General features: G+C 69.3%; 47 protein-coding genes and 1 pseudogene (2 of these 48 running past the window's edge). 12 read left to right on the forward strand and 36 right to left on the reverse strand.

The window, feature by feature from the left end; translation table 11 throughout:
- From ACIRA5_RS00500 to ACIRA5_RS00520, 5 genes are all read right to left on the reverse strand, one after another.
- A protein-coding gene (locus ACIRA5_RS00500) for an ATP-binding cassette domain-containing protein (protein WP_403685926.1) crosses the window boundary here: on the reverse strand, positions 1 to 1177 show its 5' portion. 935 nt of this gene lie to the left of the window's left edge; 1177 of the gene's 2112 nt are visible here — the first part of the coding sequence; it begins with the start codon at positions 1175 to 1177; the stop codon falls past the left edge of the window.
- Positions 1174 to 1848 carry an MFS transporter gene (locus tag ACIRA5_RS00505; protein WP_403685927.1) on the reverse strand — a complete coding sequence of 225 codons (675 nt, stop codon included), beginning with the start codon at positions 1846 to 1848 and terminating at the stop codon, positions 1174 to 1176. Before ACIRA5_RS00505 ends, ACIRA5_RS00500 begins: the two co-directional genes overlap by 4 nt.
- Positions 1776 to 2399 carry an MFS transporter gene (locus ACIRA5_RS00510; protein ID WP_403685928.1) on the reverse strand — a complete coding sequence of 208 codons (624 nt, stop codon included), beginning with the start codon at positions 2397 to 2399 and terminating at the stop codon, positions 1776 to 1778. The genes ACIRA5_RS00505 and ACIRA5_RS00510 overlap by 73 nt, the downstream gene beginning before the upstream one ends.
- A 154-nt stretch (positions 2400 to 2553) precedes the next feature.
- Positions 2554 to 3003 carry an NUDIX domain-containing protein gene (locus ACIRA5_RS00515; protein ID WP_403685930.1) on the reverse strand — a complete coding sequence of 150 codons (450 nt, stop codon included), beginning with the start codon at positions 3001 to 3003 and terminating at the stop codon, positions 2554 to 2556.
- An 11-nt stretch (positions 3004 to 3014) separates the two neighbouring features.
- The gene (locus ACIRA5_RS00520; RefSeq protein ID WP_403685931.1) at positions 3015 to 3905 is read right to left on the reverse strand and encodes a phosphotransferase; all 891 of its coding nucleotides are present in this window, start codon (positions 3903 to 3905) and stop codon (positions 3015 to 3017) included.
- A gap of 432 nt (positions 3906 to 4337) precedes the next feature.
- Here ACIRA5_RS00520 and ACIRA5_RS00525 point away from each other — a divergent pair, with 432 nt between their 5' ends.
- From ACIRA5_RS00525 to ACIRA5_RS00535, 3 genes are all read left to right on the forward strand, one after another.
- On the forward strand, positions 4338 to 5027 hold the full coding sequence (locus tag ACIRA5_RS00525; RefSeq protein WP_403685933.1) for a DUF402 domain-containing protein: 690 nt from the start codon (positions 4338 to 4340) through the stop codon (positions 5025 to 5027).
- Positions 5028 to 5242: 215 nt separating this feature from the next.
- Positions 5243 to 6010 (forward strand): tyrosine-protein phosphatase, encoded by a 768-nt coding sequence (locus ACIRA5_RS00530; protein WP_403685934.1) that lies wholly within the window; start codon positions 5243 to 5245, stop codon positions 6008 to 6010.
- A 393-nt stretch (positions 6011 to 6403) separates the two neighbouring features.
- Positions 6404 to 7141 carry a phosphotransferase family protein gene (locus ACIRA5_RS00535; protein WP_403685935.1) on the forward strand — a complete coding sequence of 246 codons (738 nt, stop codon included), beginning with the start codon at positions 6404 to 6406 and terminating at the stop codon, positions 7139 to 7141.
- A gap of 15 nt (positions 7142 to 7156) precedes the next feature.
- Here the strand turns inward: ACIRA5_RS00535 and ACIRA5_RS00540 are convergent, their stop codons facing one another.
- From ACIRA5_RS00540 to ACIRA5_RS00580, 9 genes are read right to left on the reverse strand one after another with little or no spacing between them, the layout of a single operon-like run.
- Positions 7157 to 7990 (reverse strand): hypothetical protein, encoded by an 834-nt coding sequence (locus ACIRA5_RS00540; RefSeq protein ID WP_403685937.1) that lies wholly within the window; start codon positions 7988 to 7990, stop codon positions 7157 to 7159.
- A gap of 26 nt (positions 7991 to 8016) precedes the next feature.
- Positions 8017 to 9675 carry an urease subunit alpha gene (locus tag ACIRA5_RS00545; RefSeq protein ID WP_403685938.1) on the reverse strand — a complete coding sequence of 553 codons (1659 nt, stop codon included), beginning with the start codon at positions 9673 to 9675 and terminating at the stop codon, positions 8017 to 8019.
- On the reverse strand, positions 9672 to 10391 hold the full coding sequence (ureA, locus tag ACIRA5_RS00550) for an urease subunit gamma (RefSeq protein WP_403685939.1): 720 nt from the start codon (positions 10389 to 10391) through the stop codon (positions 9672 to 9674). The genes ACIRA5_RS00545 and ureA overlap by 4 nt, the downstream gene beginning before the upstream one ends.
- 24 nt (positions 10392 to 10415) lie before the next feature.
- Positions 10416 to 12002, reverse strand: coding sequence for a B12-binding domain-containing radical SAM protein (locus tag ACIRA5_RS00555; protein WP_403685941.1), 1587 nt, complete (start codon positions 12000 to 12002; stop codon positions 10416 to 10418).
- Between the two features lie 56 nt (positions 12003 to 12058).
- Complete coding sequence (locus ACIRA5_RS00560; RefSeq protein ID WP_403685942.1) at positions 12059 to 13000, reverse strand: phosphotransferase; 942 nt, start codon at positions 12998 to 13000, stop codon at positions 12059 to 12061.
- Complete coding sequence (locus tag ACIRA5_RS00565; RefSeq protein ID WP_403685944.1) at positions 12997 to 14442, reverse strand: condensation domain-containing protein; 1446 nt, start codon at positions 14440 to 14442, stop codon at positions 12997 to 12999. Before ACIRA5_RS00565 ends, ACIRA5_RS00560 begins: the two co-directional genes overlap by 4 nt.
- The gene (locus tag ACIRA5_RS00570; RefSeq protein ID WP_403685946.1) at positions 14439 to 19958 is read right to left on the reverse strand and encodes an amino acid adenylation domain-containing protein; all 5520 of its coding nucleotides are present in this window, start codon (positions 19956 to 19958) and stop codon (positions 14439 to 14441) included. Before ACIRA5_RS00570 ends, ACIRA5_RS00565 begins: the two co-directional genes overlap by 4 nt.
- Positions 19955 to 24199, reverse strand: coding sequence for an amino acid adenylation domain-containing protein (locus ACIRA5_RS00575; protein ID WP_403685947.1), 4245 nt, complete (start codon positions 24197 to 24199; stop codon positions 19955 to 19957). The genes ACIRA5_RS00570 and ACIRA5_RS00575 overlap by 4 nt, the downstream gene beginning before the upstream one ends.
- Positions 24192 to 29024 (reverse strand): FkbM family methyltransferase, encoded by a 4833-nt coding sequence (locus tag ACIRA5_RS00580; protein ID WP_403685949.1) that lies wholly within the window; start codon positions 29022 to 29024, stop codon positions 24192 to 24194. Before ACIRA5_RS00580 ends, ACIRA5_RS00575 begins: the two co-directional genes overlap by 8 nt.
- A 588-nt stretch (positions 29025 to 29612) precedes the next feature.
- Between ACIRA5_RS00580 and ACIRA5_RS00585 the strand changes: the two genes are divergently transcribed.
- Positions 29613 to 30617, forward strand: coding sequence for an XRE family transcriptional regulator (locus ACIRA5_RS00585; protein WP_403685950.1), 1005 nt, complete (start codon positions 29613 to 29615; stop codon positions 30615 to 30617).
- Between the two features lie 134 nt (positions 30618 to 30751).
- Here the strand turns inward: ACIRA5_RS00585 and ACIRA5_RS00590 are convergent, their stop codons facing one another.
- The 4 genes from ACIRA5_RS00590 to ACIRA5_RS00605 form a co-directional block, all read right to left on the reverse strand.
- Positions 30752 to 32986: an AAA family ATPase gene (locus ACIRA5_RS00590; protein WP_403685952.1), complete on the reverse strand. Its 2235-nt coding sequence runs from the start codon at positions 32984 to 32986 to the stop codon at positions 30752 to 30754.
- Entirely contained in the window at positions 32983 to 33651 is a 669-nt protein-coding gene (locus tag ACIRA5_RS00595) for a TetR/AcrR family transcriptional regulator (protein WP_403685953.1), read from the reverse strand. The genes ACIRA5_RS00590 and ACIRA5_RS00595 overlap by 4 nt, the downstream gene beginning before the upstream one ends.
- Before the next feature lie 158 nt (positions 33652 to 33809).
- Positions 33810 to 34847 carry a tetratricopeptide repeat protein gene (locus tag ACIRA5_RS00600; protein ID WP_403685954.1) on the reverse strand — a complete coding sequence of 346 codons (1038 nt, stop codon included), beginning with the start codon at positions 34845 to 34847 and terminating at the stop codon, positions 33810 to 33812.
- Positions 34848 to 34991: 144 nt separating this feature from the next.
- Positions 34992 to 35144, reverse strand: a complete 153-nt coding sequence (locus ACIRA5_RS00605; protein WP_403685955.1) for a hypothetical protein — start codon at positions 35142 to 35144, stop codon at positions 34992 to 34994.
- Positions 35145 to 35162: 18 nt separating this feature from the next.
- Between ACIRA5_RS00605 and ACIRA5_RS00610 the strand changes: the two genes are divergently transcribed.
- Positions 35163 to 35351: a hypothetical protein gene (locus ACIRA5_RS00610; RefSeq protein WP_403685956.1), complete on the forward strand. Its 189-nt coding sequence runs from the start codon at positions 35163 to 35165 to the stop codon at positions 35349 to 35351.
- A 65-nt stretch (positions 35352 to 35416) separates the two neighbouring features.
- On the opposite strand, the gene ACIRA5_RS00615 is transcribed toward ACIRA5_RS00610, so the two are convergent.
- The 13 genes from ACIRA5_RS00615 to ACIRA5_RS00675 form a co-directional block, all read right to left on the reverse strand.
- Positions 35417 to 36100 (reverse strand): hypothetical protein, encoded by a 684-nt coding sequence (locus ACIRA5_RS00615; RefSeq protein ID WP_403685958.1) that lies wholly within the window; start codon positions 36098 to 36100, stop codon positions 35417 to 35419.
- On the reverse strand, positions 36097 to 36606 hold the full coding sequence (locus ACIRA5_RS00620) for a helix-turn-helix transcriptional regulator (protein WP_403685959.1): 510 nt from the start codon (positions 36604 to 36606) through the stop codon (positions 36097 to 36099). The genes ACIRA5_RS00615 and ACIRA5_RS00620 overlap by 4 nt, the downstream gene beginning before the upstream one ends.
- Before the next feature lie 29 nt (positions 36607 to 36635).
- Complete coding sequence (locus ACIRA5_RS00625; RefSeq protein ID WP_403685961.1) at positions 36636 to 38480, reverse strand: glycoside hydrolase family 15 protein; 1845 nt, start codon at positions 38478 to 38480, stop codon at positions 36636 to 36638.
- Between the two features lie 73 nt (positions 38481 to 38553).
- Entirely contained in the window at positions 38554 to 39762 is a 1209-nt protein-coding gene (locus ACIRA5_RS00630; protein ID WP_403685963.1) for an acyl-CoA dehydrogenase family protein, read from the reverse strand.
- A 56-nt stretch (positions 39763 to 39818) separates the two neighbouring features.
- Complete coding sequence (locus tag ACIRA5_RS00635; RefSeq protein WP_403685965.1) at positions 39819 to 40370, reverse strand: GAF domain-containing protein; 552 nt, start codon at positions 40368 to 40370, stop codon at positions 39819 to 39821.
- Entirely contained in the window at positions 40367 to 41002 is a 636-nt protein-coding gene (locus ACIRA5_RS00640) for a GTP-binding protein (protein WP_403685966.1), read from the reverse strand. The genes ACIRA5_RS00635 and ACIRA5_RS00640 overlap by 4 nt, the downstream gene beginning before the upstream one ends.
- Positions 40977 to 41345, reverse strand: a complete 369-nt coding sequence (locus tag ACIRA5_RS00645; RefSeq protein ID WP_403685968.1) for a DUF742 domain-containing protein — start codon at positions 41343 to 41345, stop codon at positions 40977 to 40979. The genes ACIRA5_RS00640 and ACIRA5_RS00645 overlap by 26 nt, the downstream gene beginning before the upstream one ends.
- A 1-nt stretch (position 41346) precedes the next feature.
- Positions 41347 to 41805, reverse strand: coding sequence for a roadblock/LC7 domain-containing protein (locus ACIRA5_RS00650; RefSeq protein ID WP_403685969.1), 459 nt, complete (start codon positions 41803 to 41805; stop codon positions 41347 to 41349).
- A 44-nt stretch (positions 41806 to 41849) separates the two neighbouring features.
- Positions 41850 to 43289 (reverse strand): ATP-binding protein, encoded by a 1440-nt coding sequence (locus ACIRA5_RS00655; RefSeq protein WP_403685971.1) that lies wholly within the window; start codon positions 43287 to 43289, stop codon positions 41850 to 41852.
- Positions 43290 to 43380: 91 nt separating this feature from the next.
- Positions 43381 to 43866, reverse strand: coding sequence for a hypothetical protein (locus tag ACIRA5_RS00660; protein WP_403685973.1), 486 nt, complete (start codon positions 43864 to 43866; stop codon positions 43381 to 43383).
- Between the two features lie 284 nt (positions 43867 to 44150).
- Positions 44151 to 44732 (reverse strand): DUF6302 family protein, encoded by a 582-nt coding sequence (locus ACIRA5_RS00665; protein WP_403685974.1) that lies wholly within the window; start codon positions 44730 to 44732, stop codon positions 44151 to 44153.
- Positions 44621 to 45301: a hypothetical protein gene (locus ACIRA5_RS00670; RefSeq protein WP_403687241.1), complete on the reverse strand. Its 681-nt coding sequence runs from the start codon at positions 45299 to 45301 to the stop codon at positions 44621 to 44623. The genes ACIRA5_RS00665 and ACIRA5_RS00670 overlap by 112 nt, the downstream gene beginning before the upstream one ends.
- Entirely contained in the window at positions 45298 to 45681 is a 384-nt protein-coding gene (locus tag ACIRA5_RS00675) for a DUF5999 family protein (RefSeq protein ID WP_403685976.1), read from the reverse strand. The genes ACIRA5_RS00670 and ACIRA5_RS00675 overlap by 4 nt, the downstream gene beginning before the upstream one ends.
- Positions 45682 to 46697: 1016 nt before the next feature.
- On the opposite strand from ACIRA5_RS00675, the gene ACIRA5_RS00680 reads away from it, so the two are divergent.
- Positions 46698 to 47156 (forward strand): ATP-binding protein, encoded by a 459-nt coding sequence (locus ACIRA5_RS00680; protein WP_403685977.1) that lies wholly within the window; start codon positions 46698 to 46700, stop codon positions 47154 to 47156.
- Entirely contained in the window at positions 47153 to 48232 is a 1080-nt protein-coding gene (locus ACIRA5_RS00685; RefSeq protein ID WP_403685979.1) for an aldo/keto reductase, read from the forward strand. Before ACIRA5_RS00680 ends, ACIRA5_RS00685 begins: the two co-directional genes overlap by 4 nt.
- A 52-nt stretch (positions 48233 to 48284) precedes the next feature.
- On the opposite strand, the gene ACIRA5_RS00690 is transcribed toward ACIRA5_RS00685, so the two are convergent.
- The 5 genes from ACIRA5_RS00690 to ACIRA5_RS00710 are packed head-to-tail and all read right to left on the reverse strand — an operon-like array spanning position 48285 to position 53208.
- Entirely contained in the window at positions 48285 to 49016 is a 732-nt protein-coding gene (locus ACIRA5_RS00690) for a 2'-5' RNA ligase family protein (protein ID WP_403685980.1), read from the reverse strand.
- Positions 49017 to 49033: 17 nt separating this feature from the next.
- Positions 49034 to 50458 (reverse strand): hypothetical protein, encoded by a 1425-nt coding sequence (locus ACIRA5_RS00695; protein WP_403685981.1) that lies wholly within the window; start codon positions 50456 to 50458, stop codon positions 49034 to 49036.
- A 15-nt stretch (positions 50459 to 50473) separates the two neighbouring features.
- Positions 50474 to 50941 carry a PPC domain-containing DNA-binding protein gene (locus ACIRA5_RS00700; protein WP_403685983.1) on the reverse strand — a complete coding sequence of 156 codons (468 nt, stop codon included), beginning with the start codon at positions 50939 to 50941 and terminating at the stop codon, positions 50474 to 50476.
- Positions 50942 to 50968: 27 nt separating this feature from the next.
- The gene (locus ACIRA5_RS00705) at positions 50969 to 51976 is read right to left on the reverse strand and encodes an asparaginase (protein ID WP_403685984.1); all 1008 of its coding nucleotides are present in this window, start codon (positions 51974 to 51976) and stop codon (positions 50969 to 50971) included.
- Between the two features lie 56 nt (positions 51977 to 52032).
- Entirely contained in the window at positions 52033 to 53208 is a 1176-nt protein-coding gene (locus tag ACIRA5_RS00710) for a transcriptional regulator, XRE family protein (protein ID WP_403685985.1), read from the reverse strand.
- A 532-nt stretch (positions 53209 to 53740) separates the two neighbouring features.
- Here ACIRA5_RS00710 and ACIRA5_RS00715 point away from each other — a divergent pair.
- From ACIRA5_RS00715 to ACIRA5_RS00735, 5 genes and pseudogenes are all read left to right on the forward strand, one after another.
- Positions 53741 to 54604 carry a helix-turn-helix domain-containing protein gene (locus ACIRA5_RS00715; RefSeq protein ID WP_403685986.1) on the forward strand — a complete coding sequence of 288 codons (864 nt, stop codon included), beginning with the start codon at positions 53741 to 53743 and terminating at the stop codon, positions 54602 to 54604.
- The gene (locus tag ACIRA5_RS00720; protein ID WP_403685988.1) at positions 54601 to 54837 is read left to right on the forward strand and encodes a DUF397 domain-containing protein; all 237 of its coding nucleotides are present in this window, start codon (positions 54601 to 54603) and stop codon (positions 54835 to 54837) included. Before ACIRA5_RS00715 ends, ACIRA5_RS00720 begins: the two co-directional genes overlap by 4 nt.
- A gap of 56 nt (positions 54838 to 54893) precedes the next feature.
- Positions 54894 to 55691, forward strand: a complete 798-nt coding sequence (locus ACIRA5_RS00725; RefSeq protein WP_403685989.1) for an SAM-dependent methyltransferase — start codon at positions 54894 to 54896, stop codon at positions 55689 to 55691.
- A gap of 151 nt (positions 55692 to 55842) precedes the next feature.
- Positions 55843 to 56097 (forward strand): annotated as a pseudogene (locus ACIRA5_RS00730) (IS5/IS1182 family transposase); the annotation flags it as partial.
- A gap of 409 nt (positions 56098 to 56506) precedes the next feature.
- Positions 56507 to 57671, forward strand: partial view of an ATP-dependent nuclease gene (locus ACIRA5_RS00735; RefSeq protein ID WP_403685990.1) — the 5' portion only. The gene runs 716 nt beyond the window's last position; 1165 of the gene's 1881 nt are visible here — the first part of the coding sequence; the start codon lies at positions 56507 to 56509; its stop codon lies beyond the right edge, outside the window.

The raw sequence follows: 57671 nt of genomic DNA on the forward strand, positions 1-57671 counted from the left end.
TGTGCTGCGGTCGCGGGGGCGTGAGCGTGCCGCGGGCCATGCGCTGGCCGGCTGCCTCGGTGACGAACCGCTCCCAGTCGTCGAGGTAGAGCCCGGTACGCAGCAGGTCCCGGCCGTAGCTGACGAGTCCCTGCAGTCCGGTGGCCGCCGAGCGCAGCGCGAACACCACGGTTCCGGCCGCGGCCGCCGAGATCCGCCCGGTCTCCAGCAACAAGAAGACCGCACCCCACACGAGCGCCGACGCGAGCCCCGTCGCGGCGGCCCCGACCACGGAGATCTTGGCCCGGTCCCACGCAGCGGCGTCGCTGGTGGCCTCCACCCGCTGGGCGCTGTCCCGGTACTTGCCCAGCAGGTACGGCGCCAGGGTGTCGGTGCGGACCTGGTCGGACTGGTTCTTGGCGATCAGATGCCAGCGCAGCATGGTCTTCACCCGCCGGTCCTTGTGGGTGGCGACCACTGCCAGGTAGGTGACGCGCTCCGCGCGGATCGCCGCGATCGCCTGCGGCACCGCAGAAGCGAGCAACAGAGGCAGCAGCAGCGGGTAGAGGCTGGCGATGACCACGCCGGCGGCGACCAGGGTGGCCAGAGAGGCGATGTAGTTCTGGGACTGGCCGATCATGTCCCGGCTGACATCGACGCCGCGCTCGGCGGCATCGAACCGGTCGTTGAACCCGGGGTGGTCGTACGCGGCCTGTTCCGCGTTGGTCGCCGCTTCCAGCATCTTGTACTCCGCCTCGCGGCTGACGCGCGGCGGGAGCCGGTTCGACAGGGCCTGAATGGCGATGCCGAGCAGAGACCGCAGCGCGGCCGTCCCGGCCAGGACGGCCACGGCCGGGATCGCCTCGGGCAGCCGGCGCGTATCGTGCGCCGTCGCGATCAGCACCGAGAGAGCCTCGGTCGTCGCGAACAGACCCAGCGCCCCCAACAGCCCCGAGACGATCTGACAGACCAGAAGGGCGACGACGGCCCGGCGGTCAACCTCCCAGGCCAGCGAGAACGTCCGGCGGATCAGCGAGGGAAGACGCCGGGCCATGGTGCGGCCGGTCAGCAGCTCGGCCAACTCCAAACTGTCCCCGCCAGGGTGGTTGAACGCCAACTCCTCCTCAACAGCGGGCGCCGCCTCCACCTCGTCGGTGTCCTCGCTGTCGTCATGCAGTCGGTCCGCGGTTTCCGTCACGGCCGGTCTCCTTCCGTCTTCAGCGGGGCGCGCTCGCGGGCGGCGGCCGGAACGTCAGCCGGTGGATCGCCATCGGGATCGGTGGCCGCGCCGGGCAGGGCGCGCAGCGAGCGCACCGGGGAGAAGGCCAGGACAGCGGTTGGGACGAGCAGGAGGACCGTGCCGGCGACCAAGGCGCTGCGGACCCCGTACAGGGTGCCGATCGCGCCGGCGAGGGGTGCGGCGAACGGACGGCTCCCACCCGTGAGCCACGTGCTGACCGCCTGCATGCGCCCCTGCAGACGCGCCGTCGTGATCATCTGCCGGATCGATCTTTGGGTCGTGCCGACCGCCGCCGCGCAGAAGAGCTGCACGGCGAGGGCGGCGCCGATGACGAGCTGCCAGGACCGCCCCGGGGACGCGATCAGCAGCGGGATCTGGGTGAGCGGGGTCAGCATCAGCGCGCTGAGCATCATCGGGCCGGGCCCGAACCACCGGGTCATGCGCGGCGCGAGCAGCGCGCCGGCGCAGCTGCCCACGGTGGCGGCCGCCATGACGAGCCCGAACGCCGTCGAGCTGAAGTGCAGCTCACGCAGCAGGTACAGCGCCCACAAAGTGTTCAGCACGGCCAGGGCGAAGCTCGAGGTGGAGTTGGTGAGGGTGAGGGTGCGCAGGGTCGTCTCCGCGAACACGTACCGCACGCCTTCCGCGATCTCCGTGCGCAGCCGGGCACGTCCGGTCCGAGGCGACGGCGGCGGCTCGGTGACGCGGATCCGCGACGTGCACCAGGCGCGACGGCGTAGGAGAGGACGTCCGCGAGGACGGCGCGGGCCGCCCCCAACGCGGAGACCAGCGCGGCGCCGAGGCTGCTGCCGGCCGTGGCGGACAGGGAGAACAGGCCGCCGATGCGGGAGTTGCCCTGCTGCAGCAGCGATCGGTCCAGCAGGGTGGGGAGGTAGGCGATGGCGGCGGCATCGTGGATGACCCCGGCAGTGGCCTGGACGAACGCGACCGCCATCAGCTGCGCGAAGGTCAGCCGGTCGACCGCGGCCGCGAGCGGCAGCGTGAGCAGGACGATCAGGCAGACCAGATCGCCGCCGACCATGAGCGGTCGTTTGGGATGCCGGTCGGCCAGCGCCCCGGCGTGCAGAGCGATGAGCAGGCTGGGCAGGTGCGTCAGGAACGTCAGCGCTGCCACCTCGGCCGGGGAGGCGTTCAGCTCGACCACGGCCAGGTAGGGCACGGCACGGCGCTCACCGACGATCCGGCCACACTGCCCGCCTCACCCGCCACATACAGCAGATAGGGGCGGTGGCGCCACAGAGCCGCGGGCGTCTTGACGGCATGAGGGGGAGTGGAGGCGACAGGAGGGCTCGGGGCTCGATCAGGAGAGGCCGTCACACGGCACCGCCGCTCGCCGGGACGGTGATGTTCCCGTACAGCCGCCCGGCCACGAAGTTTTCCAAGACCGCCCGGGTGCAGGGGTGGCAGTCCGCCGGCGGGTTGCCCGGCTCGATCCACAGGACGGAGTCGTGCTTGTCCGGCTCGGCGTTGTACGGCTCGCCCCGCCAGCGCTGCGCAGTGAACACCACACCGATCACCCGCACCTGGTCGGGATCGCAGTAGTGCACCGTCTGACAGATCTCCAGGTCCTCGACGGCGGCCCGGACGCCGGTCTCCTCGTGCAGCTCGCGCGCCGCGCCCTCATCGAGGAACTCGCCGTTCTCCAGCTTGCCGCCGATCACGGTGACCTGGTTCGAGCAGTAAGCGGACCGATTGTTGTGCCGCACCGCCAGGACCCGCCCGTCGTCACGCTGGAGCAGGACCATGACGATCGCCGGGCTCAAGTGCTACTCACTCACGCGGCCTGCACCTCCAGCCGGGCCAGCGCGGCCCGCCCGCGAGCGACGATCTCGAGGTCGCCGTTCGGGACGCCCCAGGAGATGGCGCTCGCCGCGTCCAGCGCGCACAGGCAGCGCAGCGCCCACTGCTCCCCATCGGCGAGTACGCGGCCGTACCCCTCCAAGAACGCTGTCTGAAGGTCTGGGCGGCCGATCCAGGATCCGCTGGCGAGAGGGACGAGGTCGGCGACCGCGGCGTGCGGACGGGCGCGTTCCAGGTCTACTGCCCCGAACACAGGGGCTGCGAGGGCACCGTCGAGCAGCCAGTTGCGTTCCTGGAAATCGCCGTGGATGAAACCGGTCGGCAGCGGCCCGAGCTGGCCGAGAGCGGAGGCGTGCCACCGTACGGTCCGCCGTTCAGCCGGGCCGATCAGGTCCGCGGCTCCGGCCAAGTGCTTCTCGCAGCCGGCGGCCCGGGCGACCTCGACGGCGGCGTCCGCGTGGTCCTGAGCCGACAGCTCGCCAGCACCGCCGTGGAAGCGCCTCAGCCAACTACCAGCCCGCCGGTGCAGCATGCGCTGCACGGCGGGGGTGAGGGAGAGCGACTTCACCATGCGACCGGGCACCGGGGAGAGCAGCAGGGCCTGCTGGTGCGGGTCGGACGCCAGCAGCAGCGGTGCGGTGCCCGGCTCCATACCGGGCGCCACTTCCCGCAGGGCGCGAGTGTCGCGGCCGAAGGCCGTCGCGCTCGCCGCCAGCTTTGTGAAAACGATCTCGGCGGCACAGGTCAGCTCCCACACGCGGGAGTTGGGGCGGCTGTGGGAGACGTCCCGTTCGAGGTGCACCGGGCCGAGGACAGTCTGGGCCCATTGAAGGAGGGCGGGTGGAATCGGCTTGCCGGCGGTCATGCCCCCCACCTCGGTTCCGGGCGTGACGGATCCGCGGCGAACGCACGGGTGGTGTCCGCACGCTGCACGAGGTGGACACGCTGTTCGAACGCAGGAGGCAGGGGAGGGCGATGCGGCCGTGACCTCCTGTTCGACCACTCGCTCGGGGATCGTCACCCGATCAAGCGATTGCGTGGCGTACGGCGGCGAGTGCATCGTCCGTCCTTCGTCGGGATCACGATCCGGGTGCGGAGGAGAACTCTGGTGGGCCCCACTGACAGCCGACGGCGTGCGAAGACCTGAATCGGACAACTTCCCTCACGCACGCCAGGACGCTCGGCCCGCGCAGCACAAGGCACCCCTGTCGATCGGACGTTCGGCAGGGCAGGAGGACATGGGCGGGACAGTGCTCACGGGTCCGGCCGGACATTGTCGGAAAACAGTTGGAGAGGCATGAACAGCGAGACGGAGGGTGGCGGCGGCATGCGATGCTTCACGCCCGGCCAGACGGTGCAGCGCCGGGACATGTGGCATGACCAGGTCTGGAGCACCCAGGCCTTACGCGTCATCGACGACTCCGCCACCGCCTTGGTCACCGCCATGTGGCCCGGAGCCGAGGTGCGCGTGCCCGACAGCTACGCGCGCTCCCGCCGGTCCGCACACATGGCCGAACGGGGCGACGTGATCCGGCAACTCGCGGCCGGGACGTGGACGCTGACCGACACGTGCTGGCAGGACACGGTGCTTGTGTTGTGGAGGCCGCCGCACACGTACTTCAGCGTCAACGCCTTCTACACAGTCGACGGCGGCGACGGCGGCACTCGCCTACGGAACTGGTACATCAACTTCGAACGGCCAAGTGTCCGTAGAGGCCAGGGGTTTGACACCTTCGACCTGTTCGTCGATCTCGTGGTCGACGCGGACTTGTCCACGTGGAACTGGAAGGACGAAGCTGAGTATGCCCAGGCCCGGCGGCTGGGCATCGTCGACGACAGTGAGCACGCCCAGGTCGATGCCGCCAGGGACCAGGCCCTGGCCTGGGTCACTGAGCGCCGAGGCCCGTTCGCGGAGGCCGGCTGGTGGGCAGCATGGCGCCGTGATTCAACCTGGCCCACACCGACCTTCGCCCGCATTGCACGCTGATTCGCCGCGCGCGGACCGAAGACACCGTTCCGGCCAAGCTCCGCAATGGGCGGTCGAGAGGGGGCGCACAGAATTATCCGGCGTGCGCCCACGTGCTTCAAAAAAGAGCCGGTAACTGGTTTATGAAGCTGGAATGCAATTGACGATCAAACAGCAATCGGAAATGGCGGAACTTCACCGGCGACAGAGGCAATTTCTCTCGCTATTCTTACGGCATGACGCGCCCACACATATCCGAAGAGTCGGCAAGTCACCCACCCCAGAGCCATGCGCTGGACGTACCGAACGTGCGCAACTTCCGGGACGCTGCAATATCCCCGCTGCGAACCGGAAAGCTCTACCGGTCAGGATCTCTGAACCGTCTCACAGAAGAAGGTGCGGAGCGCATCAACCAGCTCGGCATTCGCACCATCTTCGATCTGCGCGGTAATGCGGAGACGGCCGTATGGCCACTCGGCAGTCATGGTGCAGGCGTTGAGCGGGTCTCCCTTCCCGCGCTCCCCGACCGGACAGGCTTGGTGGAGCTCGGCTTCACAGATTTCTCTGGATTCGACGGCAAGGCCTGGCCGGTCGATCCCGCACGGCTGTACCCCTTCATGGCGGTGTACGCCGGCCCGGCGATCGGGCAGCTGGTGCACCGGCTGATCCGCCCGGGCGCCCTGCCCGCGATCATCCAGTGCGCCGTCGGCAAGGACAGGACGGGTCTTGCGGTCGCCGTGATCCAGTCCCTCCTCGGGGCCCCGTGGCCGGACATCGTCGACCACTTCGTCCAGTCGAACACCGAACTGATGCTGACGGCCGGTCCCACCCCCTTCACTGACGAATCAGGGGTCACCCGCTACTCGCACCCCGTGACCGAAGGACTCCTCCGGTCAGCCATGGAAGCGATCGACCACACGCACGGCAGCCTGACCTCCTACATCGAGGCTCACGGAGTCACCTCCGAGGACATGGCTGCGCTCCGCTCGCTCCTGGTGCCCTGACCTGGTCCCTGCTGGCGCGCCCTCGGCGTGATCGCCGAGGGCACCTGTGTTGCGCCCGTTAAGGACGAGGGGCGAATCTGAGCCATCCTCCGCAGAGTCGCGCCAACGGAGACGATGCGCGCGACCAGGAGACTCCTGCTTCATTCGCCCTGGACAAGCCGGGAGGCAGTTCGATCCAGCGTCGTCATCTGTGGTCCGGGAATAGCCAGATTCGATCTTGAAAGCGGCGCGGATTCATCACTCTGCACCCACTTCTGTGATCCCTTCGCCACCGCGGCCTCCGGCTCCGCTAGCATCTCTCGGGTTACAGGACGGGCTCTCGTGCTCCGACGTATAAGAGTGCTGTGTGATGCCCGCGTGGGTTTTGATGATCAATGTGCAGGAGTGGCAGCCATGAGTGATGCGTTGGCCGGTGCGGTTGCCCTTGAAGGCGGTCGAATGGCGGCGGGCGTGGTGCGGGTTGACGACACCGTACGAAAGCCTGCAACGGAATCATCAGAATTCATGGCCCGTCTCCTGAAACTGTTCGAGCAGCAGAGTTTCGACAACGCCCCGAGGTACCTCGGACAGGTCGATGGAAAAGACCTTCTCGGCTTTATCGAGGGGGACGTTCCCGCACGCTTCCAGCCGTGGTCCGATGCCCAGGTGCGAGCCGCAGCGGTTTTGCTGCGGGAGGCGCACGACGCCACCCGCGGAAGTGAACTCGCCGGCCGCTTCGACGTCGTGTGTCACCACGACCCTGGCCCGAATAATTTCGTTTTCCAGGACGAGGTGCCCGCAGCAATCATCGACTGGTCCGAAGCCGCGCCGGGAAGCCGGCTGGAGGACCTCGGATACCTATCCTGGACCTGGACGATTTCGTCGAAGCAGCGCATGCCGCTGGATCGCCAGGCGGAACAGGTCCGGCTCATCGCCGATGCCTATGGCCTGGGTGAGGCCGAGCGGCACGCTCTGGTCGACTGCATCCTCGAGCGCCAGGTACGCAACGTCCGGTTCTGGTCCGAGTTCCTGGCTCAGCCGGAGACGGCGCCTGCCGCTCCCGACGTGCTGAGCGACCGGATCGAGTGGAGCCGGCGGGAGCACGCCTTCACGTACGCCCACCGGGACGTGTTCGACACGGCTCTCGTCTGACGGCGAATGGCCTGGTCAGAGGGGTGAGGCGGACGCTGCGGGATTGCTGGGTGCCGTCGGCAGCCCGAACATGGCTCCCTTGGTGCGGGCGAGTTCGCTGATGTCCCTGGGACTGTTCTCCCGCGTTACGTACGGCGCTACGGGCTGGTCCAGGGGCGGGTTGGCCAGGAACAGCACGGTCATGCGCCGGGGGAGCTGGTGGTTGCGGACCCGGTGGTAGAGCGGGGGGATGTCGTCCCCGGTCATGGCCGTGAGCAGGCTGCCCGGCATCACCAGCAGCCGGTTGTCGTGGACCGGGACGGGCTCCATGGCGTCGCCGACTTCGATCTCCAGGCCGGGGCCGTCGGCGATCGCGAGGGTGAGCAGGTGGCCGTCCTCGTGCCGGTCCTGGAGCAGGTCGCGGTCACTGGGGTGGTACCAGTTGATCTCCAGGTAGGAGTAGTCGCCGAATGGCAGGGCGTGCGGCGGGTGCCCGTAGTGGCCGGACAGGTCGGCGAGGATGGTGGACGTGATTTCGGCGGTGACGGCCCAGTAGTCCCGCAGCGCTTTCAGGAACGGTGCGATGGCCTCGGCGTCGTGGTGCGGGATGGTGGCGGGGTTGTCCGCCCAGTAGGTGAAGCTCTCGTTCATGTCGGGCCGGTCGGGGCTGACGGAGTACTGGCGGCCGTAGGGGCGGAAGCCGTAGTTGAAGTCGGCGCTGCCGTGGGCGCGCTTGGCCGCCTCGTCCAGGGTGAAGAAGCGGGCGGCCTCGTTGCGCAGCGCGGTGAGCGCGGCGGCCGCGTCCGGGGCGAGGTCGACTGTCGCGCGTGCGTCGGCGAGGAGGCTGGCGGCGGGGGTGGTGTGAGGCACGGTGTGCTCCTGTCGGATCAGGTGGTTCAGAGGAAGTAGAGGCGGCTGAGCGGGGTGGCATCGGCGGGCGGGGAGCTGAGCGGGGTGCCGTCGAGGCTGACGCGGCCGGTGGACGCCTCGACGCGGACGTCTGCGGTGCGGTCGTTGCGGAGCATGGTGGGCAGGCTGATGCTGCGGGTGTCCCGGACGGCCACGCGGCGTCGGCGGGTGGGCAGCTGGTCGGTGGCGCTGTCGTGGGCTGCCTGGCTGACGAAGGCCACGGAGAGGTCGGCGGCGGTCTCGCCGAAGGACCCGAACTGCGGTCCGAGTACGAGGGGTTGGCAGCTCTCGGTGGAGGCGTTGGGGTCGCCGGTCACGCCGTACGCGGGATAGCCGGCCTTGAGGACGAGGTGGGGCTTGGCGCCGAAGTAGGAGGGGTCCCACAGGACGATGTCGGCGAGGCGGCCGGTGGTCAGGGCGCCAATCTCGTGGGCCATGCCGTGGGCGAGGGCGGGGTTGATCGTGAGTTTGGCGAGGTAGCGCAGGATGCGCTCGTTGTCGTCCGCGGCGGGCTCGGGGTCGAGTGCTTTCATCTTGGCGGCCACGGCGAAGGTGCGGCGGACGGTTTCGCCGATGCGGCCCATGGCCTGGGAGTCGGAGGAGGTGATGGGGATGACGCCGAGGTCGTGCAGGACGTCTTCTGCGCCCAGGGTGCCGGGGCGGATGCGGTCGGCGGCCAGGCGCAGTGCGTCGGGGTTGGTGGGGTCGAGCCGGTGGACGGTGGCGATCATGCGGAGGTGCTCGTCGGCGGTGTCGCGGGTGTAGGGGAGGCCGGGGTTGGTGGAGGAGCCGATGATGTTGGTGACGCCGGCCAGCTGGAGCACGTTGGGGGCGTGGCCGCCGCCGCACCCTTCGACGTGGAAGGCGTGCAGGGTGCGGCCCGCGATGACGGCGAGGGTGTCGTCGACGTAGAGGGCTTCGTTGAGGGTGTCGCTGTGGAGAGCGACCTGGACGTCGTGTTCGTCGGCGACGGTGAGGGCGGTGTCCAGGGCGCGGGCGTGGGCGCCCATGTCCTCGTGGACCTTGAAGCCGGAGGCGCCGCCTTCGGCGAGGGCCTGGAGGAGTGGGCCGGAGTGGGAGCTGGAGCCGCGGGCGAGCAGGGCGATGTTGACGGGCCAGGCGTCGAAGGCGCGCAGTGCGTGGTGGAGTTCGGTGCGTGTGGTGATGCCGCAGCCCCAGGTCGGGCCGAAGTTCTGGGAGACGACCGTGGTCACGCCGGCGGCCAAGGCAGCGTTGAGGACGCGTGGGGAGACGAGGTGGACGTGGGTGTCGATGATGCCGGGGGTGGCGATCAGTCCTTCGGCGGCGATGACGGTGGTGCCGGTGCCCACGACGACGTCGACCGCGTCGAGGGTGTCGGGGTTGCCGGCTCGCCCGATGGCGTGGATGCGGCCGTCCCGGATGCCGATCGAGGCCTTGCGTACGCCGAGGACGGGGTCGACCAGGACCGCATTGGAGACGACAAGGTCGCAGGTGGCGTCGGTGGGTTCGGCCTTCATATGCATGCCGTCGCGGGCGGTGTTGGCGTAGCCGGTGATGAATTCGTCGCCGGGGCGCTGGGAGTCGGCTTCGATGCGCAGGCGCAGCCCGGTGTCGGCCAGTTGGAGGCGGTCGCCGGTGGTGGGGCCGTGCAGGCGGCTGCTCATGGGGTGCCTTCCTGGGCGGTCGTGGATCCGGTGTCGAGGTAGCCGTCGACGTGCGCGCGCTGGAGCGCGGCTTGGAGCTGGCCGGGGGCGTCCAGCGGGCCGTCGACCAGGCCGGCGAAGCCGATGACGATGCGGTCGCCGCCGATCGGGGTCAGGGTTACGGTGCGGGCGGACTGCGGAGGGAAGACAGTGACCTCACCGACCGCCAGGGCGAGGCGGCGTCCGTAGGCAGCGCTGCGGTCGAAGGCCAAAGCCCGGTTGGCCTCGAAGAAGTGGAAGTGGCTGGTGACGGTGATCGCCACCGGGCCGGTGTTGGTGACCTCGACCTGGACGAGCTCGGGAAGGGTGACTGCTGCCGGCTCGCCCGGCAGGACCGCCCCCGGGATGGCCTGCGCGGCCGCCTCCGTGCCGGGGTCGGGGATCGGGTCGGTGATGACGATGAGCTTGGTGCCGTCGTCGAAGACGGCCTCGACCTGTATCTCGGTCAGGATCTGGGCCACGCCGGGCAGGACGTCGTCGGCGGTGAGGACCCGGCGGGCCGCTGCCGCGGCGTCGGCGAGACGGGCGCCGTCCCGTGCTGCCTCGCAGGCGGCATGGGCGATGAGCGCGGTCGCCTCTGGGACGTTGAGCCGCACGCCGCGGGCCCGGCGCTCACGGGCGAGGAGGGTTGCCAGATACAGCTGTAGCCGGTCGTGTTCTGCCGGGGTCAGACGCATACCTGCTCCTTGAGGACAGAGGGGCTATTCGCCGATGACGACGCCGCACGCCTTGGCGTGCTGGCGGATGGCCGTGCGGGCGTGGGCAAGGTCGTCGAAGTCCAGGTCGGGCATGAGGGCGCGGGCGTAGTCGCGCATGGCGTCCTCGGGCGGTACGACGGCTCGTCCGTTCCAGCGCTGGGCGACCTCATCGAGGAACGGGTCGTCGGCGATGGGCAGGCCCAGGTGTGCGGCTGCGGTGCGGGCTGCTTGGGGTGTAGTGAGGTAGGTGTAGTCGCGGGCGCCCGGCTGTGGGGAGAGGACCTCGACGTCGACGGCGGAGAAGACGCCGGTCGTGGCGCCCTCGCTGATCAGAGCCAGGATGCGTTCCACGTTCTCGTCGAGGAGCTGGCGGGTCATGCCTATGTGTCCGACGACGAAGCCGGCGCGGATGAGCAGCCCGTGCTCGCGGGCGACCGTGATGGCGGTGGAGTTGAGCTGGTACAGGGTCTCGGCTTCGGCGAGGACATCGCGGCGGCGGCCGCCCAGGGGCTTGTTCATCGCTGCGAGCGACAGAGGCGCGCCCGCGTCCATGCCGATCATGATCTGGCGGACGCCGAGACCGGTGAGCAGCGCGGTCCGGCGCGGGTCAGCGATCCCGTCGGCCCGTCCGTAGCCGACGAGCACGGGCCGCTCCTCCTCTGCGAGGGCGGACCACCAGCCGGGCCGGGTGCCGTCCATCGCGGTGAGCAGCTTGGCGAACGTCATGGGCAGTTCGTCCGCGGTCAAGTAGAGGTAGTCGTATCCGGCGGCGAAGGCCGCCTCGAGGACGGCCCAGGCCTCGTGGGGGCCGACATGGTTGCGCCACAGCTGTCCGGCGTGGATGGAACAGAACGTGCAGGCGTCGTTGCCAGCGAATTTCACACAGCCGCGGCCGATTTCCACGGGGACGCCGGCGGTCACCTTCCGGCCGAGGAGTTCGTGCACGCGCGGCGCGATCCGGCCCTGGAAGTTCCCGGTGTACAGGGCCGTGTGCTGGAAGGCGCCGTCGACGTGGCCGTAGTCGAAGCCGGTGAAGACGGGCTCCCGCGAGGGCGGGGTCAGCCGCGGGCCTTCGCTGGTGCGATACACCAGCCCGGGCAGCTTCTCGGGCTCGATGGTCTCCCCGGCGCGCAGGGCGGCGATCAGGCGGGTGAAGGGGCCGACGACTTCGTTGCCGACGAATCCAAAGTCCAGACAGGAGGCGGCGGTCATGCACTCGGACCACAGGGAGCTGAAGTGGTCGTTGCCCGCGACGGTGGTGATGCGCGGGTCGGTGATCTTGGCGTGCTGAGCGATGAGGACCCCCGCCTCGAAGTTGGCGGTGAGCACGCCCACGCAGACCGCGAGGATGTGCTCGGCGTGGTCGGTGATGTAGGCGAGGACCTCGTCCACGGAGATGACCGTGCCGTCGATGTAGACGGGCGAGATCTGCGGGTTCTGCGCTAACGCGCTCACCAGGGACAGCGCCCCCAGGCACAGGAAGTCCGACCAGTCGCTGTGTTCCTCGGGGCGGGTCACGGTGAGCAGCCGGCCGTCGATGACGGTGTTGGAGTTGGGCGGGACGATGACCAGAACTTCAGTACGGGACATGCGGGTTCACCTTCCACAGGCGGTCGAACAGGGTCGGGCGGGGCGGTAAGGCGGAGTCAGGGCCGGTCCATCTGCGGCCACAGTTGCTGGAGTTCGCTGACGGGGCGCACAAGGGCGGTGTGCGTACGGGCAGGGTCTGCGGGCAGACGGCTGGCGCGCTGCCACCGGAAGCGGCGTAGCGACACGAGGACGGCCGCATACCGGGCGCAGTCCATGACGAGGCGCGGATCGAGGGCGTGGTCGCTGCCCGCTGCGTAGCCGCGCAGCAGACGTCGGGCGCGCGGCAGCGAGAATCCGTCAGGGCAGCACAGCCCCAGCAGCGCCATACCTACGTCCATCGCGGGGAAGTCCCGGGAGCCGTCTTCCCAGTCGATGAAGACCACATCCCGGCCGGGTTGCCCGGGCGGGACGATGATGTTGTCCGGGAACAGGTCGGCGTGGACCGCGACCATGGAAGCCGTCTGCCGGGTGACGTAGTCGGACTCGCGCAGCGTCGTACGGGCCCACCGGGCGAAGGCGTCGTCGGGCAACTCGGCCAGGACGGCGGCCTCGTCGGCGCGCAGACGCAGGTGCGGGGGCAGCGCGCAGTCCACGGGGGCGGCGAGGCGATGCACGCGGCCCAGGGCGGCGCCGGCCGCCTCGAGCAGATGCGGCGGCATGACGGTGTACTGACGGCCGTCGATGAAGTCAGCGACGATCACGGGATGCCCGGCCTGCACGCTCACCCAGCCGCCCGCCGTGAGCGGCCTCAGGCGCGGCACCGGGGCGCCCGCAGTACGCAGGTCGTCCAGAAACCGCGCGTAGTGCTCAGCCTCGTGCCGGGTCTTCTTACACAGGACGGTCACCACGACCGTCCCGCCAGGGGTCTCGGCCCGGTAGTGGAGGTTCTCCATGCCACCCGCGAGCGGACGGACTATCGATGGGTACAGACCGTAGCTCTCCAGGAGCGTGACCACGTCGGCGTCGGCCCGTGCCGCGTCGCTGGCGGGAGCGGTCACGGGCCCACCTCCGGCCGAGGATCGGGCTGGAAGGAGGCGATGATCTCGGACAGCGCGTGGTGAGACACCGCGACGCCGCGCAGGGCCCGGTCGAGGTTGTCCAGACAGATGCGGACCCGGGGCGGGCCGAAGGCGGCGCTCTGGCAGGTGAGCGTGCCGACCAGGCCACGGTCTTGTTCTTCAAGGACCCAGCGCTGGTCGATGCTGGTGGGAGCGTCGCGCGGACCAGGACGGTCCAGGTCGAGATCGCGGCAGTCCGCGTCGTCCAGCGTGAGGGAGCCGGTGCGCATCGCGTTGAGCGCGACGGTGACCTGATAAAGGGGTGTGCCGTCGGCGGCCGAGTGGCGGTTCAGGTCGGCCGTGACGTCCTGGATGGGCAGGGCCTGGTGCTCGAGGGCCTCGCGCACCGCGGCGTTCGCGGTGCCCACCAGCTCCGCTGCCGTCTGGCCGGGGTGAAGACCGAGCCGGATCACCGCGGTGTTCACGAAGTACCCGATCAGATGCTCGGCCTCCGGCCGGGCCCGGTTGGAGATCATCATGCCGATGCGGATGTCGGTGGCCGCGCTCTGGTGGTGCAGGACCAAGGCGAGCGCGGCCAGGAAGGGACCGGCCACAGGACCACGCTGATGACCGGTGCGCGCGCTGGCACGCAGAGCGTCGACCACGGCGCGAGGGACACGGACGGGCGCGACGTCGACACGACGCAGCCCGGTGTACGGGGCAGGGTTCCCGTCGGCGAAGGCGAGCCGCGACCGGGGCAGGGCCAGGCGCTGGCGCCAGTAGGCCAGGCCCGCCTCCGCAAAAGGGCTGCGGCGTTCGCGGTGCATGTCCCGGCTCAGGGCAGCGAAGCTGCGCTTCAGGGGCGGCAGTTGGGCGGGCCGACCAGAGCGGGCGGCGTTGTAGAGCGCCGACAGGTCGCGGTAGAGCACGCCGATCGACCAGCCGTCACTGACGAAGTGGTGGATCTGCAGCAGCAGGACGTGCCGCTCCGCGCCGAGCCGAACCAGGTGCGCACGGAACAGGGGGTCGGTGCGCGGGTCGACGTGCGGCGGGGTCTGGGCCGCGAGGACGTCCGGCGTCACCACCGTGCCGGCAGGCAGGGAACTGAGGGTGACCGTGTCGGGCAGGTGGGCGGCGACGAGCTGGACTGCAGTGCCGTTGGGTAGCCGGTGCAGACGGGTGCGCAGGGCGTGCTGTCGTTGAATCAGCGCCGAGACGGCGCACTGGAGGGCATCGTGGTCCAGCGGGCCGTCTATGCGGATAGCGGCGGTGTCGATCGGCCGGAGCCGGGTTTCCTCGCCGAGGGCGGGCCAGCCGCCGTCGGGACGGAGGAATTCGGCGTCGATGAGGCGTTCCTGGCCGGGGGAGAGCGGAGCCGTCTCCACGATCACGGGCGCCGGACCGGGCTGCTGCGGCGCGGGCGGGGCCGCGGGATGGGTCATTCCTGCGCCTGGGATCGAGTGGCGGGGATGCCTCCGAGGAGGGTGTGCAGGAGGACGAGCCGGTCACCGTCGGGCAGTAGCCAGCGCGCCGTGTCGAAGTCGATGCCGTGGACCGGGCAGAGGCCAAGTCCCGCCTCACGGGCTCGCTCGCACAGCAGCTGTCCCATGTAGCCGGCGTTCAGCAGAGCGAGCGGTTCGGCGTCGGCGCCGTACAGGGGCGCGGAGTCGGCGGGATCGGTGACCAGCCACAGGGTGAAGGCCGCGGTCTCGGCCAGGGGACGGTTGACGATGCCGAGATGGAGGGCGGCGGGATCCAGGTCGATGCCCGGTGCGTGGGGCACCAGGTCGTGTGCCTCGGGGTGGTAGGCGTACACCCCGCCCTCCAGGTCCTCCAGGCGTCCGGGCCGGATGTGGATGTAGAGGTGGACGCTGTACAGGCCGCCGGCGGAGGGGTACAGGAATCCGGTGCGGCCGGGAGCTTCGACGCGGCGCAGGCTGTCCAGCAGGTGGCCGAGGGACTGGGCGTTGACCGGCTGGTCTGTGAACTCGCGCGGGGTGAAACGCTGGTGGCGCACGGCCTGGCCGTGCGGGGGCGCGGCGGGAAGGATCCGTCGCGTGGGGGCGGCCGGGTAGGCGGGACGGGCGGCGCGGAAGGCGGCCCGCTCGTCGGGGCCGGTGAGCTGTGTGTACCCGCGCCACGGCGAGGCCGCGGGCGCGTGCCGGTCACCCGCTGGTGCCGGGGCGGCGGTGTCCTGGAGGAGCGTGCGCAGTGTGGGCGTGCGGTAGAACGCCGCGAGGTCTGGGCGGGGCAGGCCTTGTTGCTCCACGGTGTTGGCCAGGCGGATGACGTCGATGCTGGTCAGGCCCATGCTCAGTAGGTCCTCGTCGAGGCCTGCGGGCGCGGGCAGTAGAGCGGTGAGCGCGGCGTGCAGCAGACGAGTCCGGTCTCCGTCTCCGGCTTCGCGGGGGCCGGGTGTGCCTTGGGGAGGGACGAGGGGGAGGGCTTCACGGGTCAGGGCGGCCCGGTCGGTCTTGCCGGTGTCGGTCATGGGGAGCTCGACCCGCGGGGAGAGGGTGGCCGGCAGCATGTGGGCGGGCAGTCGCTGGGCGAGTTCGGCACGCAGTGCGGCCGGGGGTCGGCTGGTGACGACGAAGGCGTGCAGGCGCCGGTCGGTGCGTTCGCCGGTGACCACCACGGCGGCCTGCTCGACGCCGTCGAGCGCGCGCACTGCGGCTTCGACCTCGCGCACCTCTACGCGGTAGCCGCGGATTTTCACCTGGTCGTCACGGCGGCCGAGGAACTCGATGGTGCCGTCGGGTCGTAGCCGTCCCCAGTCGCCCGTCCGGTACAAGCGCCGGCCGGTGCGCCCGTCGAAGACGAAGGCGGCGTCGGTCTGTTCGGGGGCGTTCCAGTAGCCGAGGGCGGTGCCGTGGCCGCTGATGTGGATCTGCCCAGGTGTCCAGGAGGGGCAGGGCAGCAGGTCCTCGTCGAGGACTTCGACCTGCTGGCCGGTCATGGACCGGCCGTAGGGGATGCTGGCCCACTCGGGGGCGACGTCGCGGATCTCGTACAGGACGGACCAGATCGAGCCCTCGGTGGCGCCGCCGAGGCTTACCACCTGGCACCCGCCGGTGTGGTCGCGGAGCCGGTCGGGCAGGTCGAGCGGGATCCAGTCGCCGCTGAGCAGGCACAGCCGCACCGAGTGCAGGACCCCGTCGCGTGGGGGCACGCTCTCCAGCAGCACGCTGGCGAGGGTGGGGACGGAATTCCACACGGTGACCCGCTCGCGACGGACCAGATCGGTCCAGGCCGCCGGGTCGGCGCGCTGCTCGCGGGTGGGTACGACGAGCGTGGCGCCGGCGGCGAGAGCGCCGAACAGGTCGTAGACGGCCAGGTCGAAGGTGAACGGCGAAACGGCCAGCAGGACATCGTCGCTGTTCACGCTGAAGCGGCCGTTGATGTCGAGGACGGTGTTCAGTGCACCGCGGTGGGAGATCATCACGCCCTTGGGCCGGCCGGTCGAGCCGGAGGTGTAGATCACGTAGGCGAGATCGTCGGGCCGTCGCGGCGGCACCATCGTCCCCGCCGGCGGCGTGTCCTCGGTGTGGGCGGGCGGGGCATCGACGACGAGGGCATCCGCGTGGTCGGGCCAGGGGTGGCGGGCGGCCGCGGTGCGGTGGGTGAGCAGCAGGTTGGCGCCGGTCGCGGTGAGCAGCTCCGCGATCCGCTGTTCGGGCCAGGAGGCGTCCAGGGGGACGTACGCGTAGCCAGCCAGGAGCACACCGAGGGCCGCGACGGCCTGCTGCCAGCCCGGATCGCAGACCAGCGCGATCAGTTCGCCCTGCGGCCGGGCGGCCGTGATCCGGTCGGCGACGGCGCGGGCCAGGGAGTGGAGATCGGCGTAGGTGTAGTGCTGGCCGTCGCAGATGAGGGCGGTCCGCTCGGGCTGGGTACGGACCCGGTCCAGGAACGGCTCGTGCAGCAGCTGATCGCCGCCCAGGGCGGTGGGCGCCGTGGCCGGCGGGGCGGGAACGAGGAGGCGGGGGCGCTGCGGCGCGGTGGGGTCCTCCAGCAGGCAGCGCAGCACAGCGGCGTGGTCGTCGAGCATGTCGCGGACGAAATCGTCCGGCAGGGCTCCCTGGACGGAGTCGAGGTTGATGACCAGGCGGCCGGCGGCCTCGTAGGTCTGGTAGTCGAGCAGGACCTGCGGGGTCTGGCCGATGCCGTAGACGAGCTGGCCGGGCAGCGGTGCCGGCGGTGTGCCGGGCAGTTGGAGGTCGAGGGTGCTGGTGAACACGACCGGGGCGCCCGTCGCCGTCCCCGTCATGTCGCGCAGGTCGCGCAGGACCTCCACTCCGCTGTAGGTGGCGTGGTCGAGGTCGGTCCACAGTTGCCGTTGGAGGGCGCGCAGCCGGTCGGCGAACGTTGCGGCGGACAGGTCCACGCTGGTCAGGACGGTGGAGGTGAAGTCCCCGACGATGAGGTTGATCTGGGGGTGGATGGGGGGCCGGTTGTAGACGGTGACGTTGATCAGGAACTGGCGGCTGTTGGTGAAGCGGCGGAGCGTCTCGTTGAGGGCGGCCAGCAGCAGCGCGGACAGTGTGATGCCGTGGGCGGCGGCGACCGCGCGCAGCTGGGCGAGCTCGGAGGGGGAGTAGGTGATCTGTTCGCGCGTGAACCGGGCCGGGGCCTGGGCGTTCCGGTTGAGGACGGGCAGCGGCGGCGGGGCGGGCAGTGCGGTGAGTCGGCCGCGCCAGTAGTCCCCGTCGCGGTCGTAGCGGCTGCTGGCGGTGATGGCCTGCTGGTGGGCTAGGTAGGCGGCGAACGTCGTGTGGAGTTCGGGCAGTTCGGCGGTGGGCTGGTCGTAGAGGGTGCGGGCTTCGCGGTAGAGGATCTGCCAGCTCAGGGCGTCGCCGATGAGCAGGTCGAAGCTGAGGAACAAGCGGGTGGTTCGCTGGTCGGGCAGCAGGGCGGCCTCGATGGTGAACAGCGGCCACACGGTGGTGTCCCGGCGTGGGTGGGACAGCCGCTCACGCATGCGCTGAAGCTCACCGTCGGCGTCGGGCGACTGCCGTAGGTCCCGAGTGCGGATGGCGTACGGGGGTACCTCGGCCAGGGTGCGTTGCTGCCCGTCGGCTGTGATCACGGCGCGCAGCATGGGATGCCGCGCAATCAGCAGCCGCCAGACGGCGGTCAGCCGCTCCATGTCCAGGTCGTGGACGTCGGCTTCGGCGTAGAGGTGGGAGTCGAGGCCGCCGAGGTCGAAGTCGTCGCGGCGCCCGGCCCAGTACGCCTGCTGGATCCTGGTCAGGGCGAACGGTTGGTCGTCCTCTTCACTGATGGCGGGGAGGGCGGGCAGCGGCTGCGGCGGTCCGTCCGGTTCCTGCGCGATGAGCTGGAGGACGTGCCGCGCCAGGGTGGCCGGGGTGGGGGCCTCGAACAGGGTGGTGAGGGTGAGGTCGACGGCGAGGGCGCTGCGCAGGCTGGTGACCAGGCGCAGGGCGAGCAGGGAGTGGCCGCCGGCCTGGAGGAAGTCGGTGTCGGGGCCTGCCGGTTGACCCAGCAGCTCGCTGAAGTGTCCGGCGATGACGTCCACGAGGGGTTCACGTGCGCGCTCGTCGTCGCCGTGGCCGACACCAGCGGCTATGTGTGGCGGGCGCTCGGTGAAGCCGGTAAGGGTGCGCAGCGCGTCGGTGAGGGTGGCGATTGTGGCGTCGCTGGCCGGCGTGATGCGGGCCAGCAGCGTATGCAGCGCCTCGAGCGCGGCGTCCGCCTGGTCGTCGGGCACCTGGGTGCGGTCGTTGACCAGGCGCAGCCGCAGTCCGTCGGTCGGTTCGACGACCAGGGTCAGGGCCTGGCGGGTGCGGCCGCCCTGCGCGCGGATTGCGGCCGTCTCCAGCGTGAGCCGGCCCTCCTCGGCGCCGTCCGGCCCGCTGGCGGGAGGTTCGTAGGGGTAGTTGGCGATGGCGATGACGCTGTCGTACAGCGCCTGCCCCTCGGGCACGTTGGCCCAGGTATACAGCTCGGCGGTGGAGCAGGCGCTGTGCTGATCGGCGTGGGCGAGGTCGGCGTGAACGCGGCTGATCCACGCGCCGACGGGCTCGTTCGGGCCGGGCAGCGTGCGCAGGGGGACGGTCGTGGCCAGCGGGCCCGCGACACGCTCGGCGTCGGGGTAGGCGTGGGTGCGTCCGGAGACGGTCACGCCAACGGCGATGTCGTCTCGGTCGCGGTGGCGGGCGGCGATCAGGCTCCAGCACGCGACCAGGGCGGCCGCCACGGTGATGCCGTGTGCCTGCGTGAACAAGGTGAGGGCCTCGACACTTGGCCCGGTCAAGACGCGCACGTGCTGGCCGAAGCGGTCCTGCTCCGTCCCGGCCGCCGGTGGTTGGGGGGCAAGGGGCGCGAGCGGCGCGTAGCCGTCCAGCTTCTTGGTCCAGTGGGTCTGGGCGCTCTCGCGAGGCTGTTCCGCGAGCCACTCGGCGTACGCGCCGAAGGGCCGCAGACCGGGGGAGGGCGCCGCGCCTGTGTTGTAGCGGTGGAGGAGTTCGGGGACGAGCAGCAGGTGCGCCCAGCCGTCCAGGATGGCGTGGTGGTGGGTCCACACCAGCTGGTGTCGGGTGGGGCCGAGCCTGTGTACGGCCAGCCGGAGCAGCGGAGGCCGGTTGAAGTCGAAGGGCGTGACGAGATGGGCGCGGGTCAGCGCGGTCAGGGCTTCCCGTTGCTGGGGCGCGATCCTGGTGCTGCTGTCGAGGACCTCCACGGTCACCGACGCGTCCTCGAGCACCACTTGGCAGGGGTCGGTGGCAAGGTCCCAGGCGAAGCCGGTGCGCAGGATCTCGTGGTCGGTGACCAGAGCGTCCACCGCGTTCTGCAGCCGGGCGGGATCGAGCCGGCCCGTCAGCTCGAAGACCGTCTGTTCGGTGAATACGGCGGTGCCCGGGCTGGTCAGGGTTCCCAAGACGAAGCCCTGTTGCGCGGGTGTGGCGGGGTGGAGCGCGGCGATGGGAGCCCTCATGATCCCTCATTTCCGAAGGCAGCGGTGATCCGGTCGAGGTCGCTTTGCGGGAGAGTGCTGGGGCCAGGCGGCCCGGGGGCGATCGCGGCATGGCGGGCGAAGGCCTCGGTGAGGCGGTCGAGGGTGGCATCCGGCATCCAGCCGGGACACGCCCGCCACCGAACCTCGAACGCATCGGCCCGGGTGAAGCAGACGACCTCCAGCCCGAACAGCGACACGCCGGCCTCGGTGGGCCGTAGGTCCACCTCACTGCCCGGCGTCAGGTCGCCGAGGTAGTTCAGCGCGACCGGCGGCAGTGGCCCGGCCGGCGGGCCGGACGGGTGCAACTGGCTGTGCAGGGCGGTCGTCAGCGCCGGCGGGTCGGCAAGGACCGTCCGCTGCGCGTGAAGGGGATGGAAGGCGGTGAGCCAGCCGACGGTCGATGCCAGGTCATGTCCGGGCAGGTCGCGGCCGTGGAGTTCCACGCACACGCTGGTCGGGAGGTCGGGGCGGACCTCGGCCAACGCGGCGAGTAGGGCACCCGCCAGCCAGGCGACAGGCCACCGGGGCCCTCTCTGCCGAGTCTCGACGAATGCCTCCAACGCGCGCGGGCCCAGACGGCTGGCTGTCGTGCGCCGCGGCTCGGAAGTCCAGGTACCTGAGGCAAAGACGGGACCAGGGCGCGCGCCCGCCGCAGCCAGCCAGGCCAGGTAGCCGTCGTCGCGCAGGATGCCGGGCGGGGCGGGATGGGCGTAGGCGTGCCACAGCTCCTCGGTGAGGATCTGCAGGGACACCAGATCGGCGACGAGGTGATGGACGACCCAGGCGATGCGCGCGCGGCGCACTCCGTCCTGGATCAGGAGCAGACTGACGAGCGCTCCCGCCGGGCGGAGGCGTTGTCCTTCCTGGTCGAGGCGGACGCGCAGCAGCCTCTCCTGCTCGGCCGGCGTGCGTACGTCGTCGAGCCGAAGCACGCCGAGCGGGACGGGCGAGGGCGCCCGCAGACTCGCGGACCAGCCTGACTCGGTGCGGGTGAAGGCGGAACGCATCGCCGGGTGTGCCCGCACGACGACGGCGAGCGCGGCCTCCAGCCGGGCCGGATCGACCACAGTGTCCGGCGCGTCGTCCAGGTAGCGCAGCGTCCAGTGATCGGCGCCTGCGCGGGCAGTGAGGACGGCGGCCTGGCAGCCGGAGAGCGGAATCGCCCCCTGGGCGGCGGCTGCGCTGGTCTCCGCCGAGCCGGTCGCGGACGCGGCGTGGCAGGCGACCGTGATCTGAGCGAGCGTCCTCTGCTGAAGGACGTCGTGCACGGTGAGCGGCAGGCCTTCGCGCTGGGCCCGGCGCGCGAAGAGCACCGCCTTGAGGGAGTTGCCGCCATCCGCGAAGAAGTTCGCCGCCCCGCTTGCGGGCGGACGGCCCAGGACGTCCTTCCAGAGCCGGGCCAGCAGATCCGCCTCCGGATCGCCGCGGTCAAGCAGTTGGCCGTTCTCGGCCGCGGGGGTCAAGGCTTCAAGGGCTCGGCGGTCGATCTTCCCGCCGGGCTGCATTGGAATCTCGTGCAGGACCAGGTAGCGGTCGGGGCGCCCGTAAAAGGGCAGCTCGTCGGCCGCCAGGGCCTGGGCCCGCTCGACGACGGACGCGGCATCCGCGGACGGTGCAGCGACGAGAAAGGCGGCAAGGAGCGGCGAGTCGTCGTCCTGCGAGGGAGTGGCGAGGACGACGGCCTGCGCGATGTGCGGGTCGCGGGCGAGGGCGGCCTCGATCTCGCCGGGCTCGACGCGGTACCCGTGGATCTTCACCTGCTGGTCGATTCGTTTGAGCATCTCCAGCTGGCCGTCCGGGCGCCGACGGGCCAGATCACCGGTGCGGTAGGCGCGGGCGCCGCCGGACGTGATGAAGCGGGCGGTCGTCTCCTCCGGCCGCTGGTGATAGCCGTCGGTCACCTGGGCGCCGAGAACCACCAGCTCCCCGACGCAACCGGGCAGCACCAGGTCATCGCCGTGCGGTGTGCGCAATTCGATCAGGGTGTTCCACACGGGCTGTCCGATCGGCACGGGATCGGAAACCGCCTCGCCGAGGCGGACGGTGTAGGCGGTGCAGCCGACGGTTGCCTCGGTGGGCCCGTATTCGTTGGTCACCAAGAGGCCCGGGGCGTCCAACTCCTTCAACACCGGACCGGTCAACTGCTCGCCGCCGACGACGAGATGCCGCACGGAGCGTGCCAGCTGCTCGCCGGTCAGCAGCTGGGGCAGCAGGCGCAGCAGACCCGGGGTCACCTTCAATGGGCTGACGTCCCGTAGCCCGGCGAGCACCTGGCCCAGGGCGTGAAGGTTGTTGGACGGTACGAGCGTGACGCACTGCCCGGTCAGCAGCGGCAGGAACAGGCTGGTCACGGTCATATCAGCGGCGATGGAGGAGTGGACCACCGTGCCAGTGCCGCCCGGTGTGTCGTAGCGCTGGCCGGCCCAGCACAGATAGTTCATCAACGCGGCGTGCGTGACGGGCACACCCTTGGGGCGGCCGGTCGACCCCGACGTGTAGATCAGGTAGGCGGTCCCCGCTGTGCGGGAGCCGGAAGGAGCCGTGGCTGACTTCAACGAGGGGGGCGAATCCCGCAGGGTGCGGTCGATGTCCAGAGCGATCAGCCCCTCGACGTTCGCGAGGGCGGGCAGAGCGGCGGTGTCGGCGTCGGTCAGCAGCAGCCGGGGCGCAGCGTCGCGCAGCAAGGCGCGGATACGGCCCGGAGGGAGAGTCGGGTCGAGCGGGACGTAGTGGGCCCCGCACCGCCACACCGCCATCAGCGCGGTCAGCAGCCCCACTCGACGGCACATCAGGACACCAACCCGGTCGCCGATACCGACGCCAGCCGCTGCCAACTGGCCGGCCAGGGCGGTGCTGGCGGTCTGCAGTTGCCGGTAGCTCGCGGTGGTGCGGTCGTCGGCGGCCGCACACGCCTCGGGAGTACGGGCGGCCTGGGCGTCGAACGCGTCCAGCGCCGTCACGGCCGGCACCGGGTGTTCGGGGCCGGTGAGGCGGCTGTCGGAAACCGGCAGATGGGCGATGTCGGAGGTGACCTGGATCGAGGCCGAGGGCTGGGCCATCCGGGCGAGGAGCTGGCCGAGCCAGTCCGCGAGCCGGACGGCCACGTCCGGGCCTGCCACCGCCGTGTCCACGGCTACGTGCAGATCGAGGTCGTGTCCGCGCTGCAGGGACTGCACTTCGACGGCGATGCGGTCGAGCGGGGCGTCCACGACCTCGATCACCGCGTGTCCGCCCGGACCAAGGTCCAGGACTTCCGCAGCGGTGAGGTGGCGGAAGCCGACCGTGAAGGTCTCGTCCGCTCCCGAAGCGGCGAAGAAGTCCCCATAGCCAGCGACGCGGGTTACCAAGTCGGCGGTGTCCCGTACCAGGTCGGCCAGCAACTGATCGCGGGTCTCCGGTACGGCGGGGACCGGCACATAGCGGCCCAGCACGCCGATCGTGTGCGGGAGTTGGCTGGTTGGGCCAGAGACGAACAGGGCGAGCGACCCGTTTTCCTCGGGGGCTACTCGGGAGAGCAGCAGGCGCCATGCGCTCAGCACGACCCCCTCCAGACTGCCGCCTGCAGCGTCGGCCAGAACCCGCAGGCCGCCGAGGGTCGTTCCGTCCAGACGAAGCGGCACGCTCGAGCGGTGCTGCCCTGACGACGTCGGGCGCAGTGCCAGGGCGCGGGCGATGTCGCCAGCATCGAGGGGGAGGTGCTCCTGCCAGTAGGCGCGGCCGGGCAGTCCCCCGGGGTCGGTGAGCAGGTCGGCGAAGAAGGCCTCGACCGTCTCCGGGGCCGGATGAGAAGGGATCGCTTCGCCCGGGGCGCGGTACGCGGCGGCGATGGCCTGCGCGGTGCGCAGCAGACCCGTGCCGTCCACCACGCCCGCAGCCGGACGAAGTTCGAGGTACAGGCCGTCGGAACTGGCCGCGAGGCGGGCGAGCGGCACGGCATCGGGTCGGCCGGCCGCCGGCGTGGTGTGCTGGGCGGTGTGCACCTCCAGGCCGGGCCGGGAGGACTGAAGGCGTTGACGCAGTGAGGTGTGTGCGCCAAGGACCTGTTCGGTGGCCGAGCGCAGGCGTGTGGCGTCGACGTCCCCGCAGATGCGTAGACGCAGTAGGGCGGTGCCGAGCGCGGCGGCGCGCAGATGCTGGGGAGCGGTGGCCGGGCGGCGCGTGCCCTGAATCGACGGATGAATCTCCCATGCGGGGGCCGTGGAGTTGGGGGTATCAGACATCGGAAGCGGCCTCTCGTCCGGTCAGGGCTCGCAGCCGTGCTTGTACGAGTTGCTGGGCATCCGGGGCCGGTGGCCGCAGCACGGCGCGCAGGTGTTCCAGGTGCAGGCCCGGCAAGGTGCACACCGCTGTGACGACTAGGGGGTAGGCCTCGGTGATCCATTCGGCGCTCGCCGGCATCACGGCGTGGGCGTCGCTGCGGAGCAGGCCGCTCGCGCCGCCGGGGTGTTCCTGGAGGTCGAGCATCAGCGGGAAGGGCAGCGGCCACAGGTCCGGGTCGGCCCAGGCGCTCGCGCAGCCGGGCAGGTCAAGAGTGTGTTCCGGGGGCGGTTGGAGGGTGAAGAGATTGTCGAAGAGCCCTCCCACAGACGGCTGGCCTTGAGCGAGCAGCCCGTAGGGCACCTCGGCGTGGTTCAGCGCCTCGCCGCTGGCCGCAAGGGCGGCGGCGAGGTGGCTGCCGATGGTGGCGGACCAGTCGACCTGCAGCGGCACCGGCACCAGGTTGGCGAAGAACCCGACGGTCTCGGCGTACGCCGGATCGGTGCGGTTGGCCACCGGGACGCCGCTGACCACCGTTACGCTGCCGGCCGCGGCAGCCAGCAGCAGCTGGTAGGCGGCGAGGTAGAGGTGGAAGGGGGAGGTGGAGCGTGCCTGTGCCGTCGCACGGACCTGCCGCACCACGTCCAGCCCCAGGGCGAAGCGAAGGTGGCGCAGGTGGACGTTTTGGCCGCTCGCGGTGGACCACGGCTGGGCGGGAACGGCGCCTACCGTGGCCAGGACGTGGGCGATCCTGCGGTCGAACTCGCCCCGCCGGTGGCGGTCGGCCACCGTGCGGCTGTAGTCGGCAAACGGTGCCGACGCCAGGCAGGCGAGCGCGGGCGGATCAGCGTACGCGGCGCTCAGGTCGCGGTGGATCAGATCCATCGACCAGCCGTCGCAGGCGCTGTGGTGCACCATCACTAGCAGCAGGTGATCCTCCGCGTCCAGACGGACCACGGTTGCCCGGATCAGAGTGTCCTGCTCCAGATCGAAGGGAGCGGCGAAGAACTGCCGTGCCATCCGGCCGGCTTCCTCCTCGCGGCGCCCCTGCGACAGCCTGGCCAGGTCGACGACAGCGAGGTCGAAGCCGGCGGGCTGCAAAAGGCGCTGACGGAGAAGTCCGTCGTGTTCGGTCAACGCCGTGCGCAGTGCCTCATGGCGCTGGACGACGATCGTGAAGGCCTCGCGCAGCCGAGCCGTGTCGAGGGGGCCAGTGATGCGGTGCGCGGACGGGATGACCTGGGCATTGCCGCCATGACCGATCGCTTCGGCGGTCCAGATCCGCAGCTGTCCCGGAGACGCTGGCGCCGGAGTACCGTCGTCGGTCGCTCGGTGGAGGTCTTCGGCGGCGGACCCGGTTGGCGAGACCGGGTGCGCCAGACGGGAAGCCTCCCGAACGGTGGGCTGGCGCAGTAGGTCCGCGAGCGCCACATCAAGCCCCTCCTGGCGGAGGCGCGCGCAGATGACCGCCGCGGTGAGCGAGTCGCAGCCCAGCGCAAACAGATCGTCCACCACGCCAATGGGCCGTACGCCCAGAACGTCCTCCCACACGGCGGCGATGTGCCGTTCGGTCGCCGTCTCGGGGGCGATGTAGACAGTGGAAAGCTCCCGCTGCGTGGAAGGGAGATTGGCCGTGGCGGCGGCCTGCCGCGCCGGTGCGGCCGAGACGGGCCAGCGTACCTGCGAAGCTCGCGACTGCACGGGCGCCGGCCCGTCGGCCCGAATCTGCGTGGGGGCCTGCGGAGTGTCGATCAGCTGCCAGTCGAGCTTGGCAAGACCGCTCGAGTCCAGCAACACGTCCTCGCTCGGCGCATCCCCTGCGAAACCCGCGCGGGCAGCATGGACGAAGGCACGCGCGGGCACATTGCGCCCTCCGGTGACCGCCTCCAGCCGGACGCCGGCCAGTCCGGCAGCGACGGCCCGCTGCCCCAGCGCGCGGAGCAGGTACCACTCGACGTTGCGGCCCATGGCCCGGCAGCTGATGAAGAAGTCACCGACCAGCAGCACACCGTCCACGGCGGCGGCCGATGCGAAGCCGACCAAGCCATAGTCACCGAACCGGTCCCGGACCCGGACGGTCACGGTCACTTCGGGGCCGGTGATGAGCTGACGCACGCTGGCGGGTGTGTGGCGGCGCAGGCACACGTTGAACTGGGTCGTTCGGGCGGCCAGTTGAGCGATTCGGTCCGTGTCGCCGGCTGCGGCATCGGCGACATCGATCGCGAGGCCGAGTGCGCGCAGGTACCCGCTGCGGCTGGTGGACCGGGCCGCCACCGCTTTGCGCTCGGCATCCTGGGCGAACCCGCGGACACGGGTGCCGTCCTCCGCAGTGGTGGGAGCGTCCAGCGCCAGTTGCCAGGTGGCCTGCAAGGCCTCCACAAACCTCTGCGGGTCGTCCGGTAACTCCACGACGGTCAGACCGGGGTGGTGATGGGACACCTCCGCCCGCTCGGCCGGGCTGTCGTCGATGAACACCAGGCTCTCCACCGCAAAGCCGAGTTCGTCGGCGATCGTCGCGACCGCGTCGGACTTCGTCCCCCACGAGGCGTGGACACAGGCGAAGTCGTCCAGCGTCAACGGCATGTCCGGGTGCGCGGCAAACACGGCCTCCACGTCGGCGCGGTTGTTACGCGAGCACAGCGCGAGCATCCGCCCTGCCCGGGCCTGCTCGGACACGAACTCCTGCACCAGACGGAACGGGCCGGTGACGTCGACGTCCTCCGGTCCGACCTCGCCGCACACCCCGCCCCAGAGCGTGTTGTCCGCGTCCACGACCACAGCCTTGGCCACCGGGCGATCCCTCGCCGTCATCCGCCGGAGCACCGCCTCCGCCCACACCAGAGCCGAGCCGTCGGCCGGCGGCGCCGCCCACGTCAGACCGCGCGCCTCCGCCTCCCGCCGCACCTGCTCGACGTGCGTCTCCGGCATGCCCGGCGCCACCGTGACAACCACGGGCAGCGGGGACAGCTCCGCCCAGCGCTCCGCCGCCTCGACCTGCCGAACGACCCACGGTGCAGACCCCTGGAACCCGCGCTGCGGTCGCCACGCGTAAAGCATCACGATCTCCGAGCCGACGAACAGTTCGTCCTGCTCCACGAGGGTGTCGAAGCCATGCCCGGATAGCAGGGCGCGCAGCCTCCCCAACCGCCCGGTGATGTCATGGACCTCGACGACCACCTGGTCGATCAACGGCCAGTGCTCCAGGTCAATGCCCGCAAGGACATCCCCTTCGGCCCGCTCCGCATCCACCTTCAGCAGATGGATCCGATCGATCGCCCGGCCGCGGATCCAGTCCGACAGACGCAGCACCGGAACGGTCAGCCGCTGCCGATCCGAGAGCCGGCCATGGAGCTCCGGAGCGAGGGCATCCGCGACGTCCAGGGAGGGGAGAGACGTCGGCGGGAGGCCGTCCGCCCGGTGGCGGGCGTACCCGCGGGCGATCGCCTCGTCGACTACCGGATCCGGGTAGAGCCCGGACTGCAAAGACGACTGCGGGTAGTAGGTGAACGAGCCCTCACCCGCAGTGCACCCGAGCGCCGCCCGCTCCACCTCCGCCCGAATGCCATAGGCGCGCACGTTGGTCTCCAGCGCCTCGGCCGCGGCGGGAACAGGCTCGAACGCATGGATGCGCACATCCGCGGCCTGCGCGGCGGCGTACAGGGTGAACAGGCCGATGTTCGCACCGACATCCACCACCAGGTCGCCATCACGGATCTCGATGCCACCCCGCAGGTAACGGGAGCGCACGACGATCTCGTCGAACAGTTCCCGGGTCTCGTTCGAATGGAGATCGGCGATCGGGGTCCCGTCGGGGAGCTGCCCAGTCAGGCCGACGCCGTCGTCAGTACCCCACGCAGCCACCATGCGTCCCAGGCCCGTGGGGTCCCGCGCCACGACCACGAGGTTGGCGCCCCACGGCTGCAGCAGGCTCGTCGCCGGTCCACGGCCTTGGATGTCCTCCCGTTCTACGCGCCACACGGTGAGAGGCAGGCCGATCTCGCCGCCCCAGACACGCAACGAGTTCTCGAACTCCGCGAACCGGGCCGGGGCGACCACCTGGATCTCGAACGTGGCCTGACGAAAGCCCGACACCAGGTCCCCGAGCGTCGCGTCCGGATCCTCGCACGCGGCGTGTATCAACCTGCTCGCTTGGCTGGCGAGGGTTTCCAGGAGCGCCTCGTCGGCAATGTCCCGACGTGCGTCAAGCCACCACATCACTCCGTCGTCTGTCATCCGAGCGACACAGCGCAGTGGGAGGTCGACTGGGAGTTCTGACCCGATCGCAGCTTCGGGGGCGGCTAGAACGAAACCTGGAGTGGTACTGGTCTCGATCAACTGGCGTAGCTCATCGAGTGCGCCGCCAGCCGTCTCCGCGATGTCCCGACCTTCCCAGCTCCGCAGCAGATGGCCGAGAGTAGCTCGGGGGGCTATCCGGATTCTGGCGAGCTGCAGTGACCCCTGTCCCGAAGCAGCGAAAGCCACGGAAAGGGACTCCACCGAATTGAAGTTGAGCGACAGTACGGTTGCGAACACCGTCCTCAGGAACAGGGCCACGTCGGTCGTCGCCGGTGTGCGGTTGCCAGCGCCAGTGCGGAACGGCCGCGAATCTGTGGCGTTTGCGTGCTCGAGAATGCGCCGTACCGAATCAGGCGAACCGACAAAGTGCGGTCCGGACTCGGCTCGCGCAGGTGGCCCGCCCTGCTGAAGTACCTCAGCCGATTTGGCTGGAACGGGAATAGCGGGCGGCGCGGCGGTGGCGTCCTGGGGGTGATGCGTCAAACCGGTCACGAGGATTTCTCCCGTCGAAACGAGGGATGGCGAACCGTTGCGGGACCTGGTGCTGATAGGGCGGAGCTAGCGGAAGGTTGTCGTTCCTTTGCCGGGAGCTGCTTCGGCTGAGGTCCCGACCGCCGTCGGGCACGCACTAGATCGCTGGGGTGATCGAGTGTCGGGCAAGTGTGCGTGCAGTGAAAGAAGTTGGCGGTAGTCCCGCGGTAGTCCCGGCTGGTTCGTGGCTACGCTCAGCGCAGGCACGGCTGATTGGATGGCGACGTGGCCGAGAAGACGCACCCGCTGACGCAGGCTCGGATCGCGCGCGGGATGACAGGAGTTGATCTCGCCCGAGAAATCCGCGGCGCTGCCGATCGCCGGGGTCTGAGATCGGGCGTGGACAAACAGCGCATCCACAAGTGGGAGACGCAAGGTGTCACGCCCGACGCCGACTCCCAGAGCTACATCGCCGAGGTTCTCGAGGTCCCTGCGGGAGCGGTGGATCCGCGAGCGTGGCCGAATTGGCTGCCGGGAGTCGGCGGCATGGTGATCCCGCTCGATCAGAACAGCCCGGTCCCTGCCCTCCGAGAGGCATTGCGAACGACCATGGAACGCTCCTCCCGTCGTACCTTCCTGACCGCCATCTCCGGTAGTGCCCTGGTGACACTGGCCAGCTCGTGGGCGTCGACCGATACCTGGGCCCTGACGGCGGAGCCGGCGCAGGGCTCCAAAGCGATCGGGGAGGACCTGGTCGCTCTGCTCGAGGAGACCAGCGCACGATTGACCGTCCAGGCAACCGAGCAGCGTCAACACACTGCACCATTGGTTGACGCGCTCCTGACCACGGTCACGGACATTATTGAGGGCAGCCGGTACAACCGGCCGGTCAAACTGCGCCTCCACGCACTCGCCGCGAGTCTGAGCCAGACGGTGGGGTGGCATCGTTTCGACTACGGGTTGCACGCCGAGGCGAGCCAGTACTGGATCGCCGGACTGCACAGCGCCCGTGCCGGAGGCGACCGCGACATGGGCGCGGCTCTGCTCGGCGACCTCGCCTACCAAGCCTCCTGGCGGAATGATCCGCGCACGGCCGCCGGCATCCTCGAACGGGCCCTGTCCGGGACCCGGCACCCGGCTGCCCGGTCCCTGCTCCAGCTCCGGCTCGCACGGGCCCTGGCGGTACGAGGCGAGCGGCGAGCTACCTTGCGCGCCCTCACGGCAGCCGAACACCTTCTCGATGCCTCGTCCGGGGAGCCCGTGCCGACGTGGTGCGCGTGGATGTCCAGCGCCGATTTGGCCGTCGACTCGGGGCAGGCCCTGCTCGATCTGGGCGACACCCGCCGGGCCCATCAGCTCATCCGCGAGGGCCGGAAGTTGTTGCCGCCCAGCCGCGACAAGACCCGTGGCGTCTTCCGCGCCTACGAGGCCCGCAGTCACCTCGACCTGGGAGAGCCCGAACGCGCGGCCGCGGCCGCCCTGGAAGCGCTGCAGGTCGCCCAGCGCATCGGAGCCCCCCGGTGCGTCGAGCTGGTGCAAGGGCTCGTTCCTCGTTTCGAGGCCCACTCCAGCATCGAAGGAGTGCCTGAGCTCATGGACCTCGCAGCTGCGTGACACACACGATGGGCGGTCATGTCCTGCTGCGGCAATGGCTGGACAGCACCGAGGTTGAACGGTGTCTCGGAGCACGCCGACGGCCCGTGCGCGGCGTAAGGCGCGAGGGCGCGGTCGCCGCAGTCCGCAGGTGATCACGAGAGTTCCTGAAGGTGCTGGCGGACGCGGTCCTCATCGCGGCGGCTGACGGCCGAGTAGATGCCAGCGGCCTCTTCGTAGAGGCCGCGTGCCAGGCCCACGTGGCCGCCTTCTCGAAGGGTATGGCCGAGCAGTTCCCGGCTGTGGGCGCGCCAGCGCTCCGATCCCGCAGCGTCGCATTCGGCAACGGCCCGGCGCCCCTCCTCTTCGCCTTCGCCCGTAGCGCCGCCCGCGGCGTGGGCTCGGGCAAGCCACGCGAGCGCCCGGGCGGCGTCGAAGGCGTCCTGGATGTGGAGCAGCGTCGCACGGGCGGTGCTCAGGGTCTCGATCGCCTCGGCAGGGCGGTGGAGTTCGAGCTGGGCCTGGCCGAGGCAGACGTTGGTGATCGCCACAGCCCGCCTGTACGTGAGCCGGTCGGTCTCGGACTCGCTCGTGCGGCCGAGCTCGATGCGCCGCTGGCGGGCCTGGAGCAGGAAGTCCTCTGCCCTGGCCGGATGACCGCCGTGCAGGTTCACGGACCCGAGTTCGTGCAGGGCCTGGGCCTCGGCACGAAGGTCCTGTTCCTCGCGGGCGAGCCGCAGGACGGCCGCGAACGTCTGGGCGGCATCGTCGAACTTGCCGGCACCGCGCAGCCCGACCCCCCACGTGCTGAGCATCTCGACTTCGGCCTCACGGTCCCCGCAGCGGCGCGCGGCCTGAAGACCGAGTTCATGGCTCTCGGACCACAGCTCGTAATCGTGGGACGAGTGGAGCAGCGGCCAGATGGCGTGGGCCAGCTGCCAGGTGGCTCGGTCCAGGCCGGCGGCGGCCGCGGCACGCACCGCGCGCAGCAGGTTGTTCCGCTGTTCGTAGAGCCAGGCCAGAGCAGTGGCGTCATCCGCGAACACGATCAGTTCAGCGGGCGGGTAGACGTTGTCCCGGCGCAAGGGGCGGTGGGTGGGCGTGAGGATCTTCTCGGTGGCGCTCGCGTTCGCCAGGTAGAAGTCCAGGGACCGCTGCAGGAGCTCCTCCGGTTCCCCCAAGGTGGCCTCCAGCGCGGCCAGGACTCGGGCATGGGCTCGGGCAGTGTCGTGGAAGCGGTAGACGCGGCCGCGGGAAGCCGACTCCCGGTGGAGTTCGATGAGGTGCCGCTCGTGCAACTGTTCCAGGATGGTTTCCGCCTCCGAGCACGTCAGACTGCAGGCGGCGGCCGTGAGCGGAACGTCGAAGTCGACTGTGAACACGCTCGCCATGCGCCGGTAGACGGCCGGGGCAGGGGTGCTGAGCGGAAGTGACCAGTACGACTGGTCGAGGGCGTGGTTCACGGCCGCCTCCTGACGGGCGATGGGGGGATGCGATGGATCTGCTGGGACCCTGCTCGGGGCGCCGGAGACCAGTTCGGCGAAGGGCCGGTCCGGATCTGCCGCGAGGTGGGCCACCGTCAGGGCGAGCGCCATGGGTGAGCCGGCGGCGCGGCGAGTGATCTGTTCGGCGGCACCGGCTTCACGGGCTACGCGGTGCTGGCCCAGGCAGCGGGTGAGGTATTGCCGCGCGGCTACGTCGTCGAAGGGATCCAGCCGGTGCGGTACGGCGCCGTCGGGGGCCAGTTCGGCCAGGCGCTCTCGGCTGGTCACGACGACCAGGTGGCCCCTCCTGCCGGGGAGGAGAGCCCGGACCTGGGCGGCGTTGCGGGCGTTGTCGAGGAGGACGATCGCGGGCCGGTCCGGCTGTGTGGCGGTCACCGACCGCCACCAGGCGGCCAGCTCCTCCACGGAGGCGGGCTGCGCACCGGGGCGCAGAGAACGCAGGAACCGGGCGAGGACCTCGCTGGTATGGGCCGGGCCCTCGGGGGCGTAGCCGCGCAGATCCGCGTAGAGCTGACCACCGCCGTACGCGGTCGACACTTGGTGGAGCAGCCGGTTCGCCAGCGTGGTCTTGCCGATGCCGCCGGGCCCGCTGATCACCACTGTGCGCACGGCGTAGTCGGGCAGCTCCCCGATCTGAGTGATCAGAGCGGCGAGGTCGGACTCCCGGTCGGTGAACGTGGCGGGCACCGGCAGCAGTTGCCGCGGGACTGGCGGTGCGGACGGCGATGCCTCGTGGAAATGGACACCGCCGTTGATACTGCTGGCCTGGATGCTCGGACCGTAGAGCGTGCTGTCCGCGAGCCTGTTGTCGGTGACCGGACCCGGCGCGGGCAGCACGTACGGCAGCGGTGCGCTGTCGCCCCCTGCAGGGCGGGCCGCGGTCACAGGTCACCCACCAGGGCTCGCCGACGCCCGGTGTCAGCCTGGCGGTGCAGGGCGTTGCGCACCAGGTCCGTGACCCCGCCGCCGCCCGGGGGCGCCGTGACGCAGGACAGGGCGAGCCGGGCGACGAGTTCGCAGGAGCGGGCCAGCCCGGCCATGTCGGCCGTGGATGCGCCGGGAACGGCCAGGACGGTCACCGCGCGGTCGCGGACCAGGGCCACGAAGTCGGCAGGGGAGGGCAGCGGGCCTTCGGCGCGGCGCTGCACGGGCGACGCGGAGGACGAGGGCACGGCCGCGAGCGTCGGCGCGGGCAGCCCCTCGCTCCACCAGCCGGTGAGCATGGCGTGAACGAGTGGGTTGCGCCATGCCGACGACACCGTCCACTCGCCGACCGCGGCCAGCCGCTCGCTGGCGTCGCCCTGCGTGGCGAGGGCGCGGTCGACGCCCGCGAGATAGGCGTCAACTTCCCGGCGGACCAAGGCTCGCGCGAGCCCCCACTTGCTGCCGAACTCGTTGTACAGCGACTGCCGTGACACCCCGGCCACAGCGGCCACCTCCACCATGGGCACGGCGGACCACGGACGGCGTGCTAGCGCCGTGTAAGCGGCGCTCAGCAGGGACTCCCGCACACCCGCCTGCCCCATCGCCCCGTGCACGGGGCCGGCCATCCGGGTGGAGCGCCCGGCCACGGGCTCGGGGCCCGCAGCCGACGACCGGGCTGGACCGTCGGCGCAGAAACGAGGGGGTACAGTGCCGGTTCCGGTTTCCGGGAGCCGGCGGGCGGCGGCCGCGCGGAGCGTGCCGCTCCTGCGTGACGTCGTTTCCATCATCCTCGGGGGCCCTCTCCGTGAAGGCCGGCGACGTCTGCGGCAGAGGGGCGTGTCAGCAGCCGCGCCAGGCCGGCCGACAGATCGCGGACCCGCTCGGCGTCGGCCGGGCGCATCACCGCATACAGCTGCTCGGCCTGCTGGTAGTAGCCGCGGGCCGTGGCCGTATCGCCCTTGTCGTGGTGCGCGGCACCGAGCAGTTCGAGCGCGCGGGCCCGCCATCGGGTGCTGCCAGCGTCGGCGAGCGAGGCAAGGCCCGTCGTCATCTCACGGATGCCGCCCTCGACGTCTCCGGTACGGACACAGGCGTGTCCTTGGAGGACGAGCGCGCGGGCGGCGTCGAAGGAATCGTCGACCTCCAGCAGGTCGGCGCGTGCCTCGGCGAACGCGTCCATCGCGCGGCGGGGGTCGTCGGCGAGGTCGATCTCACCCAGCACGATGTTCGCCAGGGCGACCCCTCGCGGGTAGCCGCAGGACCGCCACAGGGCGATCGCCCGAGTCAGGAACGGGCGGGCCTGCTCCGGCATGCCGGCGTCGTGGTGACACGAACCCAGGCCAAGCAGCGCCTGGCCCTCGTCCCGAAGATCACCCGCATCGCGCGCCGCGTCACAGACCTCGCCGTACCACCGCAAGGCATCCTTCATCCGCCCCGCCGCGTTCAGGCCGATCGCCCCGGACAGGAGCATCTGCCGTACGGCCGACTCGTTGCCGACGCAGCGCGCGGCGGCGAGGCCGATCTCGTGGGCGGCCGACCACAGTTCGTAGGGGTGCCGGCGAAGGAACCATGGCCAGAAACTGTCGACGAGCTGCCACACCAGCTCGTCCCAGCCGGCCGCCTCCGCCGCGCGCAGCAGCGCCAGGAAGTTGCCCTCGTGCGACTCCAGCCAGGCCAGGGCGCCGGCGTCGTCGTCGAAGGGCGCCGGAACGGCCGGCGGCTCGGTCATCGTCGACAGCCGGAGGATCGCCTGGGCCGTGGTGAGACGGACCTGCGCCTGCGTGGAGATCGTCAGGACCCAGTCACAGAGCCGGCGCAGCACGAGGACGCGGTCGTGCTCCAGATCGTGCTGCAGGGCCAGCGAACGGGCGTGGTCACGGGCGACGGAGACCAGGCGGTAGCGGACGCGGCCCTCGTGCTCCTCGAGCGGTTCCAGGAGCTGCTCGTCGGCCAGGACCTCCAGCTCCTACTCCGCCCGCCCCCACGGCAGCTCGGTGATCGCGGCGGTCATGTCCGCGTTGATCTCGCAGACCGGAAGCAATCCAAGCGAGCGGTAGATGTACCGGGCGTCCTCCTCCAGGTTCTGGTACATCTCGTCGAGTGCAGTGGTGGTGATCATCTGGGCAGGGTCCTCAGGGTGCGTGTGGGTGAGGTCAGCCCTGGTGGCCAGGGCATCGACGGCGGCCGCGGCGGAGTGGTGCGGGCGGGAGGCCCCGCGCGCGCCAGCCAGGACCAACGGCAGCGGAAGCCTGCAGCCTGCTTCGATCAGGAGGACCGCCTCGTCAGCCGCTGCGGCAATCCGGTCGTGGCGCGGGAGGCGGGCTAGGAGCTGGGAGCTAGGCCGCAGCGAGCGAGCGCTGCTTGGGACATCCAGGGTGCCGGTCCAAGTGGTCATCTGCCCGGCCTCGCGGTCACGTTCGAGTCCGCGGTCTGGAGCGGGACCGTGCAGCAGATCAGCGGTTCAAGACGCTGGGCCTTCGCCGGTAGCTGCAACAGGGCCAGCGGCCGGCCAGCCCTCTCCGTGGCGGAGCGGACGAACTGCCAGCCGCACCTGTTCTTGAGATGCTCGAGCAGATGCATGCTGGGCGAGCCAGGGGCCCCGGCCGGAACTTCGCAGCGCGCCCACATCATGCCCAGACGGCTGGCGAAGTCCTGTACCCACAACGTCATCAGGCGCCCGATCAGGTCAGTCCTTCTATCGGGCGCAGTGAAGGCGAGAGAGACGAGCACGCTGGGTTCACTGATCTCGGCGTCCCAGCGCGGGAGGGTCGGTTGGCGGTCCAGCCGCAAACACCCGACGGGGCGCCTGTCCTCGAACAGGGCGGCTGAGTCCACCCACTGCTCTCGGAACAGGGAGGCTGCGTCGCCCGGGTAGGGCGGGGCGAGCCACCGCTGGTCGAGCCACTTCATGCGCTGGTTGACGAGCTCGGCGACGGCGTCGCGATCCTGCTCGGTCAGCAGCGGGCGCATCTCGTAGGGCGGGCGCGGTGCGGCGGTTGGTTCACCCAGTAAGCCTGGCTCGACGGGGGCTTCGAGGGGTGGCTGATGCTCCACCTGCATAGGGGTGCCAGTCATCGTGCCTCTCCGACGGGCTCGCTCTGACCGCTGCGAGTGCCGGTGGTGCCTGGGCCGAGGAGGCCCCACGCGTGACCGAGGCCGATCAGGTGGGTGTCGTTGTCGGCCCCGGCTTTGCCGACCAGCTTCTCGATCAACGGGCGAACGTCGGCGGGCACGGGGACGTTTGCCGCCTTGCCGATGTCCTCGGTTTCCGCGTGTTCAGCGAGTGCTTGCAGGAGCTGCCGCTCGGCGGGGGTGAAATCGGGGACATCGGCGGGTGCCGACGGCGGGTCGACCTGTCCGCTGGCCAGCACGGCGTGCGCGCGGGCGGGCCTGCCGGCCTTGCCGGTGATCTGAAACTTCCGGCCGATGCTGCCGACGTGGCCGGCGAAGGTGCTCTTTCGCATCTTCAGGACCTGGGCGCCCTGGATATTGGAGGCACCGGTGACGAGAACTTTGGCGACCTGCTTCTCGGCGGGGGTGAGCTGGGTGAGCGCGGCTGCGTCCGGGATTTTGACGGGCATGGGAACTTCCTGTTGTGGGCTGAAGAGGATCAGTTAGCGGAGACCGCGGCGAATACGCGCCGGGTCGGGGAGGCGGACTCGGCAGCGTCCAGGCGGAGCGCTGCGAGGATCAGCGCAAAGTGGGAGAACGCCTGTGGGAAGTTGCCAACTTGTCTCTTGGCGTTGCTGTCGTACTCCTCGGCGAGGAGGCCGACGTCGTTGCGCAGGCCCAGGAGTTTTGCGAAGAGGGCGTGAGCGTCCTCGCGGCGGCCGATCAGTGCCAACGCCTCCACCATCCAGAACGAGCAGGCCAGGAAGGTTCCTTCATCTCCGACGAGGCCGTCGACGCCTTCGTCGCTTCCGGCGGTTGGGTAGCGCAGGACGAAGCCCTCCGGGGTGGCGAGCTCGCGTTGGATAGCCTCGACGGTGCCGATGACGCGCTTGTCGGTCGGGGGGAGAAAACCGACCTGGGGAATGAGAAGCAGCGAGGCGTCGAGTTCGATCGAGCCGTACGACTGGGTGAAGGTGTTCCGCTGGGGGTCGTAGCCGCGGGTGCAGACGTCGTGGTGGATGGCGTCCCGGAGTCGGCGCCAGCGTTCGACCGGGCCGGTCGCGTCGCCCGACTCGACGAGTTTGATCACGCGGTCGACGGCGACCCAGGCCATGACCTTGGAATGGACGAAGTGGCGGCGCGGACCGCGGACTTCCCAGATGCCTTCGTCTTCCTCGTGCCAGGAGCGTTCCAAGTAGTTGATCAGCTCGATCTGCAGTTGATGGGCGTCGGCGTCGTGGTCCAGGCCGTACATGTGTCCCAGGTAGAGGGTCTCGATGACTTCGCCGTACACGTCGAGTTGGAGTTGGTGGGCGGCGGCGTTGCCGACTCGGACGGGGCGTGAGTTCTCGTAGCCGGGGAGGTTGAGGACGCCTTCCGTCAGTTCGCGGCGTCCGGTGATGCCGTACATGATCTGGAGCTTGCTCGGGTCGCCGGCGACGGCGCGAAGCAGCCAGCCGCGCCAGGCTCGGGCCTCGTCGAGGTAACCGGTGCGGACGAGGCCCGCGAGGGTGATCGCGGCGTCGCGCAGCCAGGTGTAGCGGTAGTCCCAGTTGCGGCCGCCGCCGAGCTGTTCGGGAAGCGAGGTGGTGGGTGCTGCGACGATGGCGCCGGTGGGGGCGTACGTGAGGGCCTTGAGCGTGATCAGGGACCGCATCACGGCATCGCTGTGGGGGCCCGTGTAGGTGCTGCGAGCGGACCAGTCGGTCCAGAACCGCGTCGCGTCGGCCAGGGCCTGGGGCGGGTCGGGATACGGCGGCGGGTCGAGATGGGAGGGCTGCCAGGTGAGCGCGAATGCGGCCTTCTCGCCCTCCCGGATGGCGAAGTCGGCCCGGGTGGTGTGGTCGTCCTGATCGGTCATTTCGACCGAGCTGTCGATCCAGACCGCGTCAGCTCCGGCTACGGCGAGGTGGCGCGTTGAGCCGAATGTCTGGGGGACGCGTTCGCGGCGGGGATCGACCTGTCCGTAGGAGAAGCGCATGCGTGCCCGCGAAACCATGCGCACCTTGCCGGCCAGGCCCTCGACCATTCTGATCAGCTGCGGATTGCCCGGGGATCCGGCGGGTCGGGGTGGCATGAAGTCGAGAACGCGGACCGTTCCGTCGGAACAGCGCCAGGTAGTCTCCAGCGCGAGTGTGTCGGGCAGGTAGCGGCGGGTCGCGGTGGCCATGGTCCGGGGGCGGATCTGCCACGAGCCGTGCTCCTCGGTTCCCAGCAGGGCGGCGAAGGCGGCGGGGGACTCGAAGGTCGGCAGACACATCCAGTCGGCGCTGCCCTTGTTGCTGATGAGGCAGGAGGTCTGCATGTCGCCCACCAGGGCGTAGTCCTCGATCAAGGTGGTCACGTGAGTCCTTCAACGATGCGGCTGCGAGGGGGCGGAGGCGGCGGGCCCTGGGTGCGGGCCCGCCAGCAGGCGGTCAGGTCAGGGCGACCGGAGCGGGCGACGCAGGCGGCGCGGTTGCCAGGCGCTGGGACCACTGGCCCTTGTCCAGTCCGAGGGCCACCTCGGCGAGGCGTAGGTGCTGGATGTCCGAGGTGCCGGCCGGGGCGAAGATGTGGAAGGCGTCGCGTAGGAAGCGCTCGAGGGGGCGGTCGGTGAAGAGGCCCGCTGCTGCTTCGATCTCCATGGCGGCGCGCGCGGAGTCGATCGCCAGTTCCACGTTGATGACCTTGGCGTTCATCAGCTCGGCGTCACGGGCCGCGCCCGCGTCCAGGAGCTGCGCCGCGTGGTATGCGGCAAGTCGGGAGGTCATCAGGCGGGACTTGATCTGACCGACCTTGATCTTGATGTTCGCCAGATTGTGCAGCGGCTTGCCGTAGCGCTGGCGTTCGGTGGCGAACCGGGTGACTTCGTCCAGGATGGCCTGGTGGATGCCCAGGGCCACGGCGGTGAGATTCGGGCGGCCGTACAGGACGCTGGAGGAGTCGGCCACGTCCCGGCCGTCGCCCTCCTCTCCCAGCCGGTTGCCCACCGGTATGCGGCAGTCGTCGAAGATGAGTTCGCCGAAGCTGAAGCCGTGCAGGCCGAGGGTCTCTCCGTGCGGGGCGAGGGACAGACCGGGCTGGTCGGCTTCGACCAGGAAGGCGGTCAGGCCCTTTGACCCTGGCGCAGTGCGGGCTACGACTCCGTGCACGTGCCCTATGTGGGAGTTGCCAATGTAGATCTTCCGGCCGTTCAGTACATACGAGTCCCCGTCGCGGCGGGCAGTGGCCTCCATGCCCAGGACGTGGCTGCCGCTGTCGGGCTCGGTGACCGCAATCGTGGGCAGCCACGAGCCGTCGGCGAACCGGGGCAACCAGATCTGCTTCTGCTCCTCGCTGCCGAAGTGGATGACCTTGGCGACGCCGAGCTGCGACGCCTGCACCATGGCACCCATCGCGCCGCTGACGCGGGCGAGCTCCTCGATGATGATGGTCTTGGCGAGGTGACCGGCCCCCATACCGCCGTAGGTGGCATCGATCGTGGCGCCGATCCAGCCCTGCGCGGCGATCAGTGACGCGAGCTCGCGCTCGACGTCGCCGTTCCGCTCCATCTCGGGCACGCGCGGAGCGACTTCTGTCTCTGCAAAGACGCGCACCGTTCGGCGAAGCTGCTCGTGCTGCGGTGTCAGATACCAGTCGGACATCGTGGGCTCCCCTCCTGCTCGGTCACGCTCGGTCTGCGGCGGAGCGCGCGCTGTTCCTACTGCGGCGGTTGGTAGCCGGCGCGGCGGTAGAGGAAGGCCATGACCTCGTCCCGGTGCTGCTTGATAAGAGCGAGGGATGCCTGTCCGGTGCTCTGGGGCTGCTCTTCGAGGCCGACGAAGCACACGGTGCCGAGCACGGTGCCCTCGTGGATCAGAGGGGCACCGGCGTAGGTGCGGATGCCGATCTGGTCGACCACCGGGTTACCGGCGAAACGTGGGGATGCGAAGACGTCGGGCAGCACCAGAGGCCTCCCGCGGTCCACGACTTCAGGGCAGAAGCCGTGGTCCAGGGGCATGCTGCGGCCGACGGTTGGCAGGTCGCCGTTGTCAGGGATGTGCAGCCCGACAAACTGCTGCTCCGTGGTGGTGAAGGGGTTGACCATCGCGTAGACGTTCGGGATGCCGGTGGCCAGGGCGAGCCGGGTGGCGAACGCGTCGAGCTCCGGATCGGGTGCATGCAGCCCGAGAGCGTGCTGCGTTTGGGCGATCCGTTCCTGTTCCTCCGTGTGCGGTGTGGTGGGGTGCCGCTGATCGTTGATCGGGGTCATGCGGGGGCTCCGAGGCGGGATGAGTGACGGGATCGGGCTGCAGCGAGGCTGTGTTTGACCAGGGCGATCACCACGTCCATGGAGGACTGGTAGTCGCGGGCGTCGCACTTCAGCACGGGGACGGACGAGGGAAGTTCGAGGGCCTCGCGGACTTCGCTGGTGTCGTAGGAGTAGCCGTCGTCGAACTGGTTGACCGCGACGACGAAGGGTGTTCCCCGTCGTTCGAAGTAGCTGATGGCGGCGAAGGAGTCGTTGAGGCGGCGAGTGTCGGCAAGGACGACGGCTCCGACCGCCCCCTCACAGAGGTCGTGCCAGGTGAACCAGAAACGCTCCTGTCCGGGGGTGCCGAACAGGAACAGCACCATCGGGCGGGGCTCGTCGAAGGTGATGCGGCCGAAGTCCATGGCGACCGTTGTCGTGGACTTGTCGCGTATCCCCTCCAGGTCGTCGGTGCCCTCACTCGCGATCGTCAGCACCTCCTCCGTGAGGAGCGGCTCGATCTCGCTCAGAGAGCCGACGAGGGTCGTCTTGCCGACGCCGAAACCGCCTGCGATGACGATTTTCAGCTCTGCCGTCGGCAGTGGGCCGCCCTGGTAGGGGGCAGCATCAGAGCTTGTTGTGTAGGCCGACAAGGACTGCCTCCAAGAGATCCGTGTCGTTGTGGGCGGCGATTGAACGGGGGGCGGCCACGTCCAGGGCGCCAGCGTCGAGAAGATCGCCGACCAGGACCTTGATGACCTGAGCGGGCTGGTGCAGGAGCGCCGCGATCTCCGCGATGGAGAGCGCTGCGCCGCTGCATCTCAGCCGCACCTGCTCTGCTTCGATGCCGAATTCGCCGGGGCGGGTGGCGGGCCTTGTGCTCAGCAGGGTGGTCAGGTGCAGCGCGTACTTGGTGCGGGTGCGGCCACCGGTGATCGCATAGGGCCGTACGTCGCCTAAGGCGGCTTCGGCCCAAGGCCCCCTGTTCGCAGCCATCTCACTGCCCGGAGTACTTGTTGGTCCGGGCCTCGGTGATCAGGTGCTCGTCGAGGCCCTTGATCAGGGTGGTCATCTGGTATCCCACCAGGCCCGGTTCGGCCGAGGGCAGCGCCAATACGCCCAGGACGGTCCCCACCACGCTGGGGTCCGTGGCGCCGGCGCCGGCGCTCATCACGAACAGCCGTCCGCCGTCGTGCTCGACGACGACCTGGCGCACGCCGCCGGGAGTGTGCTTGAAGATGCCGCGGCCGAGGCTGTACAGCCCGGACATGACCGCGGCCATCTCGTCAGCCTTGTCGACGTCCTTGTCGGTGTGCGCGAGCTTGAGGCCGTCACCGGAGGCCAGGAGCACCCTGACCGTGCCGGGCGCCCGGTTCATGAGACCAGCCAGCAGTCCGTCCAGCGTGGTCTGTCCGGTCGTGGGGGCGTCGTCGGCGGGGAAGGTGTCGGGCTGCATGGGGCACTCCTCTTTCTCGGTGGGGGGCAGTGGATGGCCGGGAGTCAGTTCGCAGGGCCATCGGAGCCGGTGCGGGAGGTGAACTGGGCCATCAGGTCGCTGGTGGGGTGGCCGGACGGCCCTTGTCGCGCGGGGGGTTCCGGGGCGCGGTGCGCGTCGGAGCGCCGTGGAAGTGCAGGCTTCGCCCCGATTCTCGGGTCGGGGCCGGCTTGCGCCGACACCCTCTGGTGGTCGTGTGCCTGGGGCCGGTCCGGCGTAAGGCGCCTCGGCAGCCCGGAGTGCGCACGTCCCGCCACCGGCGCCCGTGGGCTCGGGTCGGCGGGCTGGGAAACCGGGTGTGGCGGGGGCCCGGCTACGCGTCCGGCACCGGGCTGGTCTTCCTTCGGCGCGACGAGCAACTCATCCGGCAGCACGACGATCGCGTGGGTCCCACCCATGACGTTGGGTCGCAGGTGGATATCGATCTTGTGACGTTGGGCAAGCAGGGCGGCGACCAGTAAGCCGATCTGGTTCTCCCTGAGCCGGCCGCGAGGGTCGGCCGATTCCGGGGCCTTGAGCAGCTGGTTCAGCTCGGCGCGCTTCCGGTCGGACATCCCGGCGCCGCGGTCCAGGAGCTCGATGGCCAGCCCGCCGGGCACCTGGGTGGTGTGCACTTCCACCTTGGTCGAGGACCACTTGGTCGCGTTCTCCATCAGTTCGGCAAGCAAGTGCACGACGTTCGGGCTCACGTAGCCCGGCAGAGCCAGGCGCTGTTTCGGGGTCGCCACCCGCACGCGCTGGTAATCGGGGATCTCCTGCACCGCTCGGCGCAGTGCCGTGGCGACGAGCACCGGGTCGGCGTCGCGGGTGGGGGTGCTGCCGCCCAGGACCGCCAGACTTTCCACGGCGCGACGGATCTGGGTCACCAGGTGATCGACGCCGAAGATCTCGTGCATGAGGTCCGGGTCCTCGACGCTTTTCTCGACGGCCGAGATGACGGCGACGGTGCGGTTGATCAGGGCCTGCAGACGCGGGGCAATGGAGCGGAAGATCTCGGCCAGCTCCGCTTGGTCGTTGAGCAGCCGATGCTGATGGGCAGCCGCAGCGAGGACGGCCTGCCAGGCTTCGACCTGGGCATGCTGCAGTGCCGCCATGACGTCCGCGCCGAGGTCTCCAGAGAGACTGGGCGCTATGGGGGGCGCGTGCCCCGCTTCGAGGGTGCCTCTCCTCACCGCCGACATGGCCCAGGCGATGTGCTGCCTGCCCTGTTCGACTTCGGCCGCGATGCTGTGCAGGGCTTCCTTGGCCCGGTCGCGCTCGTCGAGACCTTGACGCGTATCTGAGACGGCCTGCCGAGCACTTCGGACGCGAAGAGCCATCCACCAGACGACCCCGCCGACCGCCGTGACTGCGGCCGCACCAGCAACGACCGGAGGGAGCACGTTGAGGCTGTCGGAGATCCACGCGCCGCCGACCGCTATCGCCGTCAGGACGCTCGCGCCCACGGCCGGGGGGAGCCGGAGCTCCGCTCGGCCGTCTGCACCCGTTGGTGCGCTGTGCGCCCGTCGGCGCCGGCCGCGAGGCTGAGAGGCGTGCTCAGGCATAGGCCACCTCCTGAACACGGCGAGCGATGCGGGGTCGGAAGGGAGCGGACCGCATCCTGGAGCGCGTCAGGCTCAGGCTGTGGTGAAGCGCGGCAGCGTCGGTGGTCGCCTGCGAGTTCTGGTCACCGAGCAGCCAGAAGCGCCCACACTGCGGCGTGTAACCGCGGTACTCGAGGTCGAGGCACTGCTGCACGGCTCCCGGGCGGCATGTCGAATGAGGTGCCTGCCAGGTGTCTGCATTTCCCGCTTCAACGGGGATGAGCAGCAGGCGGTGGACGGTGCAGCAGAGGATGGGGCCGACGCTGGCCGCCTGCTCCCGCAGCGCATCAAGCGCGGGTAGTCCCAGTCCCATGCCGGTACGCACGATGTCGTGGCGGGGCGGCAGCCCAGCCGGGTGCGGCGACTCGGCGAAGGTGAGCTGCCAGGGCTGGCGCGTGCTCGCTAAGGGGTTCATCAGTACTCCGGTCGGGACGGTCATCACCGTCAGGGAGACAAGGTCCCTGGCCGGTGCCGCGCCGCAGCGGGACGGTTCAGTGCGGCACCAGCCAGGGTCGTGCGGCGTCCCGGTTCCGGTTCGGGGGAAGACCACAACCGGGACGCTCCGGACAACGCCAGCACGGGGCTGGCATCCGGGCTGCCCGCCAAGGCGGACAGCGATCGTGGGACGGCATGGCTAAGGGCTTGGCGGCCGCCATTCCGGGCCGTACTGCCCAGCTGCGGACAGGCCGCAATCCGGGACAGGAGTCACGCCGACAGAAGAGATCACGCAGCTTCCCCCTCGGTGTCGGACGCGATGGTTCGGTGGACCTCGTCATGGGAAGTCGCGGCCGGCGCGGCGAGCCCGCAGAAGCGCTCGCGCCCAGCGGAGTCCGCGCCGTCTGGTGCGGTGTCCCCCCACTCGACAGCAAATCCGCGCGAGGTGAGCCGCGTCCGGACGCAGGGGAAGCCAGCCCGACCACGCAGAGCAGCGGCCATCGCTACGCCGACTTCCTCGTACTCCACAACCGCCCGGCCGCCGCGACGTCCTTCGCCGACGGGCACGGCCAGCAGCGGCAGACGGAAGACGGCAAGAGCCACGGCCTGGCGGAGCAAGCCTGGGTTGAGTAGCCGCCGTGCGACGTGCTCGAAGTCGTAAGCCTCCTCAGCGGGGAGGATTTGAACGGCATCGACGGCTAGTTCGCTGCTCTGCCAGAGCAGGCACGGATCACGGTCTGCTGAAGGCGATCGACCAGTCATCGTCCTACCTCGCAGAGGGTTCGTGCGTCCTCGAGGCTCGCAAGGTCGGACAGATCGACCGGGGTGACGTCGTGCAGGCTGACGACGTAGCGCGCGGCAACAGTCCATGGCAACCGCGGGTCATCGTGGGCAACGAGATCGAGGGTTTCATCGGTCTCGCTGGGAAGCGGCTGGAGCGTTGACGGGTCGTAGACCACTCCGGCCACGCCCCAGGACGGGGAGTAGCCGACCAGAGCTGCTGCGTAGGAGCCGCGCAGGTGCGGACAGGCGCCGACAGACTCGACGGCGCACGGAACGCAGACCGGTGCCGCTGTGGTCTTCTCGCCTTCAGTGATCGGCTGACCGCCGGCGGCACGCATCAGGAAGAGATGACGCTCATCGGGCCGGCCGAACGTACTGCCGCCGCGGACCTGGCACAGCATGTGGATCATGGCCCTGCGCTGGCGCCGCGAGTGCATGCCCGGGAAGTCAGGCCGCCCGAGCCCTGGGGCAATCGGCTGGCGGACCCAGAGGACGCCTTCGTACCTGTCGACCGCTGGGTTCTCGTCTGAGTAGCCGATCCGTGAGCCGCGAGGCCCTCGCTGAAGCACGAGGGGCGAGGTGAACGGCTTCTCGGCCGCCCACGGCGCGACGTAAGGAACCTGGAGACCGCGATAGGTCAGCGTCGCCGCGCTCATCCGCGAACTCCAACCGCTGTGCGAGGGGCAGGGGTCGGGCGGTGAGGAGCGATGACTCTGCCGTCGGGTAAGAGGCCATCGGTGTCCTCGAAGAGGATGCTTCCGTTGCAGAGAAGGCTGAATCCGAGCTCTGGGTACTGCACTGAAACCTGCGCGGCTTCCCAGTTCGGGGCATCGGATACGTGTGGGCCGTAGGCGTCCGAGGAGTCGAGGTGAGTGATGCCATGCGATTGAACCGCGCGGCGCAGCAGCTCAAGCTCGGCGTTCCTGCTTGTCGGCTCACGCCATGTGCGTCGGCCGACGAGGTGCATTGTGCTCAAGTCAAGGCGGGAGACCCTCTTTCCGGCGATCGCGATCTCGCCGCCCGTGGGGCTTGTCATGCTGCCGACACCGCCCTCAGCGCCACTTCGGCAGCACGCCTGGGGGGCGTACCCAGCAGAGGCCACCCGAACAAGTGGGAACAGGGCTGCGGCGAAAGGAAGGCGGTGGGGAGCACAGCGTCTCCTGGATCCTAGGGTGAATGCCCGGCGCGGCCGAACTCCGATTGAGATAGGGAGATCAGCCGATGGGCGGGGTGATCAGTAACCAGCGTGGTTGGTTCAGCGCGGCACCGGTACGCCAAACCCTCGCCACTTCCTCGCCACTTCTCTGAGGCGAACGTGCGGCGTGACCATCCGCGAGCCTCAGAGTGCGGGGCAATAGGGTGCGAAACAGGCAGTCAGTTCTCTGGAAGCTCGCCCGTCCTGCCCGCGCGGCGGCGACGTCCTCATTTCGTCGCTACTCGTCGCTACTTTCCACGCTGCGATTGACACGCCTGCGGGACAAGGTGCGTCGCGGTGCGCGCGATCTCGGTGGCGCGCCATGCGGGCGCTATACCCGCAAGTTTGGAGCAACGTCATATTGGGTGGTGCTTCCCGGCGGTGCAGCGAAGCACGGGGAAGGAAAGGGCGATCCCCGTCGCGCCAGTGGCGCAACGGCCGTCGGGGACCGTTTGGCCGGAGGGCTGTCATCGGGCGGGAGGGATGTGCTCGGCGGCCCCAGGAAGTGAGCCGCTCTACGGCCAGGAGTGGACGAGCTGGGGCGCCACACCAGGGCGGGTCCACGTCTAGCCGACGGCGGCGTTCCGGGACTCGTTCGGCCGGACCTCTGTCTGTGTTTCGTACCTCGTCACGCCGCCATGGCGGAGCAGAGAGACAAGGCGACCCCTGGCTCGATGTTTGAGACCAGATATATCCGCTTATGACGGCTGTTTTCCTATGTGGGTCGTCGGCACGAGACGAGAAGTGGCGAAGAAGTGGCGACGGTTTGGCGTACCGGTGCCAGCCGAGCTCCGCCACGGTTGAACCACGCCGATCCCGGCCACGCCGCAGTGCGTCGCGAACACGAGGAGACGAGGGTGCCCCCCACAACCGCCGAGCTGGTCCCTACCTTGAGTCTCGGAGACTTGGTCAACCGATGCGAAGTGGTCCTTGCCGGCCTGGACGCCCCGCAGCGTGCAGCTCGTGACGCTCTCCACGATGTCCTTGACGGTCAGGTGAGTAAGGAGCTGATCGAGGATGCTGCCCTGGTAGCCAGCGAGCTCATCGCCAATGCCCTCCAGCACACCCCCGGCGCGCTCCTGATAAGCGTTGATGTCTATGAGTTCGGCGCGGCCATGGGCGTGGTCGACTGCGGGCGCGACATGACAGCCATCCCGGACAGACCAGCCAACTCCTCGACCGACGCGCCAACCGTGGCCGCGGCTGGGCGAGGCTTGTTCATCATTAACGAACTCGCCACCAAATGGTCGGTAGCGCCGATGGAGAACGGGAAGATCGTCATCGCCGTACTCACACTGCCGGCAGGTGCTCGTTGACGGCAGCTTTCAAGCTCACACCTCGCCATCTCGGCCACGGCCTCCTCGTTCATCCGCTGGGTATCAACTGCGGAGCCATTGGGATGGCCGGTACAGCCGAGTCCTCAAAGGGCGAGTACGGCCCGGATGACGGACGCTTCCTCGATGGGCTGCGCCGAGCCGTCGAGCTCGGCGTGAACCTGCTGGACGCCGCCGACTCCTACGGCGCTGGCCGGGCCGAGCGCATGATCGGCCGGATCCTGCGGGAGAACCCGAACGAAGGCCTGCTCATCAGCAGCAAGGTAGGGCGGATCCGCGGCTCAGCGCCGCACCCCTACGCCGGCCGTCACATTCGCCACCAGTTCCAACAGACCCAAGACAACCTCTACATCGACGACGCCTTGGATCTGTACGTCTTGGATTCGTGGGACTTCGGTCAGAAGGACCGATACCTGGGCACCGCCATCGACCAGATGCACACGCTCCAACAGCTAGGGGAGATCAAGGCCATTGGCTTGCGGGGTCCCTACACCCACTATGGGGCGACGCCCGCAGCGCGCGCCGCCTGTGCGGCTCGGTTCCTCCAGCTCTTCCGACTGATCAGGCCGAACGTCATCTGGACGCGGCTCAACGCCCTTACCCCAGTGATCCCGTTGGAGGGCGAGAACCTTTTCGACTTCACTGCGCGCCACGGGGTCGGAGTGGTGCTTGCTGCCCCACTCGCCCATGGCCTGCTCACTGGCGAATCTTCGGGCAACGCAAACATCAGCTTGCGAGGAAGCCGGGGCAGCAGCAGGGCGTTCACTCCACGGGCGCTTGCGACCGTCGCTACTGGCCTGAAGGTGCTGCGCGAGCATTTCGGTGACGCGCCCGGAGCGCTCACCAGGCTCGCCCTGGGGTGGTGCTTGGAGAAGGCCGACCACTGTGCCGCAGTTGTAGGTTTCACCAACCCGGCCCAGGTTGTGGAGAACTTCACCTGCCTGGAGCAGCCACTCACGGCTGGTGAGTTCACGTTTGTCGATGAGATCTACGCACGAATCCGCAACGAGCTGGAGGACACATTGGAAGGCCAGTCAGCGCGCAGCGCCTCCGTGTGAAGACGCACGCAGCCGCGCTCCTGGCCGCGGCAAAGCCTCATCACCCGAACAACTACAGAACGCTGGACGGCGCGGCTGGTTGGAGCGGGAGGGTGAAGACCGTCTCCCATCGGTAGGCGTTGTACTGACGGCGCAGTTCCACCAGTTCCACCGAGGTGATCTCGAGCTCCACCGGGGGAAGGCCGCGCAGCTGCGACACAGCTTCGATGACCGGGGCGGCACTCCGGCCCCGGTTGTTGTACGCGATGCCCAGGTGCGGCCGGAACACGCTTGTCGGCTTCCCCCCGGGAGCACCAGCCTGCTCACCGAGCGCGCGGAGCATGGTGTGGAGGCGGACCAGCGGCCGCCACGGGGCGAGGCTGAACCGGACGGCTCCGCGTGAGCCGGCAAGGGGATGGGCGAGCACGCGGAATCCACGGAAGAACGTGTCGGCGGCCGATGCGCGGAGGTTTTGGATCTGCGCCATTGACACCAGCTCCGCGTCGCCGACCCGGGGCATAGTCACGTGCAGTCCGTCTGAAGGGACAGGGTCCATCCCCAGATGCTCCAGCGAGCCCTGACAGTACTCGGCCCGACGGACCAGTTCTGGCGCATCGGCGTGGGTCAGCATCCAGTAGTAGACCCGTCGCTGGTCCGACCATCCAGGGCGGTCCCAATGGTTGCTCATCTGCTCGACGGCCTGGAATGCCTCCCAGTCGTGTTCAACGATCACACGGGGATCGTCAAGATCGGAGGGGGGAACGCAGGGGAAGGCCCTGGAGTCGGTATCCAGCTCAGGCGCCACGGATCTCCTCAGCGGTGTCAGGGGGCGATCGGGGCGCGCGAGGCGACGACGATCGTCCCGGCCTGCGGCTGCGACCGCCACGCGCGCAGTTCCTCGGCATAGTCCCCTACATCGCCTTCGCTGTGCCATGGCTCCGCGGTCTGGTAGAGCTCGATTGCCCGTTCCCACACGGACTTGATGGGTGGGGTGGTGCCGGATCCCAAGGCTCGGCGGCCCACGGCCATGGCTTCCTCGACGTCTGGCGATGGCTGCTGGAGCAGCGCGGTTGCCACGTCCAGGCCCACCAGGGCTCGGCTCCACTCCGAGTCCGAGTGCGCGATCAGTTCTTCGATCTGTTCGGCGTGCGCCAGGACCTTCGTCGTGTCGCCGAGCGAGAGACGGGTGGTGATGGCGTTGGCCAGAGTCCGTGCCATGGCGTAGGGCTCGAAGCTAATACAGGAGGTCAGGCCGTTGGGGAGCGGCGTTTGGCCAGACAGCTCGAGTGCCTGGCCGATCGCCTGCTCCGCACCCTGTCGGTCGCCTAGACGAGCGAGCGCGCGGGATCGGCCATTGACGAGGAGCCGGATCGCCTGAGGATTCCCCGGGGACAGCGCGACACCGGCCAGGGCCGCCTCAGCGGCTTCCGCGTAGCGCCTCTGGTAGTAGAGGCCGAGCGATCGGGTACCGCTCGCCCACATCTCCATGGAGACCTCGCCAGCCTCGCGGGCCAGATACTCCGCCTCTGTGCAGTAGGCGTCCACCACTTCGTACTTCATACCGGCGTTGACGGCCATGTACCCCAGGAGCCCGGCGACTTGGGACGCGAGACCGAATAGCTCGGCTCTGGCACGAGGCGGTTGCTGGCCGCCAAGGATGCCGTGCAGCATCTCGCGGAGCACCCGAGCCTCACCCGCCAGCTGCTGCGGGCCAACGGCTTCGTAGCGAGCGACGATCTTCGCGATGGTCTGCTTCACCATGGCCAGTACGGAGTCGCTCGCATTGGAGCTGGTCAGCCGATAGGTCTGGGCAGCAACCGAGACTGGGGCGTCGAAGCCGTGAAGCAAGAGTTCCGGGACGGTGACGTCGGCCTCCGCGCCTGCGGCCGAGGGGGCAAGCGGGGGAAGGGGCGCTTCGGGAGGCACGGTGATGGCTCGACCATCGACCTGAGGTAAGCCGTTCGTGAGGGCGGCGGGCTCCGTGAGCGGGGGGCCGAACAACTGGCTTGCAGGCTCGCCGAATAGGTGCTCCAGGATTCTGCAGGTGTTCGGCCATGGCAACGTCTTGAGATCGCCGGCCATCCATCGGTCGTAGCTGCGGGAGCCGACGGAGACTTCTGCCAGCCGTGGGTCGCCGTCGATGCCTGCAACTTCCCGTGCAGCCCGCTCGAAGCGAATGTTGAACGACGCGAACACCGTCCAGTAGTTCCGCTCACACAATTGTCGGAATCGGGTCGCGCGCTGCATCGCCTGCCCCCTGGTTCAGTTCGTCTCACCGAAGGTGAGCACTGGCACGTCGTACAAGTCGGGGTTGCGTGGACGGGTGACCGAGGGGCCGATCCACTCCTCGATGACCAGTTCGGTGATGAACTGGACGGTTCCGCCGAGAAGATGGCTCGTGCGGCCGTCGGCTGAAGCCGCCTTGAGGCCGGCAGAAACGTGAATGTGCGGGGCCACGCGGCTGGTCGTGGGATCCCAGGCCAGTGTGCCGCCTCCCAGGAGCTCCAGGGTTTCGACCTTGATCTCGTCCCACAGTGGCCGTTCGGGATGCTCGAGCGGGCCGCAGGTTCCCACCAGCCGGACATTGCTGAAACCGCCGATGAGCGTTGGGATGTGCCCGGCCTGGATACCCGTCTCTTGGCAGAAGGCGTCCAGCGCCGTAAAGAAGTCTTCGCCGTCGTCGAAGGCGACAACGAACCTCCGGCCGGTGGTGATCTCGGTGGCGCGCATAAGACTCCGATCTCGAATGTGGGCGGATCAGCCGCGGGTTTCGAACGCTTCTCGGATCGAGGTCTGATCCGCGCCGACGCGCAGGAGGGCCAGCAGCAAGAGCCGGGCCTTGCGCGGTTCCAGCCCGCCGCCGCTGATCAGACCACGGCTGAATAGATCCGTCTCAGAGCCCGGACCGAAGTCGTACGTGCGGGCCAGTACGCTGCCGGCGCCTGTGCGAGAGGTCAGGACAACGGGGATGCGGGCGGCCAGTTTGCCGAGCCGCTCGACCCAGGTCCGGGGCACGTGCCCGCCGCCGAATGCCGCGATGACCAGCCCGTCGACGTGCTCGGTGGCCGCGTTGAGCAGGAGCCCTGAGCTGCCCAAGGTCGCCTCGACCACCTCGACCACGGCAGGATGCGCCATCGGCAGGCCTAGAGGCGCATGGCGTCGCAGCGTGAAGTGGAATCGCGGCCGCCCTTCCACAACGTGGCCGATCGGTCCAACCCCGGGCGATTGGAAGGCTGCCGTGCTCGTGCTGTGGACCTTCTGAACGTGGCGTGCCGCGTGCAACTCGTCAGCGAAGGCGACGAGCACGCCCAGGTCGCGCGCCTGCGCGCTCACAGCCGTGCGCACGGCAGCAAGAAGATTGGCCGGTCCGTCAGCGCCGGCCATCTGCGAGTTGCGCATCGCACCGGTGACGACCACCGGCGCTGCCCCATCGTACAGAAGGTCCAAGAGGTAGGCGGTCTCCTCCAAAGTGTCCGTACCCTGAGTGATCACAAACCCCGCGGTTCCGGATGCCGCCTGCGTATTGAGAAGCTCGGCCAGCGCCGTGATGTCCTCCACCTCAAGCCAGGCGCCGGGGACCTGCCGGAAGTCCAACAGTTCCAGGACGGCTTCCTGAGCGAGCTCCGGCACCGCGGCGACGAGATCCGCAGCCGTCAAGCGAGGAGCAACTCCCGCCTGCCCTCCAGCTTGAGAGGCCATGGCAATGGTGCCGCCAAGTGACAACACCAGGGAAGAAGGGAGCGGGGCCCGGGCGGTGGAGTCCACGAATGCTGCCTTTCACGGGAGCGGATCAATCGGAGCAGGGGCCAGCGTCGAACTCGTCACCGACCCGGGGCAAGACCACCGAGGAACTGGAACACATCATCGAGGGCGTCGACACTGAGATGTCGGCTCCGCGGCCGCACGATGCTCGCCGCGCCGCACTCGCCCACCTCCCGGCACCGGGTGACCAGCCAGGACCAGGGGATCTCCAGGTAGCCAGCCAAGGACCGTAGCCGAGACTCCGGGTCGCCACCCTGCATCACACTGTGCCTCTGGGCTTCGCCAAGAGCGTCCTGGTACCCCCGCAGGACGGAACGCTGGGTTACGGTGTCTACGGCCCAGATCGCCTCCGTACGCACCCAGTTGGCCACCGCAGCCAACTTGCCCCAGACCAGGGCGAATCCGTCGACCTCGGAGAACTCCGGGTCGGCCAGGACGTCGACCCGGATGCCGTGGATCTCCATCAGCGTGATGGCGAGCAGGAGCAGAATGCGCTCGTACCGGTCGCTCCGGGCCACCTCGGCCTCCGGGATGCAGAACGCACGGGACAACGGATCCGCCGCACCGGTGTACAGGGCGGACAGAGCTGCCAGATAGTCGGACTTGTGGCGGAACCACAGCCAGGCCGCCGCCTGCTCGCCAGTCTGCTCGCGCGTCCAGAACACCGGCGGATCCGACAGGCCGTCGAGGCGGCGCAGGATGTGCTGGGCGCAGAACGCCGAGCCGAGAAAGTTAGCCCCGATGTTCGTGAGGTCGGGCAGGGTCATGCGGCTCGGCGCAGACCGTAGCAGGGACAGGTAGGTGTTGAGAGTCGGCTGCTCCTGGTCAAGAGCCCAGTCGTCGGCGAGGAGTCCATCATCGAACTGGACCAGCGACCACAACAGCCCATACGTCAGGTCGTCGAGGAGGTGCGCAGCTGGCAGGTGGAGAGAGCTGCGTTCGTGGGAACTGCGCACTCTCCGGGCGTTCCCAGCGTCGACGACAAAGAGCTGGGGCTCGTTCTGCTCAAAGACCCCTACTAAGAAGCCACGCCGCGCCGGGCGTAAGAACTGCTCCAGGGCCTCGGCGTCAGCGACTTCTATGTGCGCGGTCGTCCCGCGCAGGGTGGCCGGGCTGAACCGGACGGCGGTGGTCGTGCCATCCAGGGCTTGCCGGCCGCACAGCTCCCAAAAGTCGGATACGTCTGCTGAAGCCGACAGGAACAACCGACTGGTCGGCCAGCGCTCCGTGATCACGCGCGAGCCACGCAGATCTGCGCCGTCACTACCTGCCGGACCGACACGTACGAAGTCCGGAGCCGGTCGGAAGAGGTCTGCACAGGGGACGCCGAAGAGGTGCTCCAGAACCCGGGCTGCCTCCGGCCATGGGTTTCCGTACCAGGCGCCCTTGGCCCACCGATCGTAGGTCGCACGCGACACGCTGACGCTGGCGAGCCGGGGGGACTTGGTCTGATCGGCGAGCTCACGGGCTGCCCGCTCGAAGCGGGGCAGGAACACGACCCACCGGTCCCAGCGGTGCTCCCTGAGGAGAACGTGGAACAGTGTGGGTCGGGTGTGCATCCGTCTCGGACCTTCCTTGGGGGCGAAGGCAGGGGGAGTGTGCAGCTGACTAAGTACGCTGAGTCACCACGCAACTATGCTCGCGCAACTGGTGTGTTGGCAAGCGGCATCATGCAACCTGCATAGTTGGATATGCAGTCTGTTGGTCCAGCCAGCGGCGTGGCAAACTGCACCGGCGACAAGCACCATCCAGCGGGAGGGCGACCTGATGACTGACCCGAAGTCCGCCCCGACCGTTCTTCAGATCGTTCTGGGCCGGCGACTGGCCGCACTGCGTGAAACAGCTGGCCTTACCGCGGCTGAAGCGGCCAAACAGCTACGCACAGCGCCCACGACCATCACCCGGATGGAGAAGGCCGAGGTTGCGCTCAAGTTCGCGAACGTCAGAGCGCTCCTGGAGATCTATGAGGTCACCAAGGAGGAAACCCAGGAGTTCCTCGCCCTACTCGACCAAGCGAGCGAGTCCGGGTGGTGGCAGAGCTTCCGCGACGCCCTGCCCAGCTGGTTCGGCGTCTACGTCTCCCTCGAGGACGCGGCCACCCAGGTCCGTGTGTATGACCCACAGGTGGTTCCGGGACTGCTGCAGACAGAAGATTACGCACGCGCCGTGCTGCAGGTCGGGCTACCGCGCCAGACCGTCGACGTCGTAGAGCGCCGCGTCGGCCTCCGGACGGCACGGCAAGAGCTCCTCGCACGCTCCTCCGAGCCTCCTCCTCACCTCTGGGTCGTGATGGAGGAAACCGCCCTGCGCCGAAACGTCGGCAACCAGACCACCATGGTGGCCCAGCTCGACCGCCTGCTACGCGTGGCCGAGCTTCCCAACGTCACCTTGCAAGTGTGCACATTTGACGGCGGCCTTCACCCTGGCGGCTTCGGACCGTTCACTGTCTTCCGGATCCCCGAACTTCCTGACATCGCCTGCATCGACAGTCTGAGCGGCGTCCACTACACCGAGGACGCGCAAGAGACAGCGCTTTATCGCGAAGCTCTCGACCAGATGGCCGCCTACGCACTATCCGCGGACGACACCAAGATATTCATCAGCGACGTCCGCAAGGAGATATCCCCATGAGCGACACCTACGTCCGCCAGGCAGCCACCGAGCTCGGACGGGAACAGTGGCAGAAGCCTTGGAGCGGAAGTAACGGAGGCCAATGCCTTGAGGCAAAACAGCTTTCGGACGGTCGTGTCGCCCTCCGTCAGTCCCGTGACCCGGATGGGCCCGCGTTGATCTACACCCGCGACGAGATGGAAGCCTTCGTCGCAGGAGCCAAGGCCGGCCTGGCTGACTTCCTCCTGGCCTGACTTAGCCAGGCGACTTCCGACGCAAGTACATCCCACCTCTTCAGGGAGAATGATCCGTGCCGGACACAGAGCGACCCTTACCGCGCATCGACACCAGCAGGCCACACTCCGCCCGCATGTACGACTGGTTCCTGGGCGGCAAGGACAACTACCCGGTCGACTGGGCAGCAGCCGAACAAGTAACCACGATCTTTCCCCAGGTAGCCGACCTGGCTCGGGCGAACCGAAGCTTCATGCACCGGGCCTCCCGTACGCTGGCCCAGCTGGGAGTACGACAGTTCCTCGACATCGGAACCGGAATCCCGACCGAGCCCAACCTGCACCAGATAGTCCAGGGAGTCGCCCCGGAGTCCAAGGTCGTCTACGTGGACAACGACCCGATCGTGCTGCGCCACGCACAGGCGCTCCTGAAAAGCTCCCTCGAAGGCCGTACGGCATACATACAGGCCGATGCCCGCGAACCTGTGGCGATCATCGAAGCCGCACGGGAGACTCTGTCCTTCGACGAGCCCGTGGCGCTATCCATGGTGGCCCTACTCCACTTCGTTCCCGACGAGTTCGGTGCATTCAAGCTGGTACGCCAGCTCCTTGACTCTCTGCCGACGGGCAGCTACATCGTGCTCTCCCATGCGACAGCGGACTTCGACCCAGAAACATGGCACGCGGTCGTTGACGTCTATCGAAAAAACGGCACACCTGTTCAGGTGCGGTCGCGTGCGGAATTCGCACGATTCTTTTCAGGGCTGAACCTCATCGAGCCGGGTATTGATTTCGTGACTGACTGGCGTCCCGAGGGAGCCGACCAGAGGCATGGTGAACGCCTTCCCTTGTACGCAGGGGTAGCCCAGAAGTAGGTCGGTGTTGTTTCTCGGCACGTGCCAGAGAACCTGCCGGTCAGTTAAGCGCTCAACGTCTGGGCGGTTCAACGTGCGTGCGATGGCCTTGTCCAGGGACAGGCGGGCGACGGCCAGGGCGGCGGGGACATCGGCGTAGCGGGAAACAACCCACGACTGCACCCAGTTCACCGCCGTGATGGAAGCGATCCGGGTGCCCCGCATCGGCCCGGGACGGCCCCGCGTGCGGCCCGACCATGTCCTGAGCGTCAAGGGCTGCAGTTCCAGGGCCATCCGGACCTGGCTCAGACGGCGCGGCATCGCCCACACCATCCCCGAGCGCGCCGACCAGGTCCGCAACAGGCTGCGACGCGCCAGCCGAGGCGGGCGCCCGCGGGCCTTCGACAAGCAGCTCTACAAGTCGCGGCTTCACCCCGTCGGTCGTCGAAGCCTGCGAGTAGCGAGGCAGGAAGCTGTGCAGGTGGTCGACGTAACGCCGCAGGAGGACGGCGTAGCGGCGGCGGGCGCTTTTGAGCTGCGCTTCCTTGGACTCGACGTCGGCGATCAAGCCGAGGTCCTGCGGGGAGTGGCGGCCCTCCCTCCCGTGCTGGTCGGCCGGGTCAGGCAAGACCATCACAGCGGCCTGCAGGAGCACGGCCGTCCGGGCCGACGAGGCGCCCGGGACCCTTGTCTCCCGCAATCTGCCGGATTCCCCCCGGGCGGCGACCCCGGAGAGCATAGGATCTCGAAAATATCGATCACGGGTCGCGCAGCCCGGGGGACTCCTTCCCGGAGAAGAGGGCGCTGCGGCCCCGTCGGCGGGGGAATCTGTGTACTTGGCGCATCTTCGGGTCGAGAACTTCCGGGTCTTCGGAGCTGCAGCCCAGAGCGAGGGCGAGACGGACGCGTCGCTTGACCTGTCGTTCACGGCCGGGACGAACGTGCTCGTCGGCGAGAACGACAGCGGGAAGACGGCGATCATCGACGCGATCCGGCTGTGCCTGCAGACCGCGGCGACGGATTACTACCGGGTCTCCCAGGACGATTTCCACCTCGGGAAGGACGGGCGGGCGGAGACCTTCACCATTGTGTGCGGGTTCACGGCCCTGTCGACCGAGGAGCAGGCGGTCTTCCTGGAACTGCTCACCCACGACCGCGGCGGCGCTGCCTGGCTTTGCGTGACGTTCAAGGCCCAGCGGATGGACCCGGTCCGGAGCCGGGTCTCGGTCACCACCCGGACCGGACCGGACGGCAACGGCCCCGCCCTGGACGGCGCCGCACGCGAACTCCTGCGCGCCACCTATCTTCGCCCCCTTCGCGATGCGGAGGCGGAACTGCGCTCGGGCCGCGGATCACGGCTGTCCCAGATCCTCGCCGGCTACCCGGCGATGAAGGACCAGGGCATCGATGATTACGACCCCGAGGGCGACGACCCTCCGTCCACTCTGGTGGGGATCCTGCGCCGCGCCGAGCACGACATCCGCGACAACAGTGCCGTTTCTGATGTGAGCCAGGACATCAACTCGGCTTACCTGCAGCGGTTTGCCATCGGCGACGACGTCCTGCGCGCCAAGATCAGCGTCGCTACAGACGCGACGCTGGCCCGCGCGCTGGAACGGCTTGAACTGAATCTCTTCGCTGAGTCCGACGAGTGGACGCGCCGCGGGCTCGGCTACAACAATGCCTTGTTCATGGCCGCAGAGCTCCTCTTGCTGGGCAAGAGCGAACTGGCACCCCTGCTGCTGATCGAGGAGCCCGAGGCGCACCTCCATCCCCAGCTCCAGACCCGGATTATGGACCTGCTCCGCGACAAGGCCCAGGGGCCGCAGGAAGGCGGCAGGGCCCCGGTCCAGGTCATCCTCACCACACACAGCCCTAACCTTGCCGCGTCGACGTCCGTCGAGTGCCTGACCCTCGTTGTCCGGGGCCGCACCTTCCCGCTGCGGCGCGGTATCACGCGCCTGACCGGCGAGGATTACGCGTTCCTGACGCGGTTCCTGG

It is taken from the genome of Streptomyces sp. NPDC096311 (assembly GCF_044763085.1).
In the GTDB taxonomy this organism is placed as follows: Bacteria; Actinomycetota; Actinomycetes; order Streptomycetales; family Streptomycetaceae; genus Streptomyces.

Bases quoted from the DNA above. Each gene is read 5' to 3' on its own strand.
- ACIRA5_RS00520 (WP_403685931.1), bottom strand. From the start codon at position 3,905: ATGACCGCCGGCAAGCCGATTCCACCCGCCCTCCTTCAATGGGCCCAG.
- ACIRA5_RS00525 (WP_403685933.1), top strand. From the start codon at position 4,338: ATGAACAGCGAGACGGAGGGTGGCGGCGGCATGCGATGCTTCACGCCC.
- ACIRA5_RS00530 (WP_403685934.1), top strand. From the start codon at position 5,243: ATGACGCGCCCACACATATCCGAAGAGTCGGCAAGTCACCCACCCCAG.
- ACIRA5_RS00535 (WP_403685935.1), top strand. From the start codon at position 6,404: ATGAGTGATGCGTTGGCCGGTGCGGTTGCCCTTGAAGGCGGTCGAATG.
- ACIRA5_RS00545 (WP_403685938.1), bottom strand. From the start codon at position 9,675: ATGAGCAGCCGCCTGCACGGCCCCACCACCGGCGACCGCCTCCAACTG.
- ureA (WP_403685939.1), bottom strand. From the start codon at position 10,391: ATGCGTCTGACCCCGGCAGAACACGACCGGCTACAGCTGTATCTGGCA.
- ACIRA5_RS00555 (WP_403685941.1), bottom strand. From the start codon at position 12,002: ATGTCCCGTACTGAAGTTCTGGTCATCGTCCCGCCCAACTCCAACACC.
- ACIRA5_RS00565 (WP_403685944.1), bottom strand. From the start codon at position 14,442: ATGACCCATCCCGCGGCCCCGCCCGCGCCGCAGCAGCCCGGTCCGGCG.
- ACIRA5_RS00570 (WP_403685946.1), bottom strand. From the start codon at position 19,958: ATGAGGGCTCCCATCGCCGCGCTCCACCCCGCCACACCCGCGCAACAG.
- ACIRA5_RS00575 (WP_403685947.1), bottom strand. From the start codon at position 24,199: ATGTCTGATACCCCCAACTCCACGGCCCCCGCATGGGAGATTCATCCG.
- ACIRA5_RS00585 (WP_403685950.1), top strand. From the start codon at position 29,613: ATGGAACGCTCCTCCCGTCGTACCTTCCTGACCGCCATCTCCGGTAGT.
- ACIRA5_RS00595 (WP_403685953.1), bottom strand. From the start codon at position 33,651: ATGGCCGGCCCCGTGCACGGGGCGATGGGGCAGGCGGGTGTGCGGGAG.
- ACIRA5_RS00605 (WP_403685955.1), bottom strand. From the start codon at position 35,144: ATGATCACCACCACTGCACTCGACGAGATGTACCAGAACCTGGAGGAG.
- ACIRA5_RS00615 (WP_403685958.1), bottom strand. From the start codon at position 36,100: ATGACTGGCACCCCTATGCAGGTGGAGCATCAGCCACCCCTCGAAGCC.
- ACIRA5_RS00620 (WP_403685959.1), bottom strand. From the start codon at position 36,606: ATGCCCGTCAAAATCCCGGACGCAGCCGCGCTCACCCAGCTCACCCCC.
- ACIRA5_RS00630 (WP_403685963.1), bottom strand. From the start codon at position 39,762: ATGTCCGACTGGTATCTGACACCGCAGCACGAGCAGCTTCGCCGAACG.
- ACIRA5_RS00635 (WP_403685965.1), bottom strand. From the start codon at position 40,370: ATGACCCCGATCAACGATCAGCGGCACCCCACCACACCGCACACGGAG.
- ACIRA5_RS00645 (WP_403685968.1), bottom strand. From the start codon at position 41,345: ATGGCTGCGAACAGGGGGCCTTGGGCCGAAGCCGCCTTAGGCGACGTA.
- ACIRA5_RS00650 (WP_403685969.1), bottom strand. From the start codon at position 41,805: ATGCAGCCCGACACCTTCCCCGCCGACGACGCCCCCACGACCGGACAG.
- ACIRA5_RS00660 (WP_403685973.1), bottom strand. From the start codon at position 43,866: ATGACCGTCCCGACCGGAGTACTGATGAACCCCTTAGCGAGCACGCGC.
- ACIRA5_RS00665 (WP_403685974.1), bottom strand. From the start codon at position 44,732: ATGGACTGTTGCCGCGCGCTACGTCGTCAGCCTGCACGACGTCACCCC.
- ACIRA5_RS00670 (WP_403687241.1), bottom strand. From the start codon at position 45,301: ATGAGCGCGGCGACGCTGACCTATCGCGGTCTCCAGGTTCCTTACGTC.
- ACIRA5_RS00675 (WP_403685976.1), bottom strand. From the start codon at position 45,681: ATGACAAGCCCCACGGGCGGCGAGATCGCGATCGCCGGAAAGAGGGTC.
- ACIRA5_RS00695 (WP_403685981.1), bottom strand. From the start codon at position 50,458: ATGCAGCGCGCGACCCGATTCCGACAATTGTGTGAGCGGAACTACTGG.
- ACIRA5_RS00700 (WP_403685983.1), bottom strand. From the start codon at position 50,941: ATGCGCGCCACCGAGATCACCACCGGCCGGAGGTTCGTTGTCGCCTTC.
- ACIRA5_RS00715 (WP_403685986.1), top strand. From the start codon at position 53,741: ATGACTGACCCGAAGTCCGCCCCGACCGTTCTTCAGATCGTTCTGGGC.
- ACIRA5_RS00720 (WP_403685988.1), top strand. From the start codon at position 54,601: ATGAGCGACACCTACGTCCGCCAGGCAGCCACCGAGCTCGGACGGGAA.